The organism is Bacillus sp. OV166, from assembly GCF_900177675.1.
In the GTDB taxonomy this organism is placed as follows: domain Bacteria; phylum Bacillota; class Bacilli; order Bacillales; family Cytobacillaceae; genus Neobacillus.
The window spans coordinates 1-57,671 of sequence record NZ_FXWM01000001.1 but is presented as its reverse complement, the minus strand read 5'-3'; the positions used below and the strand labels follow the sequence as shown (position 1 = coordinate 57,671).

Here is a 57,671-nt window from a genome sequence, read left to right as displayed (position 1 = left end):
CATGCAAAAGCACTAAATCATATTTCATTGATTCCACCTCAAGTAGAATAGTTTGGATGAGCAACTTCTCTCTCTATGTATGATTAAATGTAACTTATTTCAATATAATATTAGTGAGGAATTTCATATAAGCAATTTCTGAATAGTGATAATGAAGATATTATCTATTTTGAAATGTATGTAATTTAATCTTGTTAATTTTAGTGTACTATAATAATGGTTTAATAGAGTGACAAACGGGTGACAGAATTTGGGTGATTTTGTGTAATTTTTGCTGTTCCAGTATGCTGATACTGGATAGTAGTCTTTAAAGTCAGGGAGGAGTTTGTAAAGTGGCACAGGGTAAGACCAATGCAATGCGTATTCTTGACGCAAAAAAGGTTAGCTATGAGATGCTGACCTACGATAATAAAGATGGGAAAATCGACGGTTTTTCTGTTGCGGAGAAAATTGGCCGGGAGCCAAAGGAAGTCTATAAAACGCTTGTTGCAATGGGCGCGAGCAGGAATATATTTGTTTTCGTCATTCCCGTGGCAGAGGAATTGGATTTGAAAAAGGCAGCCAAAGCAGCCGGTGAAAAGAATATTGAAATGCTTCCGGTGAAGGATATTCAGAAATGGACTGGATATATCCGCGGCGGCTGCTCGCCGATTGGCATGAAAAAAGAATATAAGACGTTTATTGATGTAAGCTGCAGGTCGATCGATTCAATCATTGTTAGTGGTGGGAAAATTGGGGTTCAAATCGTATTAGAACCTGTTCTATTGCAAGAGGTCACAAAAGCTGACATTGTCCCCATTATTAAGTAAGATTTTTTCCCTAGGCACTCACCTATAAATAACAATCGCATAAGATAGGGTGAAATTGAATTTATCTTACGATTGTCACTATAAAAGGGAGTGTTGATGAGTGGCAGGGAAAATTAAAAATTACTTTGCAGGCGGGAATACAGCAAGAGGCTTTCATAATTTATATGACTCCAATCTTCAAGGTCTCGACCGGTTATTTATTTTAAAAGGCGGTCCAGGAACAGGTAAATCCTCATTAATGAAAAAAATCGGTAATGAGTGGCTTGAAAAGGGCTATGATATTGAATTTTTACATTGTTCTTCTGATAACAATTCCATTGATGGAGTGTTGATCCCAGCGTTAAAGGTGGGAATTGTCGATGGTACCGCTCCGCATGTGATTGAACCGAAAACACCTGGAGCGGTTGACGAATACATTAACCTTGGTGAAGCCTGGGATGCCCGTGCGCTGGCCATCCATAAAAATACGATCATGAAGTTAACCAATCAGATTAGTCAATCCTTTCATAAGGCGTATGATACCTATAAAGAAGCGCTGGATATCCACGATGATTGGGAAAAGATTTATATCAACAGCATGGATTTTAAGAAAGCCGATCAATTAACTAACAAATTAATTGACACCTTCTTTGGAAAAATGAAGCTCAGTAAAAAATCTGATATCCGCCATCGCTTTTTAGGTGCTGCTACGCCAAAAGGGCCGGTAGATTATGTCCCGAATCTAACCGAAGGAATTCCAAAACGTTATTTCATTAAAGGGCGTCCGGGTTCTGGGAAATCAACAATGCTGAAAAAGCTTGCGGCAGCAGCTGAGGTTAAAGGGGTCGATGTAGAAGTTTATCATTGTGGCTTTGACCCGCACAGCCTTGATATGGTGATTTTCAGGGAGCTGGGCATTGCCATCTTTGATAGTACCGCACCACATGAATATTTCCCAAGCAGAGATGGGGATGAAATCATTGATATGTATGAATTACTGATTGCGTCCGGGACAGATGAAATTTTTGCCGATATCATCACTAAAATCTCAACCAATTACAAAAATAAAATGCTTGAGGCTACTTCCTATTTAGCCAAGGCTAAGGAACTTCATGATGAGTTAGAGGAAATTTATATTGCCGCCATGGATTTTTCAGTCGTCGAACGGATCCAGAGTAAAATTGCGGAGGAAATTAGGGAGTTAGCAGCAAGCAAGGTAGAATAGCCAAACGTTCGAATATCACTAATATATATTAATAGCTTTTCACCAAATTAGGCGGGGCGCATACATTAGAGGGAATATAAATAGAAGGGGACTAAAGCCTTGGATCATTTCAATTACCCTCAGGGTCATGGTAGTATGCCAATTTTTTCTTATGAAAACAACCTGCGGCAATCACCGCCGCATGGTGGAGGCCAACAGCAGCAGCCGCCGTCGCATGGTGGAGGGTATCAACCACCGTCGCATGGTGGAGGGTATCAACCGCCGTCGCATGGTGGAGGGTATCAACCACCGTCGCATGGTGGAGGGCATCAACCGCCGTCGCATGGTGGAGGATATCAACCGCCGTCGCATGGTGGAGGATATCAACCGCCGCCACATGGTGGAGGGCACCAACCACCGTCGCATGGTGGAGGGCATCAACCACCGTCGCATGGTGGAGGGCATCAACCACCGCCGCACGGTGGAGGGCATCAACCACCATTTGGAGGTGGCCCGCATTATGGAGGTGCCCCGACTGCACCGCCGCCAACCTACATCCCTCAGGAAACAGCTGGATTATATGCGGTTGACCCAGGTGGAATTAGGCACTGTCTGTACCGTTATACCTATGTTTGGTTGAATAATGGAAGAAGCTTCTGGTATTATCCAACCTACGTAGGCAGAACCTCGATCGCCGGGTATCGCTGGCGCGGATACCACTGGGAATATTACGGAATGGATTTAAACAGAATCCGTTCATTTAGTTGTCACTAAGTAAGAAAGAACTGACCTGAAATGGGTCAGTTCTTTCTTTTGGTGCCATTCATCTTAATAATCAATGGTTGAGTGTAGCCATAAACATTCCAACTTATATGAAAAGTTTAGATAACAAAGGTGTGAATTGGGCAACATACTTAAATACTTTGAAATCAAAGGGGCTTACATAATGGCAAAAGACGAGAATGCAGCAAATGAAACGATTGAAGCAAACATTAAGATTAACGAACAACTTGAAGATGGGAAGGTACACGCATCTACGGAAAGACGTTCTGCAGCAGAAAGTGCAAACCTCGAAATGCAGGATCAATTCAGAGGTGAGCAAAAACAGCCCTCTGAAGGTGTTTCGGGTGCATTTATTTTTAACCCATCAATAAAATTAAATGAGGATAATGAAGACTAAAAAATCGACTTTCAAATGTGAAAGTCGATTTTTACCTTTTAAGGGTTTGGATTCGTCTTGCTTTTCTGTCCTTTATTCCGCTTATTGCCTTTGCTGTTATCACCGCTCACAAACTCGCTGGCAAATTCAGCCTCTGCATGCCCTGCTTGCGGGGAGTTTTGATTGTTGCTGCCCTTGTTGTATTTCTTGGTCATGGTAATATCCCTCCTTTTCTACTATGATTTAGTTTGGTTTTAGGAAAGTGGTTTATTCGAAAAAAATAAAGGAAATATTGGAAGATAAGAGAATTACTATTGATTTAGTGGGTATTATTTTTGAAAAGGTGGAATTGGATGTCGCCAAATATTGCGCTGTTAACACAACTATTTGAAGAAAATCGCAATGAAGCAAATGCCGAACCGATGAAGAAATATATGAAAGATCATTTCCCCTTCTTGGGCATCAAGAAACCACAGCGCAGTGTGCTGGAAAAGCAATTTTTTCAAGAGACAGGGATCTTAAAAGAGCCGTTTAACCAAGATTTGATTCGAGAACTTTGGGCGAAGGAAGAACGAGAATACCAATATACAGCATTGGTTTATATGGAAAAATCGTTGAATAAGCTCGAGAAAACGGATTTGCCATTTATGGAGCAACTGATTACAATCAAATCTTGGTGGGATACGGTTGATGCGATTGCTCCCAAGCCGGTTGGAAAAATTGCCGAGAAATTCCCTGAAGTGGTGGCCGAAACAATTAATGGCTGGGCCAATGACGACAATCTATGGCTGCGAAGAGCGGCACTGCTTTTTCAATTAAAATATAAGGGAAAAACGAATGAAGAATTGCTTTATCATTACATACAGCAAAATGCGGACAGCAAGGAATTTTTTATCCAAAAGGCAATTGGCTGGGTGTTACGGGAATATTCGAAGACAAATCCCGCCTCTGTAAAGGGATTTATTGAAGGAACAAAGTTAGCACCGTTAAGTGTTCGCGAGGGTAGTAAGTATTTAGCATGAGCATATGGGAGATAATGTTTTGGTAATCATGTTAAAATGGCAATAATGAAAATGGATAGAGGGGGGACAACATGATTAAATGTATTGCATCAGACATGGATGGAACATTATTGAATTCGAAGCAATTAATCAGTGAGGAAAATAAGGACGCGATCGTAAAAGCACAAGCGCAAGGAATTGAATTTGTGGTCGCAACGGGAAGGTCGTATCAAGAAGCAACTTACGTCCTAGCTCAAGCAGGCATAAATTGCCCGGTTATCTGTGCGAATGGCGCAGAGGTACGCTCCAAGGAAGGAGTCGTTCTTTCAGCCACACCAATCAGCAAACAAATGGCAAGAGAGGTAGCGGCAAGGCTAAGGGAAAAGGATATTTATTTCGAAGTATACACAAACAAAGGTGCCTTCACGATGGATGCCGACAAGGCGGTTTCCATTCTCGTTGACATCATCATGAGTGCCAATCCCGAAGTAAATCGAGAAGAGATTACTGAGGCTGCTGGGGCTAGACTACGTGATGGCCTAGTACATACGATCGAGGATTATGAACTTTTATTTGCTGATGAAAACTATCAAATCTATAAATTACTTGCCTTCTCTTTTGATGCAGACCGATTGGAGTCAGCAAACGAGTCCCTTTCAGAGCTAGAAGGAATCGTCGTTTCAACGTCTGGCCATGATAATTTGGAAATTACCAATACACAGGCTCAAAAGGGGATTGCACTGGAGTCGTTTGTGAAATTAAAAGGGATTGATTTAGCTGAAACCATGGCGATTGGCGATAATTATAATGATGTTTCCATGCTTGAAAAAGCAGGAAGATCGGTTGCGATGGGGAATGCTGATTATTACATAAAGTCTCTTTGTGATGTGATTACGGATACGAATGAAGAGAGTGGCGTAGGGAAGGCAATTCTTGAGGTAATTTAAGAAAGGTAGGAGTCAATGAATAAAGCTTGTTCTATTTTACTACTGATGGTTGTCTTGTTGTCGGGCTGTTCTCTTTTTGAAAAGGACGACAGAATCCAAGAGGAAGAGGTCGTTGTCAATCAGCCAAATATTGAAGTTTTGGCTGGAAAATTGCAAGTGCCATGGTCAATTGACCGGATAAATCAAGCTTTCTACATCAGCGAACGAACCGGAAACATTGTTAAGATGGAAAACGGTAAAATAGAACGCCAGCCAGTTCGTTTAGAAAAGCCGCTTGCCAAGGCGGCTGAAGCGGGGCTGCTAGGTTTTGTTCTTGATCCTCAGTTTCAAGATAATCATAAGGCGTACGCCTATTATACCTATAGTGATGATGGCAAGGGGCAATTTAATCGGGTGATTGTCCTAAGGACGAACGGTTCTGTGTGGTCCGAGGAGAAAATCCTGCTTGATCGGATTCCGAGTGCTGCCTATCATCACGGCGGCAGGCTGAAAATCGGTCCGGATGGGATGCTGTACATCACCACAGGTGATGCGACCACTCCGGAAACGGCTCAGAATTTGAAAACGTTAAATGGGAAAATTTTACGAATAAACTTAGATGGAACGATTCCCGAGGACAACCCTTTTCCAAACTCATATGTCTACAGTTATGGCCATCGCAATCCACAGGGATTAGTGTGGGTTGGCGGGACTTTATATGCAAGTGAGCACGGTCCATCGGCTCATGATGAAATCAATCGGATTACCCCAGGGTCGAATTATGGGTGGCCGGTAATTCAAGGTCCGGAACAGCAAGCGGGGATGGTAACCCCTTTGTATCAGTCCGGTGATGAAACGTGGGCACCGTCCGGGCTGGCTGCGGCGAATGGGAAGCTTTATGCAGCAACATTAAGAGGCAATGCCGTCCGCGAATTTGGATTGCGTCAGATGATTACCAGACCCGTTATTACAAGTCTGGGGCGAATCCGAGACCTGTATGTCGACGGCGACTACCTCTACTTTGTCAGCAACAACACCGACGGCAGAGGAACCCCTGACGAAAAAGACGATAAACTATATCGTGTGTTATTACGAGATTTATAAACCGAAAAGGGTGTCAGGCACCATGTGAAGAATTCACATGGTGCCTGACACCCTTCTATTTCTAGAGTATCTCAATCTTTAAGGAATTCACCTGGGAGACGAGAAGTTCTTCGTATTCTTTTTGGGCTTGGTAGTAGATTTCTTGTTCGCCGGCTTTTGGGTTTTCCTTTTTGACTTTTTCAATTAAGTCCTTTTGGACCTTCTGGGACATGACAATCATTCGATATTGCTGTTTTTCCGTTGCCCAAAATTTATCTGCGCCGTACTCATTGATTAGCTTTTTAGCGGATTCGAACTGATTATATTGTTCGCGCGCTTTGAGTAGGGCAGCATCCACTTCAGTCTCGGCAGCTTTATGGCCCTTTTCATCCGCCAGTAAGGCCATCGCACGAAGGCGGATAATTTGCGTTAATAATTGATTTTTATCCTCAAGTGTTTTTTCCTGGGAATCTAAATAAGCCAATTCTTCCTCTAACTTTTTACCCGTGTATTTTTTCTGCGAGCTCTCACGGTTGATTTCCAGCTGTAACTGGTTAATAAACTTATAGAAGCTGACATCTTCATTGGTAATCCATTCGCCGTTGATGATGGCGACACCTTTTGGCTTGGTCACATTTAGATCGATGACTTTCTCTGCCTTTTTGCCGTCTTTTTCTAATGTAAACGCGGCCTCGTATTTACCGCCCATCGGCAGGTTCACTTTGCCGGAGTAGGTCCCATTTTTGCCTTCCACAAGCTTAACATTATAGCTGCCATGGTCCATATTGGTCATTGATAATTGGGCAGACACATCGAGCCCTTTTACGGCCTTGTTGTTTTCGGTTACTTTTATTTCAAATGGCATCGCTGTGTCCTTGACGAAATAAAGGTCCTTCGTCACTGTTACCTTATAGTCAGGGCCTGAACTGCATCCTGTGATTAAGGCAATCAGCAGAAGCAAGCTAAAGATAATTCGTGTCTTCATGAACTGATTCCTCCTAAATTATGAGTTTGTAAGAATTCATCTACTGTAAACTTTTTCATTTTTCCATTGTCCAAATAGGCAACATGGGTGCAAATCTGCTTGATTTCATCGAGATGGTGGGAAGACAGCAGAATCGTTTTATCATGGAGGGAACCAAGGACCTCCAAAATTTCTTTTCTTCCGAGCGGGTCGATGCCGCTCGTCGGTTCATCCAGAATGAGCAGGCTTGAATCCTGATAAAGGGTGATTGCTAAACCAAGGCGCTGCAGCATCCCTTTGGAATATTTCTTCACTTGAACATCACGGTCATCCCACAAGCTGACCGAGCGTAGCACCTGCTCGATCCGTTCCTGGTTGGCCGTCTTGGTCACAGCTTCAGCAAAGAAGGTGATATTTTCAAGACCGGTCAGCATCGGATATAGCATGAATTTTTCCGGCAAATAAGCAATCGTCTTTTTCCATTCAACATTTTTCTTGTTAACAGCAGTCCCGTTAATCAAAATTTCCCCTTGCTTCACTGGCAGTAACCCAAGCAGACTATTGATGAACGTTGATTTTCCGGCCCCATTGCGGCCAACAAGGGCACATATTTCGTTTGGGTTAATGTCTAGATTGATGGAATCTAAGACATTTTTTTTTCCAAACGATTGGTTTAAATTCGTTACTTTGATCATTCGTACCCCTCCTTACGGTTGAAAACAATCGCTGTTAAAAACGAAGTGACAAGCCAGAACAACAGATTTCCGAGCAGGAAGAATACGGGTTTCGTCCACATAAATGCTTGTAAGAGCCTTGACATATGGCCAAAGGAATATACCCCCGTGCCTGTTTCTAGAAACATTCGAATCGCTTGAAGCGGATTTAAAAAGTAGACGGAAGAAAATAGTTTCACATTTTCATAGGTGACATCAGGTAAGAACGACAGCAAGATAAAATCATGTAAGAAGAAAAAGTAAAACCAGACGAAGATCGTAAACCCTAAAATCTGCATCCTCGAGCGGCTAAAACTACCGATGGCCGCACCAATTTGCAGGAAGACGAGACTCATACAAACGATTGCTGCCACAAAGATAAAATAGCCCTTTATATCGAGTTGGAAATTAAATTTTAATAGAAACAAATAGATGAAAAACCACGTAATCAGCGGGACAAGGACGACTGCATAAAGCCCAAGGCTTTTTTTAATTAGGAAGCTTCCGAAAGAGTCTGTCTTTGTTAGCAGCATGATCAATGTTTTTTGTTCCTTTTCTTGAAAAATCGAGAAGGCCCCGATAAATAGGCATAGAATCGGAATAAAATAGATAATCGTATCAAACAAGTTGATTAAGAGCACATAAAAGCCTTTATCAAATGAAAGGGCTGAGGAACGAAATAAAATCGCGATTGAAATGAGAACAATAATGCTTAGACTTAGCCAAAGCCCTTTTCCTCTTATATTTTCCTTCCATTCCTTCCAAATGTAATGCATAGTAGGTGTCTCCCCTTTATTAAAATCCCCACAATTAGTAAGCTGACAATAAGGAAAATAACTTTCGTATGTGTTCCATTTGACGCTGTTAATGGGTGTGGGTCATTAAACATAATGGCTTCGTTTGTAAGTGCGGCATTCATTTTTTCATATATTTTCAGGGCCGGACTTTTTAAAAATAAATAGGATAATTCTTGGTCCTCCATTAATTGATATAAAGATGAACGATAGGTTATTGGAAAATCCCCAATGCGGTCTTGGTTTAAATCAGTGATCGGGAACGCGCTGCCCCAGTCATTCCCTTTGCCATCCTTGCTCCAGGAATTATTCTCACTATTGCCGCCAAGAGTTACCGCAGGAATCGTATTTTCGGAAATTTGGTTTAATGTAAATACTTGATCATTGGAACTCGCCCATAGTTCAATTCCGATTTGGTTTTGAACGATTTTGTTGTGACGAAATTCGTTTCTTGTCGCTTGATCGATATACAAACCACGCTGGTTCATGTAAAAGGTATTATTGGCGATAAAATTATCATTGGCTTGAAGGAGTAATAGGCCAAATGATTGGTTGCCGTAGTTAACAATAAATTGATTATCCTCGAGCTTCAAATGATTGGAGTTCATAATGGCTGCGCCGCCGGTATTCATCGTGAAGGTATTTTTCATAAAAATGTTTTCGTCGGAATACATGTAATGCAGTCCATATCTTGTCTGGCTGATATTATTTTCATAGCTGTGATTGTTGTTGGCATATTCAAAGAACATCCCGTCCCGGGTGCCTTCAATCGTATTCTTTTCAAGCAGATTATCATTTGCATAATAAATGTGAATTCCATTTCCCTGTTCGGCGATTTTGCCCTTGCCCATTCCCTTAATATGGTTAGCACGAATCGTATTATCGTGAGCCTGGCTTAAATATATGCCGTGAAAGGAGTCGCGGATGTTGATATGTTCGACAACGTTGCTGTTTGTATAAATCTTGATGGCCGCGTATTCCTCAGCAGAGTTCCGGTTCATACTTCCGTGCGTTACCGTTAGATGGCTCAGCTTCACATGAGGGGCCTTGATGGAAATGACGTTTCCCGTTCCGTCGCCCTTAATAACGGTTTTAGGTGAGCCGATAATCGTCATTGCTTTGTTGATGACAATATTGCCCTGATATGTTTTGTTTTCAAGCTGTAATACCGCCCCATCTTTCAGGCTGTCGATGGTTGCTTGTAAATTTTCGGCGGCCAGCTTTTTCTCAGGGCTCATCAGTAGAAATAGAGAAAAAATGAAAGATAAGAGCGCAGTTTTTTTCATTTACTTTCGATCCTTCCATAACGGAATGAGTAACAGGATAAATGCTCCAATAAGTAAATAGGAACCGGGGCCAAGCACACTGTTGGTAATAAAGTTTGCTACTGTATTATGTCCCAAAATCGGCGGTACAAAAGGATCTATTTTAATGGGTGCTTCAGGGCTTAAATTTGTTCCGAAATCATGAAGTGCCTGCCGCAGGTCAATCACCCCAAGTAAGCCGCCAATTACAAACACGCCAATCAATCCATAAAGAATAGATTTTTTTCGAAAGACGGCGGTTAGTAAGGTAAGAATAGCTAAACCACCAACAAGATAGGAAAGATAGCTCAATTCAGGGAAGTTTTCTTCACTAAAGTTATCCATCCCGATATAGTGGTTGAGACCATTAACAATGTCAATTTGTCCCTCGAGTTTATTTGGGTAAACAATGATATTTAGTCCCTCTGGATATTGCGGAGCAAAGAAAATCATTTGCCACCACGGGAAAAATAATGAGATGACCATCAAAATGGCTGAAACAACTATTAATATCGAAGAAACCACTGATAATTTTTTCGTTTTACCCTTCATGTTAACATCGCCTTTATTATAAAGTGGAAGCGCCTTGCTCAGCCCCGACAAGCATAAGGCAAGCCCTTCAAGAAGGCGTTTTTTGCCTTCTTAAGGGATTGACTTAGACCAAAGAGGGGCTAGGTGCTGCAACTAGATTTTATCGATAATAAGATTTGTAAACAGGGATGGGTATCAATCTATTTAATTGATACCCATCTCCAACATATTATTTCTTAGGTTTTACAAGGAAGTAACCGTTCATTTCTTGGTGGAGCGCAGAACAGAAGTTTGTACAATAAAGTGGGTAGGTTCCCGCTTTATTCGCGACAAATTCCATTGTGTTGGTTTGTCCAGGCTGAACTTCCATGTTTAAGTTATAGCTGTTGATGGCAAATCCGTGTGTAATATCCTCATCGAAATCAATATTCGTCAGATGGATGGTGACGTGATCTCCTTCATTCACTTCAATGACGTCTGGTCGTTTTGCTTTTGCATCAAAGATGAATTTCGAACGCATCGCAATACCGTATACGTCAACTTTGTTGCCATTGCGGACGATTTTCGTATCACTCTGCTTGTAAACGGCTTCCTTATTCTTGACATCCTTAGGATATACATTAATCGTTTTAATCTTATCCGCTTTAATCATTTGTGCATAGTGCGGTTCAGGGTCTACTGGTGAAGATTGGATGACCTTCATCTTACCGCTGATATCAATCAATTGCATTGACTCAGGATGGGAAGGTCCGACAGACAAGTAACTGTCTTTAGCAATCTTGTTTAAAGCAATAATCCATTTTCCATCTGGTGCAACGGTATCACCTTCTGCGGCAACAGAGTGTCCTGGGGAATATTGAACAGGCACACGGTCTAATGTTTCACCTGTATTTGGATCCCATTTCACGATTTCCGAAGAAATGAACATCGTTGTATAGGCCATGCCTTTGTCATCAAATTGAGTGTGAAGCGGTCCTAAAGCGTTTTCAGGGTTTACTTCTCTTTCCATCACTGATTTGAAATTAAGAATAGGAATCCCATTCCGTTCACCAGTGAAGTCTTTGTTTGCGACCGCTTTAAACGCTTTTTCAAACGAGAAGACAGTCATTGTCGGTGCTAATTTTCCTGAAGCGATGAATTGCTTTCCATCTGGTGTGACGTCAACACCATGTGGTGATTTAGCGACAGGAATTAAATAAATTCCGCCTTTTTGTTTTTCAGGGAAAATCATTTTTTGACCGCCAATATTTTCGTACTTGCCTTCCTTGACCATTTTCGCAAGCTCTTTCCAGTTAAAAAGGACAATATAGTCACGATCAGCTTGTGATGCGTTAATTTCAAGATTAGTAGTCGCTTCTTCGGTATTATAAGTTGTCATTACCGCCCAATCAGCTGATTCTTTTTTACCAGCATCAGATAGGTCATAGGACCATGGCGGAAGTGCCACTTGATAAGCAATACCTAGTTTTTGATTCTTTTCATTAAAGGTTACAGCAGACATAACACCGCGGTATTGTGTGCTGAAGTCATCAAGAGATTCATACTTCTGGCCAAGCGGAACGGCGAAACGTGTTGGCAGGAACATGTACTCTGTATTTTCTGTCACGAATGCTGCACAGTGTGGGCCGGCAGTGTTTGGAACTTGAATGATATCTTTCGTCGTAAATGTTTTAAGGTCTACAACGGCGGCACGGCTGTTTCCTACATCAGTAGCAAACATATATTTTCCATCATAGTCGCCCTTTGTTTCTGAAAAGGCTGGATGGTGAAGGTCGCCCCATGTATAGTCGCCCATCATTTTTTTGGAATGCTCATCGAAACCGTATCCTGTTGCGGAATCTTGAGAGAATACAGGAATCGTTCTAATTTTTCGCATCGACGGAACCCCATAAATAAACATTTGGCCTGAGTGGCCGCCAGAGGCAAATAGGTAATAATCATCCTTTTGACCGAATGGCACATACACCTTTTCTGCATCGCTCTTAGTGCTTGAAGAAGCTTCCGTATTCGTCTTTGCTGAGAAATCGGCAAAAGAGATCGTTGCTGCAACAAACCCGGCAAGCAGACCCGATGCAATCGGAATCCATTTTTTCATCTAATTACACCACCTTTTTATTTTTCAGAAGCTTGTTTAAGTAGTTCTAACACTTGCTTGCGTTCTTCATCTGATAATGGATTTTTGCCAATAACGCCTGACATAACGGCAGAAGTAGGCGCCTTCAGGAATTCTTCAATCGGCTTGCCATGTTTCCCTTCCACGTTAGTAAACGCTTGGGAAAGGTCCGGTCCTACGGCACCGCCCTTAATATTTAATGCTTCAACACTGTGACAGCCAAGACAGCCCTTCTTGTTAAGGATGTTATCCTCATTAGCTGAAACGGTTGTTGTTTCCTTTGCATCCGTACTTTCTTCTTTGGCAGCGGCAGTTTCTGTTTGTGCCACCTGAGGCTGTTTTTCGGAATCCCCCATGATCACGCCAAACACTAAGTAGCCAAGTCCAAAACCAAGTAATGCACAGACTACAAAACTAATAATGGCTTTATTCACATTTTTCCCTCCCTTTTTATATAAAATGAACATCTTCATCCTAAACGCTCATGAGGGAGAAAAATGTGAGCTAACTCACACCTTTTTGGTAGACTTTGAACGTTATGTGAAACCGATTGTTTCAATTGGCTTTATAACAATGAACATTTTGTGAATTTCGTCACTACATCAGCGGATGGAGTTGTTTACAATAGATGGTAAGTATTTATCAAAAGTAGAGTTCTATAAAGGGGTGGTGAGAAGGATGAATCGAGTCGATTGTTTAAAAGATCCGCATCTAGGAGTCTATCAAGAAGTAATACAAACGGATTTGCTTCGAAAAATTGTTATTTTTAAGGATCTATCACAAAAGTCGCTTTCGATTATTGAAAAGAGGATTCAAACGCTGGAGTTGAAAAAGGGGGAACAGATCATTTCTGAGGCGGAAGTGGCCAAGGGGGTGTATTTTGTTCATTCAGGTGCTGTTAAGCTGACAAAGCAGGATGAGAATGGCAATGAAATTATTGTCTGTGTGAAGCAAAAAGGGGATGTGTTTGCAGAGGCCTGTTTGTTTACAAAGCGGACAGAATGCTATCCAGCGACAGCGACTATGCTCCAGGATGGAAAGATCTTCTTTTTGGATAAGTTGGAATTAGAACGGGATTTATTCAACCACCCAGAGCTGTCGATGCAAATGATCAGTTATATGAGCGATGCCTTACGGGAAATGACCTCACAATTACGAGATATTGCCTTGCTCGATGTATATGCGAAGACAGTGAAGACATTAGAGCGCCTGGGAAATAAATTTAAAAATGGTCTAAACAGATGGGATATTGAGATTCCCTTGACGATTCAAGAGTTTGCAACCGTCGTTGGCACGACGAGAGAAAGCGTAAGCCGTGTTTTTTCCAAGCTAAAAAAAGATGGGATTATTGATATGAAGTCGAGGAAGATTATTATCCGGGATTGGTGCACACTTTGTACACTGCTGCACCGGGAATATTAGCATTGAAAAAAGCCCTTCGCTGCGAAGGGCTTTTCGTTTACTTATCAAATTTGTACGTCCAGAATCGTTCGTTGTTGATCCACTTCATCATTTGTGGGTCTTGATTTTTCAACTTCTCTTCCATACCAATAAACATCTGCTCGGTTTGCGACCGGTGAGCTTGGATGGCAGCCAGTTTTGTTTCTGCGACGGGGCTAATATCATTGACGATGTCTGGTTCCCCAATTTCGTCTACACAATTATTCGAAAAGGCTACACAGTGTAAGGTTGGCCGCACGGCAGCAGGCATCTTCCCAACTGCCCGTACAACCGCCGCACCGGTGGCATCATGGTCAGGATGAACGGAATAGCCTGGATAAAAGGTAATAATAAGAGAAGGGTTGACTTCCTCAATCAAAGCTAACATTTTGTTGGCGAGTTTCTCTTCGTCTTCGAATTCAATCGTTTTATCACGGAATCCAAGCATGCGCAGGTCTTGAATGCCCAACACCCGAGCCGCTTCCTTCAATTCCTCTTTCCTAATTTTCGGCAGGTTTTCGCGATTGGTAAACGGGGGATTCCCCATGTTGCGTCCCATTTCTCCTAAGGTTAAACACGCATAGGTGACAGGAGTGCCGTTCTGTACATGGGTCGCAATCGTCCCGGACACACCAAATGCCTCATCATCAGGGTGCGGAAAAACGACCAAGAGGTGACGTTCTTTTTCCATAAATCATTCTCCTTTCGGGCCTTGCCTATTATCAATGACTGTGTTAATGGTTATTGTTGATATATTAGCCATGTTGATTGGAGCGGAAGGCTCCCCGGACCGCCCGCGAACCGCACGCGCCTGGAGCGCAAATCAACATGCAAGTATTACACAGCCTATTCAAAAGGGGTGCTGGAAATCTCCAAGGCAACCGCTAGTTTTCCTGCATTATCGTGACCGGCTAACAGCAGGTGATTGTCTTCGTCTATTTCGTAATGTGTAATCCCTTCTGCATAAATCCAGCCAAGGTTGATCTTCAAACCAACCCGAAACGGGCCATTCCCTGTTATTTTTCCTAATTCATAACGGACTAGCGCATTGCGGATGAATGCACCAGCGGAAAAAAATGATTGGTCGTTATGTGATGCATAGGCACCGTTTGTCGTTTCAAGGTGAATGTAGACCTCTTTATTGGCAAAGCTCGTAATCGCAGCCTGTGCGCCTTTCATATCAATAGGTTCCAAAGTGCAACCTCCTTTCCCTTCATAAATAGAATGATTAAGTCTAATGTCTATTTTAGTTAATAATGTAACTATCATACTAGAATCAGGAAAAAAATGCGAAATCAATGCTCGATGAAGAGAGGATCACGGTGCCTGACACCAAAAGATGACACAAAAAGAAAGAGCCGACCAATCGATCGGCTCTTTTCTCTATTGTTATTCAACACAATCTTCACAGTACTCTGTTTTTGAAAGTGCACTGCGGTAGGCACCATGCCAGGTCGGACCGACATATTGGTTTAGCTTGAAGCCTTGCTGGATGGCGGCTGTAATAAACTCTTTCGCGACATCGACAGCATCATAAACGGATTTCCCTTTGGCTAATTCAGCGGTAATCGCTGATGAGTAGGTACAGCCTGCACCGTGCGTGTAGGTAGTTGCAAACTTTTCAGACTCATACATCATAAAGTCCTTTCCATCATAAAGCAGGTCAACCGCATTTTCTTCTGATTGGAGCTTGCCGCCGCCCTTAATCAACACGAATTTTGCCCCTTGCTCGTGGATTTTTACCGCCGCTTCCTTCATTTCCGCAACAGTACGCGGAGTCTTCATTCCTGCAAGCTGTCCGGCTTCAAACAAATTGGGGGTAACAACTAGCGCGCGTGGTAAGAGGAACTCGCGCATCGCATCGGTCGTTTCTGGATGTAAAACCTCATCTTCCCCTTTACAAACCATAACCGGATCAATAACGACACGCTCCAGTTTATTTTCATCCATTTTTCGCGCCGCTAATTCGATAATTTCAACCGTACCAAGCATGCCTGTTTTCATTGCATCAATGCCCACCGAAAGAATCGTTTCTAGTTGAGTCTCAAGAGTATCAACCGCGATTGGAAACACGTTATGGTGCCAATTGTTTTTCGGATCCATCGTTACAATCGATGTCAGCGCCGTCATTCCATAGACGCCAAGCTCCTGAAATGTTTTTAAGTCTGCTTGAATTCCTGCGCCGCCGCTTGTATCAGACCCCGCAATCGTCATTACCTTTTTGATCGTCATATGTATTCCTCCTTCGTATCTAAAACCTCCTACTTATTATAGAACAATTTTATAAATTTAACAGAATTCACTGGAGTGTAAGACTTGGTAAATCGATTTAGAAGAAATAGTATCTCAATGCAATTCTACGAAATCGCCGTTTTTCAGCTAACAAATTACAACTTAGACGATTGGACATATGGATATTTGTTTTCTGAAGGCGATGCGGTATCGCAAATTCAGGTTTGCGAAGAATGTAATGGCTATATTAAAATTATTGATATACGACAATATATTGAAAAACCATCAGCAGCCTTACTAGATTTACACTCGATCCACTTGGATTATGTGGCACAGGAAAATGGCTATCATGCGGTGGGCGAGAAAAAAGATTTGAATTAAGAGGGTGCTCGAATGATGAAGGCAGCGGCTATTATTTTATCAGGTGGAAAATCAAGCAGGATGGGCACCAATAAAGCGCTTTTAAAAATAAACGAAAAAACCAACATTGAGAGAATTGCCGATACGCTAAAGTTGTCCTTTAATGATATAATTCTTGTAACCAATCATCCTGAAGACTATCAATTTTTAGGATTGAAGATGGCCCCGGATTATTATCCAGATAAAGGACCGCTTGCAGGGGTTCATGCCGGCTTGCTGTCTTCCAAATATGATACGAATTTTATTGTAGCTTGCGATATGCCATTTGTTTCAGGAGAACTTGCAAAGTTGCTCGTTCAAAAATGCGGTGATTATGATGCGGTTATCCCCGTCATTAATGGAGTCCAGCACCCTTTATTTGCCGTTTTCCAAAAGAGGGTGGCAGATGAGGTTGCCCATAGGATTGAAGCGGACCGTCTCCGGATGAAGCATTTGCTCGATCACTTAAACGTTTTATATGTAACAGAAAAAGATCTTCACTCAGACAGTATGGACTTAGAACGAGTCTTTTTTAATATGAATCACCCAAACGAGTATGAAGACGCCAAAAAGTGGGCTGAAGCGGATTTTTCCCGCTTTAACGGGCAGAACAAGGAAGTATAAGGGGGAAAAAGAGAACCATGCAATTTTTCAAAGTAAAAACAGTAGAAGAAACATTTGCCTTAATCGAGGAAAATATACCGGCAACCAAGCAAACTGAAGTACGGGTGCTCGAAGAGGCGCTTCACTATATCCTTGCTGAACCAGTGATTGCGCAGGAAAATGTGCCGAGTTTTGATCGTTCAACGGTGGATGGATATGCTGTTCGTGCCAAGGATACGTATGGTTCTTCCGAATCCATGCCAGGTTTCCTTACGGTTACAGGGGAAGTGAAAATGGGTGAGGTTCCAACTGCACAAGCCGGCCCAGGTACAGCGGTCTATGTGCCAACGGGCGGGATGCTTCCGATCGGAAGTGACAGCGTTATCATGATTGAACATTGTGAAGATGTCGATACGCTATTAAATACATACAAGCAGATTGCACCCGGAGAAAACGTGATTCGGGCCGGGGAAGATATTAAAAAAGGAGAAACGCTTCTTACGGCAGGCACGAAACTTCGTCCACAGGAACTAGGGGCACTCGCTTCTTTAGGGGTTACAACTGTAACGGTCTACCGCAAAGTAAAAGTAGGTTACCTTTCGTCGGGGGATGAAATTGTTCCTTATCAAACCGAAACCTTAGTAGAAGGGCAAATTCGCGACATCAACTATTTGACGATTTCAGGATTAGCGAGCGAATGGAATGTGGATGTCTTATATGGCGGCATTGTCCGTGATGATTTTGAGGAGTTTAAACAAAAGGCCCGTGAACTCTATCAGCAGGTAGATTGTTTAATCCTTTCCGGCGGAAGCTCGGTCGGCGCAAAGGATTATACCACGGATGTCATCCAGTCTTTAGGCGCCCCGGGAGTATTTGTCCACGGTATTTCGATTAAGCCGGGGAAACCGACGATTTTGGCAATGGCTAATGGGAAACCAGTGATAGGACTGCCAGGTCATCCAGCCTCCGCGATGATTATCTTTAAGCTGTTTGGCGAGCAAATTTTACGAAAATTAAAGGGCGAGGACTCGCGGCGGAAACCGGAGCGTATTTTTGCTAGAATCACAAAAAATATTCCTTCCTCACCAGGACGGTCTGATTATATTCGGGTCCGTTTATTTGAAAAAGAAGGGGAATGGTGGGCTGAGCCGATTATTGGCAAGTCCGGTTTAATTACAACCTTGGTCAAAAGCGATGGAATTGTTGAGATTAGTTCAGAAAAAGAGGGAATTTCACAGGGAGAATACGTACCTGTGATGGCATCACGATAAGGGGGGCTAAGCAGTGAATTATAAGAACTTTAAACGAAAAATATATTTAGAAGATAAACCCCGAGCACAAGCTAGAGAAGAAATTCTTGCGGCTTTTAGGCTGACCCCTGAAAAGGAAGAAATCTCAACGATTACCTCCTTGGGCCGTGTGACAGCTGAACCCATTTTTGCACGGGTCTCAATGCCGCATTACCATGCCAGCGCAATGGATGGAATTGCGGTCATTGCTGAAAATACCTATACAGCCCATGAGCAAAATCCACTTCGTCTGAAACGGGGCGAAGAATTTTGTTATGTTGATACGGGGAACGCGATCCCTTCACCGTTTAACGCCGTCATTATGATTGAGCATGTCGATTGTCCTGATGAGGAAACGATTGAAATTATCGAGCCAGCAACCCCTTGGCAGCATATTCGTCCGATTGGCGAAGACGTGGTTCAAGAGGAAATGCTTTTTCCACAAGGGCATATCATCCGGCCAGCTGATTTAGGTGTCCTATTAGCAGGACAGCAAACCGTCATTCCTGTTTCAAAAAAGCCTGTCGTGACGATTATTCCGACCGGGAATGAACTAGTTGAAGCCAATGCTGAGTTAGCACTTGGACAGATCATTGAATTTAATGGCTCTGTATTTGCTGGCTTCATTAAGGATTGGGGCGGAGAACCGAACCTCCTTCCGATTGTGAAGGACGAGCCTGAAAAAATAAAAGAAGTACTTTTAGAAGCAGCTGAGACCTCTGATATCATCGTCATTAATGCGGGTTCATCAGCAGGCTCGAAGGACTACACGGTCCACATTATTGGCGAAATCGGCGAAGTCTTTACCCATGGGGTCGCCGCACGGCCAGGCAAACCTGTCATTTTAGGAAAAATAAATGGGAAGATTGTTGTCGGAGTTCCGGGCTATCCAGTCTCGGCTTATTTGGCGCTCGAGTGGTTTGTCAGACCGCTTATCTGCAAGTATCTGCAAATCCCTGAACCCAAAAGGCAGACCGTGACCGTCAAGCTAGGGCGCCGCATCGTTTCGTCCATGGGTGCGGAGGACTTCGTACGAATGAATATCGGTTATGTGAATGGACAGTTCGTTGCCAATCCGCTGACAAGAGCGGCAGGAGTGACGATGTCATATGTCAGGGCAGATGGCCTGTTAATCGTCCCAGCTAACATTATTGGTTACGAACAAGGGGAGCTAGCCGAAGTAGAACTGCTCCGCCCGCTTGAGGAAATCAAACAGGCGATTGTGTTTTGCGGCAGCCACGATTTGACGATTGACCTGTTGTCATCTCGATTAAAACAGGTGCGGACCGACATGAAAATTGTCTCCTCACATGTCGGCAGTATGGCAGGCATCATGGCGATTCGAAAAGGAGAGGCTCATGTAGCGGGTATTCATTTGCTTGACCCAAGTACAAAAGAATATAATATCTCGTATATAAACAAACTATTAGCCGGTCAAGACGTCGTTCTGTATCCATTTTTAAAAAGAAAGCAAGGCTGGATCCTTCCAAAGGGCAATCCGCTTGGCATTGAATCAGCGGCTGACTTAGCCAGTGTGAACGCGAATTACGTTAACCGTCAAAAAGGAGCGGGAACCCGAATCCTCTTTGATCTTTTACTCGAAGAAGGGTGCCTGACACCAGAAGATATTACCGGTTATGACCGGGAAATGTTTTCTCATTTAGCGGTAGCAGCGGAAGTGAACGGTGATGCGCACGGGGCAGGTCTCGGGATTTATCCTGCCGCAAAGGCGATGGACCTAGATTTTGTGCCTGTTGCTGATGAAGAATATGATTTGCTAATGACGAGAGGCTTTTATGAGAGCGAAAGCGGCAAGCTGCTAATGGCAATAATCCAATCGGCTCAGTTTAAAGAACAAGTCGAAAAAATTGGCGGTTACCAAGTGGTCGAAAATGCAGAGCCTAAGTGCTTGGGTGTAGAGGTGTAATCAGGATGATGTATCAAATATCAAAGGAACCAATCGATATTCAAGCAGTAATTGATAAGGTGGTCCAGCGCGAAGCCGGTGCGATTACGACGTTTATCGGTACCGTACGGGAATTAACGAAGGGTAAAAAAACGTTGTTCTTAATCTATGAAGCGTACGAAGCGATGGCTGTGAAGAAGCTTGAGCAAATTGGCCAGGAAATTGAACAGCGCTGGGAAGGTTCATGCGTTGCGATCACCCACCGAGTCGGCCGTTTAGATATAACGGATGTAGCGGTGGTCATTGCTGTCTCGACGCCGCACCGTGCCGATGCCTATGAAGCCAACCGCTATGCGATTGAACGGATCAAAGAAATCGTCCCGATCTGGAAGAAAGAGCATTGGGAGGAAGGCGAAGCATGGATGGGCAATCAGCTGGAAACCGTCGCCTACCCAAGCGGCAAGCCCGAGGAGAGTGACTTAAATGAATAAGGTGCTATTTTTTGCCCATTTACGTGACGCGGTCGGCGAAGAGTTTCTTTCCGTCGATGCCAGTGGAAAAACGGTGGCAGAATTAAAAGCGGAGTTATCGGCAAAATATAACCTGCCGAAAATGGACACCGTGATGACTGCAGTCAATGAAGAATTTGCCTCGAACGACGAAATCATTCGAGATGGTGATGAAATTGCTTTTATTCCGCCAGTAAGCGGGGGCTGATCATCATGAATGAACGGTATTCACGGCAAGTCCTCTTTCCTGGGATTGGCAAGGAGGGACAAGCTAAGATTAGCACTAAGCATGTACTGATTATCGGCGCGGGGGCGTTAGGGTCAGGCAGTGCGGAGGTGTTGACCCGGGCCGGCGTTGGCAAGATTACGATAATTGACCGAGATTATGTTGAGGCCAGCAATCTGCAGCGCCAGCAGCTCTATACCGAAGAAGATGTCGCCGAGAAACTTCCAAAGGCTGCGGCGGCAGAAAAACGCTTGCGTGCGATTAACTCCGATGTGGAAGTGATTTCAATTATCGGTGATGCCACCCCTGAATTGCTCGAGGAACTTATCCTTGGTGTCGATGTGATGATAGATGCGACGGATAATTTCGAAACACGGATGGCGATGAATGATGTCTCACAAAAATACCAGGTCCCGTGGATCTATGGGGCCTGCGTTGGCAGCTTTGGAATGACGTTTTCGATGATTCCAGGGAAAACTCCCTGTTTAAATTGCCTGTTGCGCTCGATTCCGCTTCAGGGGATGACCTGTGATACGGGCGGAATTATCTCTCCTGCCGTGCAAATGGTAATCGCCCATCAGACAGCGGAAGCGATGAAGATGTTAGTCGAGGATTGGGACGCGGTGCGGACTTCGTTTGTCAGCTTTGATTTATGGAGAAATCAATATACAAGCTTAAAGATGTCGAAGGCGAAGTTTGCCGGCTGCTTGTCGTGCGGCGAGGAACGGACGTATCCATATCTTGATCATGAAAATATGACGAAAACAACGGTCCTGTGCGGCCGCGACACGGTCCAAATCCGCCCTTCGACCCAAGGGGAGATATCGTTGGAACGTCTTGCTGGACAACTTAGTACACTTGGATATGTGGTGAAGGGCAACCCGTATTTGGTGTCGGTTGAAATGGGCGAAGAACGGATCGTTATTTTTCAAGATGGCCGTGCCCTTATTCACGGGACAAAGGATTTGACCCATGCCAAATCGATTTACCAGAGGATCTTAGGGTAAGCTATGACCTGTACCTTTAGTGGTACGGGTTTTTCTTTGTCAACATTCGAGGTGTTTCACGTGAAACAATGGAGATTATGTCGAAGTGTCTGCGAATCTCTCGGGCTAATTTTTCGAAAAAAAGGTCATACTCATGTAGAATAGAAACGAGACTGAAATTTGAGGTGCTTGATAAGTGAATATATCCGTCCAAAAACTATTAACGAAAATAGAAGCAGAATTGAAGCTTGCGAAAACCAGCACGAAGGAAGAAAGCTTGCGGGAAAAAGTTTACTCTATTAAAATATTATGCGAGTTGCTGCTAGACGAAAAACCGTCACTGACAAGCGAGGTTCCGGCAGCCCCAATGCCTGCAGTTCAACCTGCCATCTCGTTCCAGGCTTACCAACAGCCTGTAATGAACCAACCAATCGTTCAACAAGCACCAACATTACAGCAGCCTAAGAAACTCGACATGGAAGACGAAGCAAATGGGGATTCATTATTTGATTTTTAACAGAGGAGGAGATTTATAGATGAAAGCATTTATTATTGTAGGGGCCATCAATGCCTTTATAGCGGTTGCGCTGGGTGCCTTTGGTGCCCATGGGTTAAAAGACAAACTGGATGCACATTATTTAGATATTTGGAAAACAGGGGTCACCTATCAAATGTTCCACGCGATAGGTATATTAATGATCGGGCTGCTGATTGGTAAAGTAGCCGCCGCCAGCCCGCAATTCACTTGGTCAGGATGGTTAATGCTGGCCGGTATTATCTTTTTTAGCGGCAGTTTGTATGTATTGAGCTTGACGAAGATTGGCATCTTAGGGGCGATTACACCAATCGGCGGGGTATGCTTCTTAGCAGCCTGGATCCTTATGGTGGTTGGAGCGGTTAAACATCTGTAATTGAAAGTAAGGCATTGGGTGGCGGCGCTCCCAATGCCTTTTTTTACCTCGAAAAAATAAAACACCAATTGATGGTCAATTGGTGTTCGCAAGAAAATCGTTTATCTTGGCGGGTAAGTAGCTGGCGGGGAACTGCCATATGGATATTCATACTCGATTTCTTCTGGGAATTGAATATAATCGACAGCAACCATTGGGATAAGCCAACGGGTCCCGGATTGTGGGTCGCTTAAGATCACATGGTCTCTTCCTGCCGCTTCAATAATCCCTGTAAATTCTTTCGCATTCCATTTATTATTGCCCTCAAAGGTGGCAAACACAGTGCACAATTTTCCTTTATTTAAGCGTAAAATATTTTCGATGTATGACTGCTCAATTGGCAGCTGGCCTGGTGTTTGCCCTGAAGGTGCCCCTGGTCCTGCCCCGGCTGGTGGAAATTGCGGGAATCCTTGTGCACCAGGTGCGGGATAAAAGCTTTGCCCGCCCCCCGGCATCCCTTGAACTCTCTGTTGTTGCTCTGCCGCTCCAGTATAAGGCTGAAATCCCTGTGGATTGTAGTATTGATTCATCTTTTTCCCTCCTAAAAAGTGAATTAAACGAGTGGCCCAACATCCTATTAATACTCCCTCAATCCCAAATATGTTCCAACGGAGAAAAATAAACTTTTCCCACTTGAGATTAGTGGCGTTCTTTCTTAGACTCGCTGTTTAAATAGTATGAGCACATGGAGCGGAATATGACTAGCTAATGGGGGAGAAACAGCAAAAAAGTCCCCAGCCGAAGCTGAGAACTTTTTATAAATTAAACATGTAAGAAATTAGCCGCGCGTTCTTCTTCTAGAAGGTTTCCAACAAAGAATGAGCCGAATTCTCCGTATCGAGCACTTACTTCATCAAAACGCATTTCATAGACAAGCTTTTTAAATTGAAGGACATCCTCCGCAAACAAAGTAACGCCCCATTCATAATCATCAAAACCAACGGAGCCCGTGATAATTTGCTTTACTTTACCAGCGTATGTACGACCAATCATTCCGTGACTGCGCATCAAGCTTTTGCGCTCGTCCATCGGCAGCATGTACCAGTTATCGTTGCCCTCGCGTTTCTTATCCATTGGATAGAAGCAGACATATTTGGTTTTAGGCAGCGTCGGGTACAGACGGGCTAAAATTTGCGGATTTTGGTATGGATCCTCACCTGCAGGTAAATAGTTACTTAACTCGACCACTGAAACATACGAATGGGCAGGCATCGTAAATTCAGCCAATCTTGTTTTATTGAATTCGGTTTCAATTTGGTTTAGTTCTTCCATTGTTGGACGCAGAATCATCATCATAAAATCTGCCTTTTGACCAACGATTGTATATAAAGCATGGCTGCCTTCTTTACGTTCCTGTGTAGCATTCCACTTCTCAACTAGACTTAAAAACTCGTGGATCGCTGCTTGTCGCTCGTCACTAGGGAGCATTTTCCAAGTTGTCCAATCAACGGTACGGAAATCATGGAGGCAATACCAGCCATCAAGCGTTACTGCTGCTTCACTCATTATAATCACTCCTAAATAATCATTCTTCTTATTTACATTCATTACTATATCATAGTTTGACCCAGTGGCGCGCGAATAAACCTTTCTAAATAGGCAAATGGATATTTTTATGGGAAAAAGTAAATTCTAAAACCTAGAGTGTAATTTTTTGAAAAGATAAACTTTTAGCTGGTGTGAGTGATATCCTTGAAATTTAAAAAAGGTAAAGTATGCTAATTAGGTAGGTTTATTAAGGGAGGATTTTAGTCGTGAGTGATTTATTTGAGGGATTAAAGCAAAAAGTTTCTGGACGTGAATTGAGAATCGTTTTTCCAGAAGGATTAGACGAACGGATTGTCAGAGCTGCAGGTCGTTTGGCTTCAGAAAAATTAATGACACCGATCTTGATTGGCAACATCGAACAGGTTCAGGCCAAAGCGGCAGAGGTTGGCGTATCGCTCGACGATGCGGAAATTTATGACCCTGCGAGCTTTGCAGGCATGGACGAACTTGTGGCTGCGTTTGTGGACCGCCGCAAAGGGAAAGTAACCGAAGAGAATGCCCGGAAAATATTGCATGATGGAAACTATTTCGGCACGATGCTTGTTTATTTAAATAAAGCACACGGCCTTGTCAGCGGTGCGGCCCACTCCACAGCGGATACGGTGCGCCCTGCGTTACAGATTATCAAGACAAAAGAAGGCGTAAAGAAAACGTCGGGTGTGTTCATCATGGTTCGTGAGGATGAAAAGTATGTGTTCGCCGATTGTGCGATTAATATTTCACCAGACAGCAATGATTTAGCTGAAATTGCGATTGAAAGCGCGAAGACAGCCAATATGTTTGATATCGAACCGCGCATTGCGATGCTCAGTTTTTCGACGAAGGGTTCAGCAAAATCACCGGAAACGGAACGAGTGGCTGCGGCAGTCGAAGAAGCCAAGCGTCGTGACCCATCACTTGTCTTGGACGGAGAGTTTCAGTTTGATGCAGCGTTTGTTCCGTCTGTTGCAAAAAGTAAGGCACCGAATTCACCGCTGCAAGGGGATGCAAATGTGTTCATCTTTCCTAGCCTTGAAGCAGGAAATATCGGCTATAAAATTGCACAGCGCTTAGGCGGCTTTGAAGCGGTCGGACCGATTTTACAGGGCTTAAATGCACCAGTAAACGATCTATCACGCGGTTGTAATGAAGAAGACGTCTACAAACTGGCGTTAATTACAGCGGCGCAAGGATTATAAGAGGTTTGAGAATGGCTGGTCCACGGGTGGTGGGCTGGCTTTTTTAGTGATTGTAAATATTTTATTGATAAAAGAAGAGTACTGTATTTACTGAAAAGAGTGAAAATAAGCCGCGGCGGTAAATGAAAAAGGGTTACATTTACCGAATGCAGTCAAAAAAAGTGGCTCCAACGGTAAATGAAAAGCCGCTTTAGTGACCGAACGAGGTCCAATCTGTTTTATTTTCCTTCTTTTTGTTAAAATAAGCCTATCAAATCAGTAAGGAGTTACTCAAATGGAAGGGTTACTACATCAACCGCAATGGCGAATCATCGATCAATCCGCTGTTGGCATTCATTTTCAAGCATTACAATCGTTTGGAACGGATGATACCCTGTGTGCATCGGTCGGATCGGGGCAGGCACCGGCAACCGCACGGACATGGGTCCACCACAATACCATCGTCCTCGGCATCCAGGATACCAAATTGCCATTTTTACAAGCAGGCATTCAATTTCTTCAGGAGCAAGGCTATCAGTCGATTGTTAGAAATTCCGGCGGCCTCGCTGTCGTCCTGGATGAAGGCGTCCTAAACGTTTCGTTAATTTTTCCAGAAGCGGAAAAAGGAATTGATATTAATCGCGGCTATGAAACGATGTGGCAGCTCATTCAAAACATGTTTGCGGACTTCCCGCACCAGATTGAGGCCAGGGAAATTATCGGCTCTTATTGCCCAGGAAGTTACGACCTAAGTATCGATGGGAAAAAGTTTGCCGGTATCTCTCAGCGCCGTCTTAAAAAAGGGGTTGCTGTCCAGATTTATCTTTGTGTGAATGGCAGCGGTCAAAAACGGGCCGAGCTGGTCAGGCAATTTTACAAACTAGCAAAACAAGAGGAAAAAACAAAATTTGCCTATCCGGAAATTGTCCCTGCTGTCATGGCATCACTTGCGGAATTGCTTGGGACCGATTTGACTATCGGCGATGTAATGCTCCGTCTATTAAACCAGTTAAAGGAAAATAGTGAATTTTTATATGCTGGGCCATTGAATGACTATGAGCTGGCGTTATTTCCCGGTTATTATCAAAGGGTCATTGATCGTAATGAAAAAATCGCCGCCATGTAAAAAGCCGCAAATCCCACCCAAGTGGAATTGCGGCTTTTATTCAAAGAGATGTTGTGCGTTTGCTCTTCTCCCTATTCTATTAACTCTGTTTTCTGTCTAGCTATAGAGCCCAACGGCTAGTGTACTTCGTCCTCCGCCCTACGATATGTCAAGCACGAATGCGCTAACGCTTTCCGTGTTGTCTAGCTTCAGCGCCTAGGGGCTCGGGGTCATAAGCCAATCCGTCCTGAAGGTTAAAAAGCAACCTTCAAGCCAGCTCGTCTTATGCCTGTCGCCCCTGGACAAGGCGCTTGCGCTTTTCTATTTTCCTTTTATCTCAGTTGGAGTGCTCCAGTCCTGTCGTGCGCTAAACGGGCTCTTCCGCTTTTCTTTATTCTGCTACTTTTTCAAGATTCCCGTTACGGTCCATTTTGAATTTAGTCGCTGGTCTTTCTTCTTCTTCAAATAAAACAAGCTTGCGGGCGCGGTTCATAATCTTCATTAAGGTCTCGTAATCTTCCTGAATGGTTTCGGTATTCTGCTCAAGCCCCGCGATTTTTGCTGACATTTCTTCATTGTGACGCCTTACCTCAGCCAGCTCTCTTTTCAATCTTTCATTCTCACTTTTTAATGCTTCATTTTGCAGATTGGCATGATGAAAGTTTTGCAAATAAGTAATGACCGAATCAAGCGAAAGCCCTGCGGTATTTGCCTGGCGGTACGTTTGGACGGATGGTTGAACGGGTGCCTGTACTTGAACTGGCGCTTGTGTTTGGACGGAAGCAGCAGGCTTTACATAATTTTCTTCTGCCATTTCTGCCGTCATATCTGGCAGTTCAAACGAAGTTTCGAGCGGCATTTCAACTTCCATTGGCATCGCTTCAAACTCCGGTGATCCCGTGAGCGGTGGACTATACAGCAGCTTCTTCTTGCCGCCCTGCTCTTTTCCTAAAACTCTTTGTCTTTGTTTCCGTTGCTTTTTAGCTAGCTGTAGTGCCTTTTCATAGCGGTGGCGAACGACGGCATTCCATCTGAACCCACACGCGGCAGAAGTACGATTAAGCTTGTCGCCTACTTCTTCAAAAGCGTTCAGCTGGGTACTTCCTTCTCTTACATGCCTAAGGACAGTCTCGGCTAAAAGCAAATCATTCTCATCTGTCCATGCATCTTGACGAACTTTCATATTTTCAACTCCCTATAATAATTTTTTTGATGAACCCGCCAATGTATCTTGACGAGTTTTTAAAAGTTCTAGTCTTAGGATGGACAAGTTTATGAGCCTTTATACCAAAATGGTTGCAAGGATAGTAGATTTTTTTCACGAGTTTAGTAAAGATTGCAACTTGCAATCGAAAACAAGAAAATGTAAAATACCATAGGAGTTAATCGGTTGTTTTAAGTAATCCAAACTGGATAAAATATAGATAGAGAGTGACAAAAGAAAGGGTTGTAACAAATGTCCAATGAATTTCGCGTTTGTGATGATTGTCAGGCCGTGAATTTGAAGACATTAATCCCTCGGTTGAAAGAACTGGATCCGGATGCAGAAGTGAAAATTGGCTGCCAATCCTATTGCGGACCAGGCCGAAAAAAGACCTTTGCCTTCGTTAATAACCGCCCGGTTGCCGCATTAACGGAAGAGGAATTAATGGAAAAAGTGAATAAAAAGATAAAATAGTCGCCTCGGTCCAATAAACTTAGGTGATTTTTTTTCCCATCAATGTCGAAAAATCCTGTAGAATTTTGCTGAAAACTGGGTGGTTTTTGGGATATAATAGGAAATATATAAGCGTAGGGCTCTGGAAGCCCTACGCGCCAGGAACTAGTATACGAGGAAGAGGGAAGTCTATGGCATATTCGGCGGAAAAGCTTAGTGAAGAAAAAGTATTTAAAGACCCCGTCCACCGCTACGTCCACGTACGTGACCTGGCCATCTGGGATTTAATTGGCACAAAAGAGTTTCAGCGCTTGCGGCGCATCAAACAGCTCGGAACTACTTTTTTAACCTTTCACGGCGCAGAACACAGCCGTTTCAACCATTCACTAGGTGTCTATGAAATTGTCCGCCGCATCATTGATGATGTGTTTGCGGGAAGGCCGGAATGGAACGATGACGAACGCCTGTTGACCCTATGCGCGGCCCTGCTCCATGACCTCGGCCACGGACCGTTTTCTCATTCCTTTGAAAAAGTATTCGATTTTGACCATGAGGAGTTTACACGGAAGATTATTTTAGGGAACACCGAAGTGAATAAGGTCCTGTTGAAGGTTGGTAAAAATTTTCCTGAAAAGGTAGCCGAAGTGATCGCGAAAACTTCAGAAAAAAAGCTAGTTGTCAGTCTTATTTCCAGTCAAATTGATGCCGACCGGATGGATTATTTGCAGCGAGATGCCTATTTTACGGGTGTTAGCTATGGCCAGTTTGATATGGAACGGATCCTGCGGGTGATGAGGCCGCGCGAGGATCAAGTGGTGATCAAAAAAAGCGGGATGCATGCGGTGGAAGATTATATAATGAGCCGCTACCAGATGTATTGGCAGGTCTATTTTCATCCGGTGTCGCGCAGTGCGGAGGTCATTTTGACAAAAATTCTCCACCGCGCCAAGCAATTATTTGAGGAAAACTATTCTTTTAAATATGAACCGATCCACTTTACTTCGATCTTCAATGAAAAAGTAACCTTACAAGACTATTTAAAATTAGATGAATCAGTGATTTTATATTATTTTCAAATTTGGCAGGAGGAAACTGACCCGATTATAAGCGACCTCTGCCGGCGGTTTGTGAATCGCAATCTATTTAAGTATGCCGAATTTGATCCTGCGAAAGAATACAAAAAGCTCGCCGAATTAGGTTCCTTATTCAAAAAGGCAGGGATTGATCCTGAATACTATTTAGTTGTCGATTCCTCGTCGGATTTGCCGTATGATTTCTACCGTCCTGGAGAGGAAGAGGAACGGCTGCCGATTCATTTGTTGATGCATAATGGGGAATTGAAGGAGCTTTCTAGAGAGTCAGAGATCGTTGATGCGATCTCGGGGAAAAGAAGAACGGATCACAAGCTCTATTACCCGGCTGATTTCCTAGAGGATGACTCCTCCAAAAAGAATGTCAAAAAGCAAATCCGTGCCCTTTTAGAGCTATAGAACGATTGGTGCCTGACACCCAATATTGATCTGTTGAGATGGAGTAGGAGATGACGAACGTTGTTAAATGATCACGCGAAGCTGATGCAGGCGGTTATGGTTTCCGGTGAAATTATCGGACGAAAAAAGCTGCAAAAGATGATATATATTGCCAAAAAGGTGGCTTTCCCTTTTCATGAGCGGTTCCAGTTTCACTTTTATGGCCCTTACTCAGAGGAATTGACGTTACGAGTCGAAGAGCTTTGTAATATGGGATTTCTCAATGAGGTGAAGGAGAAAAAGGGCAGTTATTTTCAGTATCGCTACACATTGACGGAGCCGGGAAAAGAATTTTTAAGTGTGAATGAGGTTGAGATGCCATTTTTGCAGGATTGCCTGGTGGATATGAATGAGCAGAATGCTAGATTTTTGGAGTTGGTTTCCACGGTTTTATATTTTGATAATCTTCCAAAAGAAGAGGTCATGAACAAGGTGTTTTCATTAAAAGCCAGCCAGCGCTATTCGGAAGCGGAAATCGATGAGGCCTATCAATATATCGAATCCTTAAAAGGTAAAATTCAATAAGTTTATGAACACCATTTGGACTGCTGCGGAGTCTGGGTGGTGTTTTTTGAGACCATCGGAGCCCGTCCGAAAGACATTTCACTTGTTCCTAGTGAGTTTTTGTCCATCGGAACTGGTACTGAAGACATTTCTCCTGTTCCCTTGTGGAATTCTGTCTATCGGAATCCGTACAATCGCACGCAATTTTCAGTTAAATCAATACTTTTTTAGTTGTGGATTTGTTATGATTTGTATAAAGAGGGAAAAAATGATATTTTGGGGGGACTTTGCGCTATGACAGGGACAATTGCGGTCATTATGGTATTTGGGATTCCGATCACTGCCATCATTACCAGTCATTTTCAGAAGCAGTCGAAGATAAAGGCCGATATGCTGAAGGATGAGCTCGAACTCGAAAAACTAAAACATATAAATTATCTCGCTGAAACCGAAAAAATGAAGCTTGAGCTGGAAAAAATGAAAATTGGAAGTCCAAAAGACGAGATGAAGTTTTTGTAACATCAAAAAGTGCACAAAAAAGGTGTCAGGCACCATGTGAAAATTTCACAATGGTGCCTGACACCTCTACTTAGATTACTGTCTAGCGCAAGCGGCCCAACGGCTAGTGTACTTCGCCCTTTTCCCTACGATAAGTCAAGCACGAATGCGCTAACGCTCTCCGTGTTTCCTTTATCTTAGTCAAAGAGCTCCAGTCCATACGCCGCTAAGCAGGCGCTTCCGCTTTTCTAATTATTGGTCGCTTTTTCTGACGCCGGCAATTCCAAGATTGCTTTTGCTCATTTCATCGATCATTACGTGGATCGCTTCTTTGGGAGCTCCTGTTGTTTCGCTGACTGCTTCGGTTACTCTTGAAACAAGTTCACGTTTCTGTTCATCGGTACGTCCTTCAAGCATTTTTACGGTAACATATGGCATGTTTTTTTTCCTCCTTTATAACTCTTCCACTTTTCATTTTAAGTTTTCCACAATTCGACGAAAAGTGCAATAACAGAAGACACCTTTGATTTTCTTTTTATAAACGGTTTCATGTATACTTAAAGGAATATAGTATAGATAGAAAAACGGAGCTTGTGCACCATACAAAGCGTGCCATCCGTTAGAGATGGAAGGAGATATGCGTTGGAAAATTTTCTTGCCTATCCACTTAGCATGATCCCCTATTTGGCAATAACCCTGATGATTGCCTTTACGTTTCACGAATTTGCTCACGCGTTTGTTGCCTATAAATTCGGGGACATGACGGCAAAGAACCAAGGACGCTTGACGCTGAATCCACTCAAGCATCTGGATCCGATTGGAACGATTTTAATTTTCATTGCCGGCTTTGGCTGGGCCCGACCGGTTCCGGTTAATCGCTTTTTCTTTAAAAAGCCTCGCCTGGCAGGAATTCTCGTTTCCGTTGCAGGGCCGCTTAGCAATCTTATTTTAGCTTCGTTAGGCTTCATTGTCGCGTTTGGATTAAACCGTTCCGGCGTCATCGCACCAGATAGTTTCTATGATTTTCTCGAAATATTTATCAGGCTTAATATTGTTCTATTTATTTTTAACCTGTTACCCTTTCCACCGCTCGATGGTTACCGGATTGTTGAGGATTTAGCCCCCGCCCATGTGCGGGCAAAAATGACCCAGTATGAACAGTATGGTGCGTTGATCTTCTTAATCTTAGTTTTTACACCACTTGATAAATTTACGATTGAGCCTATATTTGGGGTGGTCATTCCTTGGGTGTGGGATGGGTTAAGTAATTTCTTTAGTATGTTGTTTTTTTAGGAGGTTTGCATTTTAATGGATGAAAATAAGAAGAAGCTTGGTTTTAATATTATAAAAAGTGACCCGACGGATGGTCACAAAGGCTACGGAAAAGGGGCATTGAGCCTTGATAATGTGTCGCCGGTCATCATTGATGTCGATGCAGGCGAAGCTGAGATTGATGTCGGTGCAATGCATGCCCGCAGCGTCGTGGAAAAGGGAATTAAATTTTTGAAAACACAAGAAGAGGTTCCGAACGGGAAACCGTATTGGCTTGTGTGGGTAACGATTGACCGCAAGCAAGAAGGTCCTTATTACGCCGGTGTTACGGCTTGCTTTATGACGGTTGACCGCGAAATTCGACGCGGCTACAAATCCTTGCCTGAACACGTGAACCGCATGGATAAGTCTTTGAAGCGCCATATCATTGTGGACGATATGGATGCGAATTCGAAAAAGGTGTTAGCCGATTTCTTGCGCAATCATAATGAGGTCTTGTGGAACAACTCGACGGATGAGCTAAAACGTGGTTTATTGGCTGAATAAAAAATAAATGCTTGTAGTTTTTTCAAAAGGTATAGTATTATAAGCATGTAAAAACGCTTTAAAACTAGGACAAGAAAAGCTCCGGAAATTTTTCCGGAGCTTTTCTATTTCAATAAAACAATTTAACATAGAAAACTGTCTAGCTGCAGCGCCCAACGGCTAGTGGACTTCGCTCTTTTCCCTACGATAAGTCAAGCACGAATGCGCTTATGCTCTCCGTGTTTCCTTTATCTCAGTCAAAGCGCTCCAGTACATACGCCGCTAAACGGGCGCCTCCGCTTTTCTTACCATGGCATAATCTTTTTGTACCACGGCACTTTCTTGTTGATATCTTTATGATTTGCAGGCGCGGATTGATGACGGTTGAGATGCTCTGTGCAGTATTCGGTTGGCTCCGTTCCAGCGACAAAATAGGTAAAGCGGCGCACTGGACAATCCTTTGTCGCCAGTTTGCCATTCTCAGGATTGACATACACCCCTTTGACACCTTCTTTCGGTGCTTTAAACGCCTTCACGGGCTTTCCTTTTAAGGCTTCTTCCATAAAATTAGCCCAGATATTCTTGGCGTATGTTTTTTCCGCGACCAGCTCAATCGGTTTTCCCATATCGTAGCCAGCCCAAACGGCGGTAACCAGCTGCGGCGAGTAGCCAATCATCCAGCTATCCGTTTCCGTAGAGCCTGATTTACCTGCATAAGGGCGCGAAATATCCTTAATGACCGTGCTGCCAGTTACCTTGGCATAGCCATTTAACTTCGGATCAAAAATCCCCGTCAACATTTGCGTCATTACAAAGGCCTTTGCTGGGTCCAAAACTTTTTTCGTCTCATTTTCCTTTTCAAAAATAACATTGCCATTGTAGTCTTCCACTCTGGTAATTAAGGTTGGATTCACCTTTTTCCCACCGTTAGCAAACAGACTATAGGCATTTGCCATTTCAATGACTCGTACGCCTGAAGTCCCCAACGCGAGTGACGGAACACGAGCCATTTTAGAAGAAAGGCCAAATTTCCTAGCCGTTTCAATTAATGTCTCTTCTCCTAAAAATAAATGCGTTTTGACGGCAAAAATATTATCAGAAACAGCGAGCGCTTGGGCAAGTGTGATTTCTCCGTCGGCATACTTATTGTTAAAGTTATGCGGGGTATAATCAGCCTGGCCATCGTCAAAATGGAAGGTCGTAAACTCACTGCGCATCGTCGAGGATGGCGTGAACCCCTGCTCAAGGGCTGCGTAATACAGCAGCGGCTTGATCGTGGAGCCTGGCTGCCTGATCGCCTGAACGGCGCGGTTAAACGGGCTCTTTTCATAATCCCTGCCGCCGACCATCGCTTTCACATAGCCATTTTTTGGATCCATTGCCACTAAACCCACTTGAATTTCCGATAGATTCGCGACATATTTATGAACCTGGCTTTCAGCTGCCTCCTGCTGTTTACGATTAAGCGTGGTATAGACTTTTAATCCGCCGAGGGCAATCGTGCGGTCATCTAAATGTAATTGATTTTTTAAGGCATTTCTGACAGCATCCTGAAAATAAGGAGCTACCTTCACTTTTTGTGTGTTATGAGCGCCGACGATAGTCAGCGGCTGCATGGCAGCATCTATTGCTTCTTTTTTCTTAATGTAATGATTCGTCACCATGCTTTTTAAAATAATCGTCTGACGCTTTTTCGCATGTTCCATCGAGGCAAGCGGAGAGTAGATTCCCGGCCCCTTTGGAATTCCGGCGAGCATGCTCGCTTCCGCAAGGTTTAAGTCAGCTGCATCTTTTCCAAAATAATATTGGCTGGCCGCCTGTACACCATAGGCCCCGTTGCCATAGTAAATCGTATTTAAATAGCCTTCGAGAATTTCCTTTTTTGAATAATTCATCTCGATGCGGATCGTATAAAAAGCCTCGTGCAGCTTCCGTGTCCACGTTTTATCGTGTTCGAGAAATAGATTTCGAGCATATTGCTGGGTTATTGTGCTTGCCCCCTGTACCTTTGCGAAAGCTTGAATATCAGCTAGGACGGCACCCCCAATTCGCTTAAAATCGAAGCCATGGTGCTCGTAAAAATTTTTATCCTCAATCGAGATCGTTGCCGCGACAATATCCGGTGAAATATCCTCTAACCGGGCCCAATACCGTTTTTGGCCACTATTACTTTCGCCAATCAACGTCCCGTCATCGGCAAAGAAAAGGGTCGATTGCGGCACGGCGAGCGGCGGCGCGCCGAGGATTTTTGCATAGGCTAGAATCCCAAGGAAGAGAATAAGCATACAAATCATGCCTATCAAACTGATGATAATAGCTGCCCGCAAATATTTAATCGTCTTCCGAAACCCTTGATCAGTCATGATTTCCACTATATCTCACCACCGTATTTCCAGATTTTAAAAAATTAGATAGTAATAGTATTGAAAAAATAGAGTCATTTTAAACATTTAATGTAGGATTTATTTAAATTTTGCTAGACTTTTTGGTGTGATTGTAATTCAATAGTTTGGGTACTATAAAATTGAAGTGATTACTTTGTAATTAACTAGAGGTATAAATAGAATGAAGTGAAGGGAAGATGAACATGTCAATTTGGTTTACAGAAAAACAAACCGAAAACTTTGGAATCACCATGAAAGTAAATAAAACCTTACATACAGAACAAACGGAATTTCAAAAGCTCGATATGATTGAAACAGAAGAGTGGGGCAACATGCTGTTATTAGACGACATGGTGATGACTTCTGTCCGCGATGAGTTTGTTTACCATGAAATGGTGGCACACGTTCCTTTATTTACACACCCAAACCCTGAGAATGTTCTTGTTGTCGGCGGCGGCGATGGCGGTGTGATTCGTGAAGTGTTAAAGCACCCAAGTGTGAAGAAAGCAACGCTTGTTGATATTGATGGCAAAGTAATTGAGTACTCGAAGAAATTCCTTCCGGAGATTGCAGGGATGCTTGATGACCCACGGGTGGATGTCCAAGTCGACGACGGATTCATGCACATTGCCAACAGCGAAAATGAGTATGACGTCATTATGGTTGATTCAACTGAGCCAGTCGGACCAGCGGTTAACCTATTTACAAAAGGTTTCTATGCAGGAATCTCGAAGGCATTGAATGAAGACGGAATCTTTGTGGCTCAATCTGACAATCCGTGGTTTAAAGCGGATTTAATCCGTAACGTACAACGCGATGTTCGTGAAATCTTCCCAATTACCCGTTTGTATGTAGCGAATATCCCTACGTACCCAAGCGGCTTATGGGCATTCACAATCGGTTCAAAGAAATACGATCCATTAGAAGTAAGCGAAGACCGCTTCCACGAAATCGAAACAAAATACTACACAAAAGAGCTTCACAAAGCAGCATTCGTATTGCCTAAGTTTGTTGGGGATTTATTGAAGTAATTCAAATAGATATAATGAAGTGGTGTCAGGCACCACAAAGAAAGTGGTACAAAATCATAAGTATCCACTCCGTACGGACAAAGTGAGTATTTTGTCCACCGATGGTGCCTGACACCCTTATAGAATAGAGAGCGAGGGATACATAGATGCGTTTTGATGAGGCGTATTCAGGGAATGTGTTTATTAAGAGTCATCCGAATTTTGAGGAGAGTCAGGTTGTTCTTTACGGGATGCCGATGGATTGGACGGTTAGTTATCGTCCGGGGTCACGGTTTGGTCCGGCCCGCATCCGCGAGGTGTCGATCGGTTTAGAAGAGTACAGCGCCTATCTTGACCGTGAACTTGAGGATGTAAAATATTACGATGCTGGCGATATTCCGCTTCCATTCGGAAATCCACAAAAGAGCATTGATATCATTGAAGATTTTGTCGACCAAGTCCTTGCTGCCGGCAAGTTTCCGCTTGGTATGGGCGGCGAGCATCTGGTCTCTTGGCCGGTCATGAAAGCTATGTATAAAAAGTATCCAGATTTAGCAATTATCCATTTTGATGCCCACACCGATTTACGTGAGCAATATGAAGGCGAACCGTTATCGCACTCGACCCCGATCCGCAAGATTGCGGAACATATCGGGCCGAACAACGTTTATTCCTTCGGGATCCGTTCAGGGATGAAGGAAGAATTTGAGTGGGCGAAGCAAAACGGGATGCATATTTCGAAGTTTGAAGTGCTTGAGCCATTAAAAGAAATCCTGCCGACACTTGCCGGACGTCCGGTTTATGTCACGATTGATATCGATGTCCTTGATCCGGCGCATGCACCTGGCACAGGTACGGTTGATTGCGGCGGGATCACTTCGAAAGAGCTGCTTGCCTCGATTCATGCGATTGCCCGTTCTGAAGTGAATGTTGTCGGCGGGGACCTGGTTGAGGTTGCGCCAATCTATGATCCTTCCGAGCAAACGGCAAATACAGCGAGCAAGTTAATTCGTGAAATGCTGCTTGGCTGGGTGAAATAATTTTTCTGGTGCCTGACCCTTTATGGGGGCGGGCATTTTTTGATTTGTTCCCCATCAATGTTTATAATAGAAAAAGTATGCAATAGCGCAGTTAAGTCAATTACTAGGACTAGAACCATTCCAAAGAGTGTTACTGAGTTCCTTTTTAAAAAAGAAAAAAGGAAGTGCGATTTCGTTTGTCTAGTACGGAAATTCCTATGAAAATTAATGTAAAAACGACGATTCATCAGCATGGGGGCAAGGAAGTCTATGAGCTGGCGGTGTTTGGCCGGTATCTGCAAAAAGATGGGGCCTCGTTTCTTAAGTATGAAGAGGTGCAGGATGAGGGCAATGTGCGGACGATTGTGAAGGTGGCTGGGGATGAGGCTCTGATTTTGCGCGGTGGTGCGGTGAAGATGCGTTTGCCGTTTCGCTTGCACAAGAAGCTGCGCGGCAGTTATGAAATGCCGTTTGGTACCTTTGAGACGATGACGCTGGCAAAGCGGATTGAGCATTCGGATGGCTTGATTGATATCCTTTATGATTTTACGATGCAGGGCTCGCATGCCGGTACATACCATTTGGAAATTACCTTTCAGGAGGATAAACATGAACATAGTTGAACAAGTACAAAGCAAGTTAAAAGAAGAGATTCGCGCGGCGGTGCTGAAGGCGGGTCTGGCAACGGAGGAGCAGATTCCTGCTGTGGTTCTTGAAACGCCGAAGGAGAAGGCGCACGGTGATTATTCGACCAATATGGCGATGCAGCTGACTCGTGTTGCGAAGAAGGCGCCAAGAGTGATTGCGGAGGCATTGATTGAGAATATGGACCGCTCGAAGGCTTCGATTGAAAAAATTGAACTGGCGGGGCCGGGGTTTATCAATTTTTATATGAATAATAGTTATTTAACGGAGCTGATTCCGACGGTGCTAAATGCAGGCGAGCGGTACGGTGAGACCACGGTTGGCGGCAACGAGAAAATTATGGTGGAGTTTGTGTCGGCCAATCCAACGGGTGACTTGCACCTTGGTCATGCCCGCGGAGCAGCGGTCGGCGATTCGTTGTGTAATATTTTGGACAAAGCGGGATATGATGTTTCGCGTGAGTACTATATTAATGACGCTGGGAACCAGATTAATAATTTGGCATTGTCGGTGGAAGCACGGTATTTCCAGGCACTTGGTTTGGAAAAAGATATGCCGGAGGGCGGTTACCATGGTGCCGATATTATTGGCATTGGGAAAACTTTGGCTGAAGAATTTGGCGACAAGTATGTGCATGTTTCCGTTGAAGAGCGCCAGGAATTTTTCCGTGATTACGGTCTGAAATATGAAATGGCGAAGTTGAAGCAGGACCTTGAGGATTTCCGCGTTGGATTTGATGTCTGGTACTCGGAGACGTCTCTTTATAAAAATGGAAAAATTGATGAGGCGTTGGCCGCTTTGCGGGCGAGCGGTTATGTGTATGAGGAAGACGGTGCGACTTGGCTGCGCTCGACGGATTTTGGCGATGACAAGGACCGTGTGTTAATTAAGCAGGATGGATCGTATACGTATTTGACGCCGGATATTGCTTATCATAAGGACAAACTGGGCCGCGGTTTTGAGAAGTTGATTAATATTTGGGGCGCGGATCACCATGGCTACATTCCACGGATGAAGGCGGCGATTCAGGCGCTCGGGTTTAGCCGCGAGGCGCTTGAGGTGGAGATCATTCAACTGGTTCACCTTTATAAAAATGGCGAGAAGATGAAGATGAGTAAGCGGACCGGGAAAGCGGTCACGATGCGTGATTTGGTCGATGAGGTCGGCCTTGATGCGACGCGTTATTTCTTTGCGATGCGCAGCTCGGATACGCATATGGACTTTGATTTGGATTTAGCGGTGTCGGAGTCGAATGAAAATCCAGTTTATTATGCGCATTATGCCCATGCACGGATTTCTAGTATTCTCCGTTCGGGTGAGGAGCAGGGTGTTCGCGTTGATGCAGATGCGGATTTTTCATTAGTGGCATCGGAAAAGGAAATGGATTTATTGAAGAAGCTTGGTGAGTTTCCGTTGGCTGTTGGCGAGGCTGCACAGAAGCGCGTCCCGCACCGGATTACGAACTATATCTTTGATTTAGCGTCGACGTTCCACAGTTTTTATAATGCGGAAAAAGTGCTCGACCTTGATAATGTAGAGCGCACTAAGGCGCGCCTCGCGTTGGTGCGAGCGGTGCAGATTACACTCCGCAATGCGCTGGCGTTAATTGGGGTTTCAGCTCCTGAAAAAATGTAATTTCTCAGCTCCCTTACTTGGTTAAGGGGGCTTTTTTATAGTGGGTGATGTTTGTTGGTGGAATATTGTGAATTAAATTAGGTGGACAGTAACCTGGAAAAAGTGGACAGTAACCTGGAAAAAGTGGACAGTAAGTTGATTAAAGTCGACAGTAAATCGGAGACCTGGACAGTAAACTAAGTAAGGCGGACAGTAAAGGATCAAAACCCGACAGTAACCTGAAAAGCATACAGACTTTATCTAGGTAAACTTGTCCCTATTTATGAATATTACCTAATAAAAGGCAAATACTAGTAGGGAACTTTGAGCGAGGAGTGGATGAAGCGGATGAATGTGGGAAGAGCGAAGGAAATCGTCGAATCTGCCGACATGTTTAATGTGACCTATGAGGGGACGCCTGTGATTATTCAACATGTCGATGAAGCCACACAAGTGGCACGAATATACTCAAGAACGGACCCGGACAATGAGCGGGAGGTTCCTGTTTTAAACTTAATTGAGGAATAGAAAAAAGTCTTCGAAGTCGTTCGAAGACTTTTTTCTATTGTGCCTAGCCTCGAGAGCCCAGCGGCTAATCTATTTTACCTCAATTGCACCGCCGCTGATCCGTTTAAAGCCGCGGATCTGGCTGAGATCTTCGATTAATTTCAGTGCGGCTTGATCCTTTGCTTTGGCCTCGATCATGAAATCAATATCCGCACCGATTTCGCGCAGCATTTTCAAAAAAGGCATGATAAATTCCGGGTCGACAAAATCAGCGTGGGAGCGGAATTCCTTCTCGTTTTTGGGGGAGGAAATATGCACCTTCGGGATGTGGCGTGCATGCTTCCACGTCTGAAAAATCCGCGGGAGCAAATCCTCAAGTGCAGTTTCACACAGATTGGCGATATGGTGATGATAATCGAATACAAACGGGATCGTTTCTTTTTCACAGGCGGCTAAGGTTTCTTCGGCATTATAGGTTTTATCATCATTTTCCAGCGTCATTACTTGTTTAATCGGTACTGGGAGCTTGGTTAGGTTTTGATGGAATCGAGGTAAGGTTTGCTGTTTATCACCATAGGCACCACCAATATGGATATTAATAAGTCCCTCCTGCTCAAGTCCCATCGCTTCAAACATTCGATAATGGTAGCTCATATCGACCACGGCATTTTCGGTGATTTTCGTTTGCAGTGAGGTAAACAAGGTAAATTGATTCGGATGAAAACTCACTCGCAGCCCTTTCCTTTTAACAAGGTCACCAATTTCCTGCCACACCAAGCGAAAGGGGGTTACAAAGTCCCAGTTCACTTCGGGATGGGTCGCTAGCGGGACAATCGAACTAGATAAGCGATACAATTCAAGTTGATGAGCAATATTGTAGTACAGCATCCTGAGGGTGTGGTCCAGATTTTGCTTCGTCACATGAAGCAATTTTTCCTCCCGTTCCGCGGGGCTTAACTCCTGATAACGAGTAAATGTCAGCGTCTTCGCGGGTGAAGCATCCCATAAGCTAATCGCATGTGACACATACCCAAACCGAATCTTCATAGACAAACTCCTTTCTTATAAAAAATAGGAAATGGCCGCAGCGATGCCCTCTTTAATGGTGCGGACAGGGTTCGGTTTGTTAAGTTCAGCTAATGTCAGGGGTTTTGAGTCATCGATGTCCTTTTTGAGGATATCCATCAAGCGCTGGATAAAGGATGGGTCATAAATATAGCAATTGATTTCCTTGTTTAAATACATGCTTCGTTTATCAAAATTGGCGGTGCCGATATCGCAGAGTTTGTCATCAATGACGAGTGTCTTGGCATGATAAAAGCCTTTTTTATATTGATAAACGGCCGCCCCCGCCCGAATTAGCTTCCGTAAATAACGGAACGAGGCCTCTTGGACAAGCAGATGGTCAGCGGTATACGGGACGATGACGGAAAGCTGAACCCCGCGTTTGATGGCTGCAAGTAACTCGGCCAGAATCTTATGACATGGTATAAAGTAGGGAGTGCCGATGATCATCGAATGGGTTGCTTTTTGAATCAGACGAAGATAATTTTGCTCTAATTGGTCGGCTTCCGTTGGAACATACTGATGGCGGACAGGACCATCAGCTAGGGTCGGAAAATAGGCCGGATTCCCCATAATATCTTCTCCCGCATACTCGTGCCAATCAATCAAAAACTCACTTTGCAAAAAATTTACACTCCGGCCGGTAATTTTTAAATGGTAATCGCGCCAGATCCCCAAGGAAGGCTCTTCGTCAATATATTCCTTCCCTACGTTAAAACCGCCAAGATACCCAATTTCCCCGTCAATAATTGTAATCTTGCGGTGATTCCGAATCTGAGAAGAATAAAAAAGGAAGGGGAGCTTGATTGTATTGCTAAAAGCAAATCGAACACCCGCCTCCTGCAAAGACTTAACGGCCGCCTTCCTCACCTTCCAGCTGCCAAGCCGGTCAATAAGAAGCCGAACTTCGACCCCGGCCCGTGCCTTTTCTTTTAAAATAGAGAAAAACTCCCGACTAATCGCATCGTCTTTAACAATATAAAATAGCACATGAATATGCTTTTTCGCGTTTTGCAGTTCATGGAAATAGTCGGCGAATAACTTCTTTCCGTGGGTGAAAATATCAAAATTCCCATGAATGATGGCTGTTTCTCTTCGACTGACAATGGAAAGATGCTTCTTTTTACCTAAATTAAAATCTAATACAAGCCATAGAATGATGAGAAATAGGAGTAAGCTCGAAAAAAGTGCAAAAATCATTAGAATTCTTTCCTCCAATCAGTTTAGTTAGTTTTTCCGAAAGCTACCTTTTATATAAGTTAATCAAACTTTTCAAAAATCATTTGACTGAATGCTCATTCATAATATAATAAAGATAAACGTAGATTCTGAAAATTATTTATATTCTAGAAGTTATCTGAAAGGGGCATTTATATGAATGGTTTACTATGGGTCAACCTGATTGCATTTCTTGTTGTAACCGCTTACGCAGTCAGTCTGTTTGTGTATGTAGTGAAAACCCGTATTGAATTTATTAAACTCGGGAAAAAGGTTGAGTTTGATAACAATGTGAAAGAGCGGCTTCAAAAAATTTGGGTCAATGTGTTTGGCCAAAAGAAATTGCTGAAGGATAAAAAAAGCGGGATTATGCACGTCATGTTCTTCTACGGTTTTATTCTGGTCCAATTTGGCGCGATTGATTTTATTATCAAAGGGATTAAACCTGGGGCACATTTGCCGCTTGGACCTCTTTATGCAGGGTTCACTTTTTTCCAAGAGCTTGTCACACTGATGATCTTAGTGGCTGTCATTTGGGCTTTTTATCGCCGCTATGTGGAAAAATTAGTCCGCCTAAAGCGGAACTTTAAATCTGGTCTTGTCCTTATATTTATTGGTGGTTTAATGCTTTCTGTTTTACTTGGCAACGGAATGAGTCTGATCTGGCACGGGGAAGAGGCTTCATGGACAGAACCGGTAGCCTCGCTGATTTCGCTCATCTTTTCAGGGATTGGTGAAACCGCCTCCATTGTGATTTTTTACATCGCTTGGTGGGCGCACTTATTATTCTTGTTAACTTTCTTAGTGTATGTACCGCAGTCCAAACATGCCCACTTAATTGCGGGTCCAGCGAATGTATATTTTAACCGGTTAGATAAACCAGGAAAATTGAAAAAAGTTGATTTTGAAGATGAATCCCAAGAAACGTTTGGGGTTGGAAGAATTGAAGACTTTACGCAGCACCAAATGATCGATTTTTATGCTTGTGTTGAATGTGGCCGCTGTACGAATATGTGTCCAGCAACGGGAACAGGTAAAATGCTGTCACCGATGGACTTAATCGTCAAACTTCGTGACCACTTAACGAATCATGGGGCTGTGGTTACCTCGAAACAGCCGTGGGTGCCAACGATTGCATTTGCGAATACGAAGGGAAATCAACTGGCGCTTGCGTCTGCAAGTCAAGGCGCACAGGAATCCGCTGCCGCATTAGCTTATAGCCCGAGCTTAATTGGCGATGTCATTACCGAAGAAGAAATTTGGGCATGTACAACGTGCCGGAATTGTGAAGACCAATGTCCAGTCATGAATGAGCATGTCGATAAAATAATTGACCTGCGCCGTTATTTAGTTTTAACCGAAGGGAAATTGGATGCGGATGCTCAGCGTGCGATGACGAATATTGAACGCCAAGGCAATCCATGGGGCTTGAACAGAAAAGAACGTGAAACTTGGCGCGAGGCCCGCGAAGATGTTCATGTGCCAACTGTGAAAGAGATGAATAAAGCCGGCGAAGAATTTGAATACCTTTTCTGGGTAGGCGCCATGGGCTCTTACGATAATCGCAGCCAAAAGATTGCTTTGTCGTTTGCGAAGCTGCTGAACGAAGCAGGCGTGAAGTTTGCGATTCTTGGCAACAAAGAGAAAAATTCTGGTGACACACCGCGCCGTCTCGGCAATGAATTCTTGTTCCAAGACCTGGCAACGAAAAATATTGAGGAATTTGAAAAAGCAGAAGTCAAGAAAATCGTCACGATCGACCCGCATGCTTATAATATTTTCAAAAATGAATACCCTGATTTTGGCTTAAAGGATGTCGAAGTGTTCCATCATACTGAGGTTCTTTATGAGTTAGTTCGCGATGGCAAGCTCGTGCCGAAACATTCGGTTGATGAAACGATCACTTTCCATGATTCTTGTTACTTAGGCCGTTACAATGATGTCTATGATGCACCACGTGAGATTCTTAAATCTATTCCGGGCGTGAAGTTGATTGAAATGGAGCGGAACAGAGAGAAGGCGATGTGCTGTGGTGCTGGCGGCGGTTTGATGTGGATGGAGGAAGAAACCGGACACCGCATTAACGTGGCTAGAACCGAGCAGGCCCTGGCAGTTAATCCGTCGGTGATCAGTTCAGGCTGTCCGTATTGCTTAACGATGCTGTCAGATGGTACGAAGGCAAAAGAAGTGGAAGAAAAGGTTTCGACTTACGATGTGGCCGAGCTGCTTGAAAAAGCGGTTTGCGGGGATATCGCATAGTTTTTAAGGGGGAGCAGAGGTTCGATTTGTTAACATATTCATAAAATTTTAAAAATTTTGTGTAAAACATTTCAACTTCTGCTCGTTTTTATGTAGAATATAGTATGTAGATTAAAACGCTTACATTAACATTATTAAAAAAAGCAGGAGCCTGCGCTTCTTTTTTGGTTCCTACCTGAGCGAGCGTTCAGTCGCCGCAATTTTTTTAAAAAAAGTTTGACTGAATATTAGGAAAAGGGAGAGTGTTTTGAATGGGAAGAACAGTCATTTTAAGCGGGGTTAGAACGCCTTTTGGAAAATTAGGGGGAACACTAAGCAGCTTTACTGCCTCCCAACTCGGGGGAATTGCCGTAAAAGAGGCATTAGTTCGTGCCGAAGTGAAGCCTGAAGACGTACAGGAAGTCATTCTTGGAACTGTTTTACAAGGGGGACAAGGGCAGATTCCATCGCGTCAAGCGGTGCATCACGCCGGATTGCCGTGGGAAGTGAAAACCGAAACAATCAATAAGGTTTGTGCGTCAGGGATGCGCAGTGTCACCTTGGCAGACCAAATCATTCGTGCTGGCGATGAAGAAGTGATTGTTGCAGGCGGAATGGAATCGATGAGCAATGCACCATATGTTTTACCAAAAGCACGCTGGGGCTTCCGAATGGGTGACGCGCAGGTCAAAGATTTAATGATTCATGACGGGTTAACCTGTAGCTTTACCGGCGCTCACATGGGCACATACGGCAACGTAGCGGCTGCCGATATGGAAATTAGCCGGGAAGCACAGGACGAGTGGGCATTGCGAAGCCACAAGCGCGCGATTGCCGCAATCGAGAGCGGGAAATTTGCGGAAGAAATCGTATCGGTTGAGGTTCCACAACGGAAGGGTGCACCACTTGTTGTCGAGAATGATGAATCACCTCGTAAAGACACATCGATTGAACGGCTGGGTAAATTAGCGCCGGTATTTAATTCAACCGGTACGATTACAGCAGGAAATGCCCCTGGGGTCAATGACGGTGCCGCGGCCCTCGTGTTAATGAGTGAAGAGCGAGCACTTCGTGAAGGCAGGCAGGCGGAAGCGGTGATTATCGGCCATACGGCGGTCGCTGTGGAAGCAAAGGATTTCCCGAAAACACCGGGACTTGTTATTAATGAGCTGTTACGAAAAACAGGGAAAACGTTGGAGGAAGTAGATTTATTTGAAATCAATGAAGCCTTCGCTGCAGTTGCCTTAGTGAGCGGGAAAATTGCCGGTCTTGACCCAGAAAAGGTCAATGTCAATGGCGGTGCGGTTGCCTTAGGTCATCCGATTGGTGCCAGCGGGGCGCGCATTATCCTTACGTTAATGCACGAATTAAAGCGCCGCGGCGGCGGAATTGGGATTGCTGCAATTTGCAGCGGCGGCGGCCAAGGCGATGCCGTGATGATCGAGGTTCCGAAGGGCTAATCTCTAGGGTGAGATATTAATTTGATTAATCGGAGTCGTGTTCAACGGAGGGTTCCTAAAAGCTAACTTTTAGAGTTGGTTTTTTCCAAATAATGTCTAATTGAACAAAACAGTTGAATTTTGGCACAAAACCATTCAAAAATGGCACAAAACACTTGGAAAATGGCACAAAACCTTGCCGGAATGACACAAAACACCCAGAAACTCGTACAAAACACCTGAGATGGTACAAAAGCTTGTTTGAAAATAACACAAAACACCTGAGATGACTCAAAAGTTTAATTAAAAAAACTTCAAACCAACGAAATAATAGCCAAAAACATAAAAAATCTAGGTCGGACTCGTTCCGGCCTTGCTTCGGAGGGGAAAAAATGAAAATTTCAAAGCTAATGGTGATCGGTGCAGGACAAATGGGCTCAGGGATTGCCCAAGTTTGTGCCCAGGCGGGATACACGGTCATCTTAAATGATCTAAAACCGGAATTTGTGGAACGTGGCTTAGCAGGGATCAATAAAATACTTACACGGAACGTTGATAAAGGGCGCCTGACCGAAGAGCAAAAACAGGAAGTTCTCAGCAACATCACCACTTCAACCGACCTAAATGATGCCAGTGACGTCGACCTTGTCATTGAGGCTGCCGTTGAAAATATGGACATCAAAACAAAAATCTTTGCCCAACTCGATGAAATTACCCCAGCACATACAATACTAGCGAGCAATACCTCATCACTGCCAATCACCGAAATTGCGGCAGCAACGAAGCGTCCGGAAAAAGTCATCGGCATGCACTTCATGAACCCGGTTCCGGTCATGAAGCTCGTCGAAATCATTCGCGGCCTCGCGACTGCTGATGAAGTGTACCAAGTCATTGAAGATATGACAAAAACCTTAAGCAAGGTACCGGTTGAAGTCAATGATTTCCCTGGTTTTGTCTCAAACCGCATTCTGATGCCAATGATCAACGAAGCGATTTATACGCTTTACGAGGGCGTGGCTACGAAGGAAGCGATCGACGAAGTCATGAAGCTCGGCATGAACCACCCAATGGGGCCGTTAACCTTGGCCGATTTTATCGGCCTAGATACATGCCTGTATATTATGGAAACGCTTCACCAAGGTTTTGGCGACGACAAATACCGTCCCTGCCCGCTCCTCCGTAAATATGTGAAAGCAGGCTGGCTCGGTAAGAAAACAGGACGCGGTTTTTATACGTACGAATAAACACAGCATTTCTTCGAAAAAGGGGTCGTGATGATGATGAGTACCACGATTTTACATTCTTCCAAAGGGGAGACCACCATGAATCTTTCATTCACCGAAGAACAAGAAATGATGCGTAAAATGGTTCGCGATTTTGCCAACAGCGAAATTGCACCGTTTATTGAAAATATGGAAAGAGGCGAATTCCCGCGCGAAATCCTCCGCAAAATGGGCGAACTTGGCCTGATGGGGATTCCTGTACCTGAAAAATACGGCGGGGCCGCGATGGACTTCACCTCCTATATCCTAGCGATTCATGAGCTGTCCAAAGTCAGTGCGACGGTGGGAGTGATTCTTTCAGTCCATACCTCGGTCTGCACCAACCCGATCGTCTATTTTGGCTCAGAAGAACAGAAAAATAAGTATGTGCCGAAGCTTGCTTCAGGGGAGTACCTTGGCGCGTTTTGCTTAACCGAGCCAAGTTCAGGTTCCGATGCCGCCAGCTTAAAATCCCGTGCGGTCAAGAAGGGTGATCATTACGTCATTAACGGCTCAAAGGTGTTCATTACGAACGGCGGCGAGGCCGATGTCTATATTGTTTTTGCCAAAACGAATCCGGAACAGGGCAGCAAGGGAATTTCTGCGTTTATCGTTGAAAAAAATACCCCGGGCTTTATCGTCGGTAAGGATGAGAAGAAGATGGGTTTGCATGGTTCGAGAACTGTCCAGCTTACGTTCGAGGACATGCAAGTTCCAGCAGAGAACCTACTCGGCGCAGAAGGCGAGGGCTTTAAAATCGCGATGGCGAACCTTGATGTCGGCCGCATTGGGATTGCTACCCAAGCACTAGGGATTGCGGAGGCCGCACTGTCAGCCGCAACCACCTATGCCCAAGACCGCCAGCAATTTGGCAAGCTGATCGCCCGCCAACAAGGGATTGGTTTCAAACTAGCCGACATGGCGACCAGTGTCGAAGCGGCAAAACTATTAGTCTATCGGGCAGCCTACCTGAGAAATCAAGGGTTGAAATGTACCTTGGAGGCGTCGATAGCGAAACTGTTCGCGACCAAAACAGCAGTCGAGGTAACAACCGAAGCGATCCAAGTATTTGGCGGCTACGGCTATACCGAAGATTATCCAGTTGAACGCTATTTCCGTGACGCGAAAATAACCGAAATTTATGAAGGCACGAGCGAAATTCAACGGATTGTGATTAGTAAGCATCTCTAAAGAAAAGCGGAAGCGCCTTGTCCAGGGGCGACAGGCATAAGACGAGCTGGCTTGGAGGTTGCTTTTTAACCTTCAGGACAGATTGAATTAAATGTGGAGGCGACTGTCCTGGGACGAAGGCATAAGACGCACCCTGCAAGAAGGCGCTTTTTGCCTTCTTCAGGGGGTGGTTTATGACTCGAGTCCCAAGGAGCCGAAACTAGATAAGCTTATGACCCCGAGCCCCTAGGCGCTGAAGCTAGACAGTAATCTGAGTTCAAATCTTAATCTTTTAATATATATTCATCCAAATAGGAGGACTTGAAATGAACTTTAAACTTTCTGAAGAACATGAAATGATCCGGAAAATGGTACGGGATTTTGCGCGCAATGAAGTAGCACCGACAGCCGCAGAGCGGGATGAGGAAGAGCGCTTTGACCGCGAGATTTTTGACAAAATGGCGGAGCTTGGCTTAACCGGAATTCCGTGGCCGGAAGAATACGGCGGGATTGGCAGCGATTATCTTGCTTACTGTATTGCCGTCGAAGAACTGTCTCGTGTTGATGCATCGACAGGCGTGATGCTCTCCGCCCATACGTCTCTAGCCGGCTGGCCGATTTACAAATTTGGCAGTGAGGAGCAAAAGCAAACCTATCTGCGCCCAATGGCAGAAGGAACCAAAATTGGCGCGTACGGCTTAACAGAGCCTGGCAGCGGTTCGGATGCAGGCGGGATGAGAACAACTGCACGCCTAGAAGGAGATCACTATGTCCTTAATGGTTCGAAAATCTTTATTACAAATGGTGGTGTGGCCGACATTTATGTCGTATTTGCATTAACCGATCCAACAAGTAAACAAAGAGGAACAACCGCGTTTATTATCGAGAGCGACTTCCCAGGCTTCTCGGTTGGGAAAAAAGAAAAGAAACTCGGCATTCGTTCCTCGCCCACAACGGAAATTATTTTTGAAGATTGCAAGGTTCCTGTTGCCAATCGACTCGGCGCAGAAGGCGAAGGCTTTAAAATTGCCATGCAGACGCTTGATGGCGGCCGCAATGGCATCGCTGCGCAAGCCGTCGGAATTGCTCAAGGGGCGCTCGATGCTGCAGTGGATTATGCAAAGGAACGCCATCAATTTGGGAAACCAATCGCCGCCAATCAAGGAATCGGCTTTAAGCTGGCGGATATGGCAACCGGGATTGAGGCATCGAGATTATTAACCTATCAAGCGGCATGGCTGGAGTCACAAGGTCTGCCGTACGGCAAGGAGTCAGCGATGTCCAAGTTATTTGCTGGCGATACAGCGATGAAGGTAACAACCGAGGCCGTACAAGTTTTTGGCGGGTATGGCTATACAAAGGATTATCCAGTTGAGCGATTTATGCGCGATGCAAAAATCACGCAAATTTACGAGGGAACACAAGAAATTCAACGCCTCGTTATCTCACGGATGATCACGAAATAAGGCGGTTAGAGCATGATGGAAAAGCGGGAAGTACTGGCTTCTGTAAAGGATGAACGTCTGGTTCAGAAAAGGCGTGATCAAATGATCAAAGGGGCCGTCAGCCTTTTTAAGGAAAAGGGATTTCATCGGACAACGACAAGGGAAATCGCGAAAGCGGCCGGTTTTAGCATCGGGACACTTTATGAGTACATCCGCTCCAAGGAAGACGTCCTTTATCTCGTTTGCGACAGTATCTATGATCATGTTCGCGAGCGCCTCGAGCAGGATCTCGAGCAGAAAAAAGGCACGCTTTTGAGCCTGAAGATGGGTGTCCGTCATTATTTCCGAGTGATTGATGAGATGCAGGATGAGGTTCTTGTCATGTATCAAGAAGCCAAATCGCTGACGAAGGATGCCCTTCCCTATGTGCTGAAAAAAGAAATGGAAATGGCGGCGATGTTTGAGAGCTTGATCACAAGGTGCGTCGACAATGGCGAGCTGCAGCTATCAGAAAAGCAGATCGAATTGATTTCCCATAACATTATTGTCGAGGGCCAAATGTGGGCGTTCCGCCGCTGGGCGCTGCAAAAATTATATACACTCGATGAATACATTGACCTGCAAACCGATCAATTGTTTCACGGCATTCATTCGTCCACACAAGCAAAGTCGTAATGCTGATTAAGTTGCGAACAGTGAATGGAGTTCATTTTTATAAAATGGTCTGAATGGGCTAAAAGTAGATGCGTTTATTTTTAATAAAGATGGTCTAAAAGGAGGACTACGATGGGAATTTATCAGCCGAAGCATCATATTCGCTTTGTCACGGCTTCTAGTTTGTTTGACGGGCATGATGCTTCCATCAATATTATGAGGCGTATTCTTCAGGCAAGTGGTGCCGAGGTCATTCATCTTGGCCATAATCGCTCGGTTGAGGAGGTTGTCAACGCGGCGATTCAGGAGGATGTGCAGGGGATTGCGATTTCTTCGTATCAAGGCGGGCATGTTGAATACTTTAAATATATGTACGATTTACTGAAGGAAAAAGGGGCGCCGAACATCCGCATTTATGGCGGCGGCGGCGGTGTGATTATCCCGCGGGAAATAAATGAGCTTCATGAGTACGGGATTGCGTGGATTTTTTCACCGGAAGATGGCCGGAAGTTAGGGCTTCAAGGTATGATTGACCGGATGCTGGAGGAGTGCGATTTTGCGACGGTTCCGCTGGATGTGGCTGAACAAATGGAGAAGCTTCCGACGGGTGATGTGAATGCGGTGGCGAAGTTGATTACCTTGGCAGAACTTCATGTTGATAAACGGAACGAGGCGGCAGCAACGGTTGAGCAGGTGCTTGACCAAGTAAAGTCACTGGAGAAGCGGATTCCGGTCGTCGGAATCACGGGTACGGGCGGAGCCGGAAAAAGTTCGTTGACCGATGAATTGATCCGCCGCTTTATTAATGAATTGCCGGATAAAAAGGTGGCGATTCTATCGGTGGATCCAACCAAGCAAAAGACAGGCGGTGCGCTGTTAGGGGACCGGATCCGCATGAATGCAATTTTTTCGCCGAATGTGTATATGCGCAGTCTGGCGACAAGGCATTCGAAAAGTGAATTATCACTGGCGATCAGCGATGCGGTTGCCGTCACGAAGGCTGCTGGCTTTGACCTTGTGATTGTCGAAACGAGCGGGATTGGCCAGGGGGATGCGGAAATCACGGAGATTTGCGATGTTTCCTTGTACGTGATGACGAGTGAATTTGGAGCGCCGTCCCAGCTTGAAAAGATTGATATGATTGATTTTGCTGACCTGATTGTCATTAATAAGTTTGAGCGCAAGGGCTCGGAGGATGCAAGGCGCCAGGTTCAAAAGCAGTATCAGCGGAGCCATATGCTGTTTGAAAAAGACATCGATGATATGCCGGTTTATGGAACGATTGCGAGTCAGTTCAATGACCTGGGCACGAATGCATTGTTCGCGGCCTTGATTGAAAAAATTAATGACAAAATGGGCACCGGCTGGGTGACTTCTTTTAGTAAAAATGCCCTTGTGGAGAAGCAAAATGTGATTATACCAACCGACCGTCGTTATTATTTACGTGAAATATCCGAAACGGTGCGCGGTTATCATAAGAAAGCTGAAGAACAGGCGAATATTGCCCGGAAGTTATTTCAGTTAGAAGGGGCGATCGAAGCGGTAAGCGATGCGGCGGTGATTGCTGCTTTAGAAGTGGTGAAGCAAGAAACCGAGGCGCGTCTGACACCAGAATCACGTAAAATTCTTGATTCGTGGGCACAGACAAAGGCGGCCTATTCTGGCGATAAGTTTGTGACGAGGATTCGTGATAAAGAGATTATCACGGTGTTAAAAACGAAAAGCCTTTCAGGGCTTGACATTCCGAAAGTGGTGCTGCCGAGGTATAAGGATTATGGTGAAATTCTCCGCTGGGTCTACCAGGAAAATGTGCCGGGTTCGTTCCCGTATACGGCGGGTGTATTCCCGTTCAAGCGTGAGGGGGAAGATCCGAAACGGCAGTTTGCGGGCGAAGGGACACCGGAGCGGACGAATCGCCGCTTCCATTATTTATCGAAGGATGATGAGGCGAAACGGTTAAGTACCGCGTTTGACTCCGTGACGCTTTACGGTGAAGACCCGGATTACCGCCCGGATATTTTCGGGAAAATCGGGGAAAGCGGCGTCAATGTTTGTACGCTAGATGATATGAAAAAGCTATATGAAGGCTTTGACCTGTGCCATCCGTCGACATCGGTTTCGATGACGATTAATGGACCAGCACCGATCATTTTAGCGATGTTTATGAATACAGCGATCGATCAGCAGGTGCAGCGGAAGGAAGCGGAACTTGGCCGTGTGTTAACGGTTGAAGAGTTTGCGGAGGTACGGGCCTATACGTTACGGACGGTGCGCGGTACGGTGCAGGCCGATATTTTAAAAGAAGACCAAGGTCAAAATACATGTATTTTCTCAACCGAGTTTGCTCTAAGGATGATGGGTGATATTCAGCAATATTTCATCGAACATCTAGTCCGCAATTATTATTCAGTGTCGATTTCGGGCTATCATATTGCGGAAGCCGGTGCAAATCCGATTTCGCAGCTGGCGTTTACATTGTCAAATGGGTTTACGTATGTGGAATACTATTTAAGCCGCGGCATGAATATTGATGATTTTGCCCCGAACTTGTCGTTCTTTTTCTCGAATGGCTTGGATCCAGAATATACGGTGATTGGCCGTGTCGCACGACGAATTTGGGCAACGGTGATGCGCAATAAATACGGCGCCAACGAGCGCAGTCAAAAATTAAAGTATCATGTCCAGACGTCTGGCCGTTCGCTTCATGCCCAAGAAATTGATTTTAATGATATCCGGACGACACTGCAGGCGTTAATGGCCCTGCAGGATAACTGTAATTCGCTCCATACAAATGCATATGATGAGGCCATTACGACGCCAACGGAAGAATCAGTACGCCGGGCGATGGCGATTCAGATGATTATTACCAAAGAACATGGTTTAGCGAAAAATGAAAATCCGTTGCAAGGTTCGTTTATTGTTGAGGAGCTTACCGATCTGGTCGAGGAAGCGGTATTACAAGAGTTTGAGCGTTTGAATGACCGCGGAGGTGTGCTTGGTTCAATGGAAACACAGTATCAGCGCGGTAAAATTCAAGATGAATCAATGTATTATGAAATGAAAAAGCACACCGGCGAATTACCGATTATCGGCGTTAATACGTATTTGAATCCGAATCCTCCGTCAGCGGAAGATGTCAACAATATGGAATTAGCGCGTGCATCTTACGAAGAGAAGGAATTGCAGATCGTCAATTTACGGGCCTTCCAGGAAAGTCATGCAGATGCTTCAGTGGGAGCATTGAAGCGCTTAAAAGAGGCCGCCGTCAACAATGGCAATATTTTTGCCGAATTAATGGAAACCGTTAAAGTAGCCAGCCTCGGGCAAATCACGAGAGCCCTGTACGAAGTGGGCGGACAATATCGACGAAATATGTAGAGTACGGTGTCAGGCACCATGTGAATATTTCACATGGTGCCTGACACCAATTTTTGTAATAAAACTTATTTTATGAGATATTAATATCTGCGTTAATCTTATATAATCGATTTAGCGTACATACTCCGAGGGTTTTGGGCAGGTGAGCAAATGAAGGTAAGTCATATATTGGTGGTTTTAATTGTTTGTGCCTGGCCATTAAATTATCTCTATCAACGTCAGTTGGGCGCGGTTTCGTTCTTGCTGCTAGCAATCTTCTTTCTAGTGATATCTATTAAGGAGATGAAAAAGCAGAAGCAAGCCAAGAAAACTAAGAAAACTGATAGTGAAAAGACCCATCCGCAAAAATTCAAATGAAACAACGACTAGCACTAGCATAAACCGGAAGAATTTGTTTATAATGAAGAATATGTATTTTTAAGAGAAAAGCGGAAGCGCCCATTTAGCGAAGTACACTAGTCGCTGGGAGCTGGAGCTGGAAAATTCTCAAGTTTATATTAATCAACCTTATTGTTATGTCCGTTAATCACTCATTTAAGAGTGTTAAATAGAGAAAGGAAGTGCCCATATTGAGTTTAGCACAATACTCAAAAGAGGAATTAAAAGAGTTTTCCCTTATGGAAATGGCTTTTGAATTTTTGAAAAATAGTAAGGAACCGATTGCCTTTAATGATCTATTAAAAGAAATTAAGAAGGCATCTGGGATTACTGAGCAAGAAATTCAAACAAGACTAGCACAATTTTACACCGACATAAATGTAGATGGCCGTTTCCTTTCATTAGGAAGTAACCGCTGGGGACTTCGCGTTTGGTATCCAGTCGATACTGCTGAGGAAGAAGTTGTCACTGTTGTGAAACCTAAGAAGAAAAAGGCGAAGAAGGTTGTCGACGAAGAAGATTTCGATGAAATCGATGAAGTGGATGAAATTGAAGATGATTTTGATGACTTTGATGATGAGGATGATCTACTTGATGATGAAGATGATCTTGATATCGACGAAGTAGATGAGTTTGACGAAGACGATGATGATGATGTGATCGAGGACGAGCTTGAGATTGACCTCGATGAAGAAGATGACCTCGATGATGATCTTGAGGAAGAAGAAGTGTTTGAAGAAGAGGAAGTAGAAGAAGACTAATCGACTTGACATTTTATTCGTGCCCTTGTAGAATCACTTTTGGGCTCCTTAAAAAAGGACGATACGTTATTTACTTATAATACGCTCCCTACTAAGAGTAGGAGAGCGTTTTTTATTGTTCCAAATTTTTTCGGGCGTAAGGAAAATATTTTTTTACAAAAACCCTTAAACAAACTGAATAATGTACAAACTGTATAAGAGGGGGAAATATTTATGACAAAATATATTTTTGTAACTGGTGGTGTGGTTTCATCACTAGGAAAAGGAATTACAGCAGCATCTTTAGGGCGCTTATTGAAAAATCGGGGCGTGAATGTGACCATTCAAAAATTCGACCCATACATTAACGTTGACCCTGGAACAATGAGTCCGTACCAGCACGGTGAAGTATTCGTTACCGGTGATGGCGCTGAAACAGATTTGGACTTAGGTCACTATGAGCGTTTTATCGACATCAACTTAAACAAGTACAGCAACGTAACAACCGGAAAAATTTATTCGACGGTTTTACGGAAAGAGCGCCGCGGTGATTATTTGGGTGCAACTGTACAGGTTATTCCGCATATCACCAATGAAATTAAGGAACGCTGCTTCCGCGCCGGTAAAGAAACGAATGCGGATGTAGTAATTACTGAGATTGGCGGAACGGTAGGCGATATTGAATCACTCCCATTCCTTGAGGCGATTCGCCAAATCAAGAGCGATATTGGCTCGGAAAATGTGATGTACATTCACTGTACGCTGATTCCGTATATTAAAGCAGCGGGTGAAATGAAAACCAAGCCGACCCAGCACAGCGTGAAAGAGCTGCGCAGCCTCGGAATTCAGCCAAACATTATTGTCGTGCGGACGGAAATGCCGGTTTCACAGGATATGAAGGATAAAATTGCGTTGTTCTGTGATATTGATGCGAAAGCTGTAATCGAATGTCGCGATGCCGATACGCTTTATTCGATTCCACTAGCGCTTCAAGATCAAAATATGGACCAAATCGTCTGCGATCATTTGAAATTAGTTACGAACGAAGCGGATATGACGGAGTGGAAAGCACTCGTTAACCGCGTCATCAACCTTTCGAATAAGACGCGCATTGGTCTTGTCGGAAAATATGTGGAGCTTCAGGATGCCTATATTTCTGTCGTGGAAGCGATGAAACATGCCGGTTATGCGTTTGATACTGAAGTTGAAATTAAATGGATTAATGCCGAAGAGGTTACACGTGAAAATGTGGCTGAGTTATTGAATGATGTCGACGGTGTCCTTGTTCCGGGCGGCTTTGGTGACCGCGGGATTGAAGGGAAAATTGAAGCGACGCGCTATGCTCGTGAAGTGAAGAAGCCATTCCTTGGTATTTGTTTAGGGATGCAGCTGGCAACGATTGAATTTGCCCGCAATGTGCTTGGACTTCAAGGTGCGCATTCTGCAGAATTTGATGCGGATACAGCTCATCCGATTATTGATTTGCTTCCAGAGCAGAAGGATGTTGAGGATTTAGGCGGCACGCTGCGTTTAGGTCTTTATCCTGCGCGTATTGTTGAGGGATCGAAGGCGTTTGAAGCGTATGAAGAAGAGGTTATTTATGAGCGCCACCGCCATCGTTATGAGTTTAACAATCATTATCGTCAAGACATGGAAGCTCGCGGCTTTGTGTTCTCTGGGACTAGCCCGGACGGCCGTTTAGTAGAGATTGTTGAACTGAAGGACCATCCTTGGTTTGTAGCGTCGCAATTCCATCCGGAATTCGTCTCTAGACCAACACGTCCGCAGCCCTTGTTCCGTGACTTTATTAAAGCAACGATTCAAAAATAAATTTTGTGGTCAGGACCAGTTTAGTTGCTGGTCCTGTTTTTTTATCTTTGGGTTTTTATAAAAAGGGTATTTGTGTCAGATTATACAAAGGCGATTTTTATAAAATGGAAACTTGCAGTGAAATATATATAGGGGATTTTTGTAAAAATGGTATTAGCATTATGAGGATAATTTCCATTTATTGTCTAATTGTACAAAACTACTTCAAAATGGCACAAAACCCTTTGAAAATAGCACAAAAGCATGCCGAAAATGCACAAAACCACCTGGAATTGACACAAAACCACCCCAAAATGGCACAAAAGCCAAAAGTCTATATTTTTGACCTCTTAACCCCCCGGGAAATAATCAAGGGCAATAAAAAAAACAGGGTTATTCACCCCGTTTTACTCCTCATATTCTGCTAAAATCTCCTCAATCGTAAATTTCAAGCCGAAATAAACGAATAATGCTGCCATCGATGACGGATACCCATAGCGATTTCCAAAATCATCGGGGAGGAGGCCTTTCGTCAGCCGCAAATCGATATGGAGATCGGCCAACTCTTGCAATTTTCCACCCTCCGGAACAGCCGTGGAAACAGCCACAAAAGGAATCGCCTTTTCCTGAAGTTGAGCGGCCACCTCCATGGCGTCCTCATCACTTGCATACCGCGAGAAAAGCAGCACCCGATCAGAGTCAGTTAGCTCCCCAAAACTCTCGAGTGACAACACCTTTGCGCCCTTTAATGGTTCGGCACCCTCTAAAGCTTCAAACTCAA

At 44.2% G+C, this 57,671-nt stretch carries 60 protein-coding genes (1 of these 60 running past the window's edge); 40 read left to right on the top strand and 20 right to left on the bottom strand.

From position 1 onward, the window contains the following. Nucleotides 1–28, bottom strand: the 5' portion of a protein-coding gene (locus CCK98_RS00300; protein WP_088084810.1) for a TIGR04190 family B12-binding domain/radical SAM domain protein. 1,781 nt of this gene lie to the left of the window's left edge; 28 of the gene's 1,809 nt are visible here — the first part of the coding sequence; its start codon is at nt 26–28; the stop codon falls past the left edge of the window. Nucleotides 29–332: 304 nt separating this feature from the next. On the opposite strand from CCK98_RS00300, the gene ybaK reads away from it, so the two are divergent. From ybaK to CCK98_RS00280, 4 genes are all read left to right on the top strand, one after another. Then, nucleotides 333–809 carry a Cys-tRNA(Pro) deacylase gene (ybaK, locus tag CCK98_RS00295; RefSeq protein ID WP_088084809.1) on the top strand — a complete coding sequence of 159 codons (477 nt, stop codon included), beginning with the start codon at nt 333–335 and terminating at the stop codon, nt 807–809. Nucleotides 810–909: 100 nt separating this feature from the next. Next, on the top strand, nt 910–2,013 hold the full coding sequence (locus CCK98_RS00290; RefSeq protein ID WP_088084808.1) for a PRK06851 family protein: 1,104 nt from the start codon (nt 910–912) through the stop codon (nt 2,011–2,013). A gap of 127 nt (nt 2,014–2,140) precedes the next feature. Next, on the top strand, nt 2,141–2,632 hold the full coding sequence (locus CCK98_RS35085) for a hypothetical protein (RefSeq protein ID WP_179195680.1): 492 nt from the start codon (nt 2,141–2,143) through the stop codon (nt 2,630–2,632). A gap of 306 nt (nt 2,633–2,938) precedes the next feature. Next, complete coding sequence (locus CCK98_RS00280; protein ID WP_088084807.1) at nt 2,939–3,172, top strand: hypothetical protein; 234 nt, start codon at nt 2,939–2,941, stop codon at nt 3,170–3,172. A 38-nt stretch (nt 3,173–3,210) separates the two neighbouring features. Here CCK98_RS00280 and CCK98_RS35080 read toward each other — a convergent pair whose 3' ends face one another. After that, nucleotides 3,211–3,366 carry a hypothetical protein gene (locus CCK98_RS35080; RefSeq protein ID WP_168241344.1) on the bottom strand — a complete coding sequence of 52 codons (156 nt, stop codon included), beginning with the start codon at nt 3,364–3,366 and terminating at the stop codon, nt 3,211–3,213. Between the two features lie 138 nt (nt 3,367–3,504). Here CCK98_RS35080 and CCK98_RS00275 point away from each other — a divergent pair, with 138 nt between their 5' ends. The 3 genes from CCK98_RS00275 (at nt 3,505) to CCK98_RS00265 (ending at nt 6,182) form a co-directional block, all read left to right on the top strand. Next, a complete protein-coding gene (locus CCK98_RS00275) occupies nt 3,505–4,173 on the top strand; it encodes a DNA alkylation repair protein (RefSeq protein ID WP_088084806.1) in 669 nt (222 codons plus the stop codon). A 71-nt stretch (nt 4,174–4,244) separates the two neighbouring features. Then, on the top strand, nt 4,245–5,099 hold the full coding sequence (locus tag CCK98_RS00270) for a Cof-type HAD-IIB family hydrolase (protein WP_088084805.1): 855 nt from the start codon (nt 4,245–4,247) through the stop codon (nt 5,097–5,099). A 15-nt stretch (nt 5,100–5,114) separates the two neighbouring features. Beyond that, nucleotides 5,115–6,182, top strand: coding sequence for a sorbosone dehydrogenase family protein (locus CCK98_RS00265; RefSeq protein WP_088084804.1), 1,068 nt, complete (start codon nt 5,115–5,117; stop codon nt 6,180–6,182). A 61-nt stretch (nt 6,183–6,243) separates the two neighbouring features. Here CCK98_RS00265 and CCK98_RS00260 read toward each other — a convergent pair whose 3' ends face one another. The 7 genes from CCK98_RS00260 to CCK98_RS00230 form a co-directional block, all read right to left on the bottom strand. Then, nucleotides 6,244–7,146 carry a FixH family protein gene (locus CCK98_RS00260; RefSeq protein ID WP_088084803.1) on the bottom strand — a complete coding sequence of 301 codons (903 nt, stop codon included), beginning with the start codon at nt 7,144–7,146 and terminating at the stop codon, nt 6,244–6,246. Further along, on the bottom strand, nt 7,143–7,820 hold the full coding sequence (locus CCK98_RS00255) for an ABC transporter ATP-binding protein (protein ID WP_088084802.1): 678 nt from the start codon (nt 7,818–7,820) through the stop codon (nt 7,143–7,145). The genes CCK98_RS00260 and CCK98_RS00255 overlap by 4 nt, the downstream gene beginning before the upstream one ends. Continuing rightward, nucleotides 7,817–8,614 carry an ABC transporter permease gene (locus tag CCK98_RS00250; protein ID WP_088084801.1) on the bottom strand — a complete coding sequence of 266 codons (798 nt, stop codon included), beginning with the start codon at nt 8,612–8,614 and terminating at the stop codon, nt 7,817–7,819. Before CCK98_RS00250 ends, CCK98_RS00255 begins: the two co-directional genes overlap by 4 nt. Continuing rightward, entirely contained in the window at nt 8,578–9,918 is a 1,341-nt protein-coding gene (gene nosD / locus CCK98_RS00245; RefSeq protein ID WP_088084800.1) for a nitrous oxide reductase family maturation protein NosD, read from the bottom strand. Before nosD ends, CCK98_RS00250 begins: the two co-directional genes overlap by 37 nt. Then, on the bottom strand, nt 9,919–10,488 hold the full coding sequence (locus CCK98_RS00240) for a hypothetical protein (protein ID WP_088084799.1): 570 nt from the start codon (nt 10,486–10,488) through the stop codon (nt 9,919–9,921). A 208-nt stretch (nt 10,489–10,696) separates the two neighbouring features. Beyond that, nucleotides 10,697–12,562 (bottom strand): Sec-dependent nitrous-oxide reductase, encoded by a 1,866-nt coding sequence (nosZ, locus tag CCK98_RS00235; RefSeq protein WP_088084798.1) that lies wholly within the window; start codon nt 12,560–12,562, stop codon nt 10,697–10,699. A 17-nt stretch (nt 12,563–12,579) separates the two neighbouring features. Then, complete coding sequence (locus tag CCK98_RS00230; protein ID WP_088090236.1) at nt 12,580–13,014, bottom strand: cytochrome C; 435 nt, start codon at nt 13,012–13,014, stop codon at nt 12,580–12,582. Between the two features lie 244 nt (nt 13,015–13,258). Between CCK98_RS00230 and CCK98_RS00225 the strand changes: the two genes are divergently transcribed. After that, nucleotides 13,259–14,002, top strand: coding sequence for a Crp/Fnr family transcriptional regulator (locus CCK98_RS00225; RefSeq protein ID WP_088084797.1), 744 nt, complete (start codon nt 13,259–13,261; stop codon nt 14,000–14,002). Between the two features lie 37 nt (nt 14,003–14,039). Here the strand turns inward: CCK98_RS00225 and bshB2 are convergent, their stop codons facing one another. The 3 genes from bshB2 to pdxK all read right to left on the bottom strand — a co-directional run bounded on the left by bshB2 (nt 14,040) and on the right by pdxK (nt 16,252). Next, on the bottom strand, nt 14,040–14,711 hold the full coding sequence (gene bshB2 / locus CCK98_RS00220) for a bacillithiol biosynthesis deacetylase BshB2 (protein ID WP_088084796.1): 672 nt from the start codon (nt 14,709–14,711) through the stop codon (nt 14,040–14,042). Nucleotides 14,712–14,866: 155 nt separating this feature from the next. Next, nucleotides 14,867–15,199, bottom strand: a complete 333-nt coding sequence (locus CCK98_RS00215) for a YojF family protein (protein ID WP_088090235.1) — start codon at nt 15,197–15,199, stop codon at nt 14,867–14,869. 210 nt (nt 15,200–15,409) lie between these two features. Further along, nucleotides 15,410–16,252, bottom strand: coding sequence for a pyridoxine/pyridoxal/pyridoxamine kinase (gene pdxK / locus CCK98_RS00210; RefSeq protein WP_088084795.1), 843 nt, complete (start codon nt 16,250–16,252; stop codon nt 15,410–15,412). Between the two features lie 84 nt (nt 16,253–16,336). Between pdxK and CCK98_RS35075 the strand changes: the two genes are divergently transcribed. The 9 genes from CCK98_RS35075 (at nt 16,337) to CCK98_RS00165 (ending at nt 23,081) form a co-directional block, all read left to right on the top strand. After that, the gene (locus CCK98_RS35075) at nt 16,337–16,633 is read left to right on the top strand and encodes a hypothetical protein (protein WP_179195679.1); all 297 of its coding nucleotides are present in this window, start codon (nt 16,337–16,339) and stop codon (nt 16,631–16,633) included. Nucleotides 16,634–16,645: 12 nt separating this feature from the next. After that, entirely contained in the window at nt 16,646–17,275 is a 630-nt protein-coding gene (locus CCK98_RS00200; RefSeq protein WP_256942218.1) for a molybdenum cofactor guanylyltransferase, read from the top strand. Nucleotides 17,276–17,292: 17 nt separating this feature from the next. Beyond that, nucleotides 17,293–18,525, top strand: coding sequence for a gephyrin-like molybdotransferase Glp (glp, locus tag CCK98_RS00195; RefSeq protein WP_088084794.1), 1,233 nt, complete (start codon nt 17,293–17,295; stop codon nt 18,523–18,525). Nucleotides 18,526–18,538: 13 nt separating this feature from the next. Next, nucleotides 18,539–20,470: a molybdopterin biosynthesis protein gene (locus CCK98_RS00190; RefSeq protein ID WP_088084793.1), complete on the top strand. Its 1,932-nt coding sequence runs from the start codon at nt 18,539–18,541 to the stop codon at nt 20,468–20,470. A 5-nt stretch (nt 20,471–20,475) separates the two neighbouring features. After that, nucleotides 20,476–20,940, top strand: coding sequence for a molybdenum cofactor biosynthesis protein MoaE (locus CCK98_RS00185; protein WP_088084792.1), 465 nt, complete (start codon nt 20,476–20,478; stop codon nt 20,938–20,940). Then, nucleotides 20,933–21,166, top strand: a complete 234-nt coding sequence (gene moaD / locus CCK98_RS00180; RefSeq protein ID WP_088084791.1) for a molybdopterin converting factor subunit 1 — start codon at nt 20,933–20,935, stop codon at nt 21,164–21,166. The genes CCK98_RS00185 and moaD overlap by 8 nt, the downstream gene beginning before the upstream one ends. A gap of 5 nt (nt 21,167–21,171) precedes the next feature. Further along, the gene (locus CCK98_RS00175; protein WP_088084790.1) at nt 21,172–22,191 is read left to right on the top strand and encodes a thiazole biosynthesis adenylyltransferase ThiF; all 1,020 of its coding nucleotides are present in this window, start codon (nt 21,172–21,174) and stop codon (nt 22,189–22,191) included. Nucleotides 22,192–22,366: 175 nt separating this feature from the next. Further along, nucleotides 22,367–22,687 (top strand): YwdI family protein, encoded by a 321-nt coding sequence (locus tag CCK98_RS00170; RefSeq protein WP_088084789.1) that lies wholly within the window; start codon nt 22,367–22,369, stop codon nt 22,685–22,687. A gap of 19 nt (nt 22,688–22,706) precedes the next feature. Further along, a complete protein-coding gene (locus CCK98_RS00165) occupies nt 22,707–23,081 on the top strand; it encodes a DUF423 domain-containing protein (protein ID WP_088084788.1) in 375 nt (124 codons plus the stop codon). Nucleotides 23,082–23,182: 101 nt separating this feature from the next. Here the strand turns inward: CCK98_RS00165 and gerQ are convergent, their stop codons facing one another. Next, nucleotides 23,183–23,650 carry a spore coat protein GerQ gene (gene gerQ, locus CCK98_RS00160; RefSeq protein WP_179195678.1) on the bottom strand — a complete coding sequence of 156 codons (468 nt, stop codon included), beginning with the start codon at nt 23,648–23,650 and terminating at the stop codon, nt 23,183–23,185. A 232-nt stretch (nt 23,651–23,882) separates the two neighbouring features. Next, nucleotides 23,883–24,626, bottom strand: coding sequence for a hydrogen peroxide-dependent heme synthase (hemQ, locus tag CCK98_RS00155; RefSeq protein ID WP_088084787.1), 744 nt, complete (start codon nt 24,624–24,626; stop codon nt 23,883–23,885). Nucleotides 24,627–24,874: 248 nt separating this feature from the next. On the opposite strand from hemQ, the gene pta reads away from it, so the two are divergent. Both pta and CCK98_RS00145 read left to right on the top strand, forming a co-directional pair. Further along, nucleotides 24,875–25,846: a phosphate acetyltransferase gene (gene pta, locus CCK98_RS00150; RefSeq protein ID WP_088084786.1), complete on the top strand. Its 972-nt coding sequence runs from the start codon at nt 24,875–24,877 to the stop codon at nt 25,844–25,846. Nucleotides 25,847–26,120: 274 nt separating this feature from the next. Continuing rightward, the gene (locus CCK98_RS00145) at nt 26,121–26,951 is read left to right on the top strand and encodes a lipoate--protein ligase family protein (protein ID WP_088084785.1); all 831 of its coding nucleotides are present in this window, start codon (nt 26,121–26,123) and stop codon (nt 26,949–26,951) included. A gap of 370 nt (nt 26,952–27,321) precedes the next feature. Here the strand turns inward: CCK98_RS00145 and CCK98_RS00140 are convergent, their stop codons facing one another. Then, nucleotides 27,322–28,113 carry an RsfA family transcriptional regulator gene (locus tag CCK98_RS00140; RefSeq protein ID WP_088084784.1) on the bottom strand — a complete coding sequence of 264 codons (792 nt, stop codon included), beginning with the start codon at nt 28,111–28,113 and terminating at the stop codon, nt 27,322–27,324. Nucleotides 28,114–28,386: 273 nt separating this feature from the next. Here CCK98_RS00140 and CCK98_RS00135 point away from each other — a divergent pair, with 273 nt between their 5' ends. The 4 genes from CCK98_RS00135 (at nt 28,387) to CCK98_RS00120 (ending at nt 31,139) form a co-directional block, all read left to right on the top strand. After that, nucleotides 28,387–28,608: a DUF1450 domain-containing protein gene (locus tag CCK98_RS00135; protein ID WP_066248771.1), complete on the top strand. Its 222-nt coding sequence runs from the start codon at nt 28,387–28,389 to the stop codon at nt 28,606–28,608. A gap of 170 nt (nt 28,609–28,778) precedes the next feature. Further along, nucleotides 28,779–30,077 carry an HD domain-containing protein gene (locus CCK98_RS00130; RefSeq protein WP_088084783.1) on the top strand — a complete coding sequence of 433 codons (1,299 nt, stop codon included), beginning with the start codon at nt 28,779–28,781 and terminating at the stop codon, nt 30,075–30,077. 60 nt (nt 30,078–30,137) lie between these two features. Next, nucleotides 30,138–30,641 carry a YwgA family protein gene (locus tag CCK98_RS00125; protein WP_088084782.1) on the top strand — a complete coding sequence of 168 codons (504 nt, stop codon included), beginning with the start codon at nt 30,138–30,140 and terminating at the stop codon, nt 30,639–30,641. 273 nt (nt 30,642–30,914) lie between these two features. After that, nucleotides 30,915–31,139, top strand: coding sequence for a hypothetical protein (locus tag CCK98_RS00120; protein WP_088084781.1), 225 nt, complete (start codon nt 30,915–30,917; stop codon nt 31,137–31,139). A gap of 231 nt (nt 31,140–31,370) precedes the next feature. On the opposite strand, the gene CCK98_RS00115 is transcribed toward CCK98_RS00120, so the two are convergent. Further along, complete coding sequence (locus tag CCK98_RS00115) at nt 31,371–31,556, bottom strand: 2-hydroxymuconate tautomerase (RefSeq protein WP_088084780.1); 186 nt, start codon at nt 31,554–31,556, stop codon at nt 31,371–31,373. 204 nt (nt 31,557–31,760) lie between these two features. Here CCK98_RS00115 and CCK98_RS00110 point away from each other — a divergent pair, with 204 nt between their 5' ends. Together CCK98_RS00110 and CCK98_RS00105 are read left to right on the top strand one after the other, a co-directional pair. Then, the gene (locus CCK98_RS00110) at nt 31,761–32,411 is read left to right on the top strand and encodes a site-2 protease family protein (protein WP_088084779.1); all 651 of its coding nucleotides are present in this window, start codon (nt 31,761–31,763) and stop codon (nt 32,409–32,411) included. Between the two features lie 15 nt (nt 32,412–32,426). Beyond that, entirely contained in the window at nt 32,427–32,936 is a 510-nt protein-coding gene (locus CCK98_RS00105) for a YwhD family protein (RefSeq protein ID WP_088084778.1), read from the top strand. A 284-nt stretch (nt 32,937–33,220) separates the two neighbouring features. Here the strand turns inward: CCK98_RS00105 and CCK98_RS00100 are convergent, their stop codons facing one another. Further along, nucleotides 33,221–35,287, bottom strand: a complete 2,067-nt coding sequence (locus CCK98_RS00100; protein WP_088084777.1) for a transglycosylase domain-containing protein — start codon at nt 35,285–35,287, stop codon at nt 33,221–33,223. A gap of 215 nt (nt 35,288–35,502) precedes the next feature. Here CCK98_RS00100 and speE point away from each other — a divergent pair, with 215 nt between their 5' ends. The 5 genes from speE (at nt 35,503) to CCK98_RS00075 (ending at nt 40,115) form a co-directional block, all read left to right on the top strand. After that, nucleotides 35,503–36,330: a spermidine synthase gene (gene speE, locus CCK98_RS00095; protein ID WP_088084776.1), complete on the top strand. Its 828-nt coding sequence runs from the start codon at nt 35,503–35,505 to the stop codon at nt 36,328–36,330. 146 nt (nt 36,331–36,476) lie between these two features. Then, nucleotides 36,477–37,349, top strand: a complete 873-nt coding sequence (gene speB / locus CCK98_RS00090; RefSeq protein WP_088084775.1) for an agmatinase — start codon at nt 36,477–36,479, stop codon at nt 37,347–37,349. Between the two features lie 176 nt (nt 37,350–37,525). After that, nucleotides 37,526–37,951 (top strand): DUF1934 domain-containing protein, encoded by a 426-nt coding sequence (locus CCK98_RS00085; protein WP_256942217.1) that lies wholly within the window; start codon nt 37,526–37,528, stop codon nt 37,949–37,951. Then, nucleotides 37,938–39,608, top strand: a complete 1,671-nt coding sequence (argS, locus tag CCK98_RS00080) for an arginine--tRNA ligase (protein ID WP_088084774.1) — start codon at nt 37,938–37,940, stop codon at nt 39,606–39,608. The genes CCK98_RS00085 and argS overlap by 14 nt, the downstream gene beginning before the upstream one ends. 327 nt (nt 39,609–39,935) lie before the next feature. Continuing rightward, nucleotides 39,936–40,115 (top strand): H-type small acid-soluble spore protein, encoded by a 180-nt coding sequence (locus tag CCK98_RS00075; protein ID WP_088084773.1) that lies wholly within the window; start codon nt 39,936–39,938, stop codon nt 40,113–40,115. 69 nt (nt 40,116–40,184) lie between these two features. Here CCK98_RS00075 and uvsE read toward each other — a convergent pair whose 3' ends face one another. Next, a complete protein-coding gene (gene uvsE, locus CCK98_RS00070; protein ID WP_088084772.1) occupies nt 40,185–41,141 on the bottom strand; it encodes a UV DNA damage repair endonuclease UvsE in 957 nt (318 codons plus the stop codon). A gap of 15 nt (nt 41,142–41,156) precedes the next feature. Next, complete coding sequence (gene cls / locus CCK98_RS00065) at nt 41,157–42,359, bottom strand: cardiolipin synthase (protein WP_088084771.1); 1,203 nt, start codon at nt 42,357–42,359, stop codon at nt 41,157–41,159. A gap of 174 nt (nt 42,360–42,533) precedes the next feature. Between cls and CCK98_RS00060 the strand changes: the two genes are divergently transcribed. The 10 genes from CCK98_RS00060 (at nt 42,534) to CCK98_RS00015 (ending at nt 56,911) form a co-directional block, all read left to right on the top strand. Continuing rightward, nucleotides 42,534–44,636, top strand: coding sequence for a 4Fe-4S dicluster domain-containing protein (locus CCK98_RS00060; protein WP_088084770.1), 2,103 nt, complete (start codon nt 42,534–42,536; stop codon nt 44,634–44,636). Between the two features lie 251 nt (nt 44,637–44,887). Beyond that, nucleotides 44,888–46,075, top strand: coding sequence for an acetyl-CoA C-acetyltransferase (locus tag CCK98_RS00055; protein WP_088084769.1), 1,188 nt, complete (start codon nt 44,888–44,890; stop codon nt 46,073–46,075). Between the two features lie 371 nt (nt 46,076–46,446). After that, complete coding sequence (locus CCK98_RS00050; RefSeq protein ID WP_088084768.1) at nt 46,447–47,298, top strand: 3-hydroxybutyryl-CoA dehydrogenase; 852 nt, start codon at nt 46,447–46,449, stop codon at nt 47,296–47,298. Nucleotides 47,299–47,376: 78 nt separating this feature from the next. Beyond that, nucleotides 47,377–48,507, top strand: a complete 1,131-nt coding sequence (locus tag CCK98_RS00045; RefSeq protein ID WP_088090231.1) for an acyl-CoA dehydrogenase — start codon at nt 47,377–47,379, stop codon at nt 48,505–48,507. Between the two features lie 305 nt (nt 48,508–48,812). Beyond that, on the top strand, nt 48,813–49,952 hold the full coding sequence (locus tag CCK98_RS00040) for an acyl-CoA dehydrogenase (protein WP_088084767.1): 1,140 nt from the start codon (nt 48,813–48,815) through the stop codon (nt 49,950–49,952). Between the two features lie 15 nt (nt 49,953–49,967). Continuing rightward, a complete protein-coding gene (locus CCK98_RS00035) occupies nt 49,968–50,606 on the top strand; it encodes a TetR/AcrR family transcriptional regulator (protein ID WP_088090230.1) in 639 nt (212 codons plus the stop codon). A gap of 111 nt (nt 50,607–50,717) precedes the next feature. Beyond that, on the top strand, nt 50,718–53,963 hold the full coding sequence (icmF, locus tag CCK98_RS00030; protein WP_088084766.1) for a fused isobutyryl-CoA mutase/GTPase IcmF: 3,246 nt from the start codon (nt 50,718–50,720) through the stop codon (nt 53,961–53,963). Nucleotides 53,964–54,113: 150 nt separating this feature from the next. After that, entirely contained in the window at nt 54,114–54,320 is a 207-nt protein-coding gene (locus tag CCK98_RS00025; RefSeq protein ID WP_088084765.1) for a hypothetical protein, read from the top strand. A gap of 212 nt (nt 54,321–54,532) precedes the next feature. Then, nucleotides 54,533–55,102, top strand: coding sequence for a DNA-directed RNA polymerase subunit delta (rpoE, locus tag CCK98_RS00020; protein WP_088084764.1), 570 nt, complete (start codon nt 54,533–54,535; stop codon nt 55,100–55,102). 213 nt (nt 55,103–55,315) lie between these two features. Then, the gene (locus tag CCK98_RS00015) at nt 55,316–56,911 is read left to right on the top strand and encodes a CTP synthase (protein WP_088084763.1); all 1,596 of its coding nucleotides are present in this window, start codon (nt 55,316–55,318) and stop codon (nt 56,909–56,911) included. Between the two features lie 386 nt (nt 56,912–57,297). On the opposite strand, the gene CCK98_RS00005 is transcribed toward CCK98_RS00015, so the two are convergent. Continuing rightward, on the bottom strand, nt 57,298–57,671 hold a 374-nt coding region (locus CCK98_RS00005; protein ID WP_142292107.1), incomplete at its 5' end, for a DUF2529 family protein.

Excerpts from the sequence above, each read along its gene's own strand:
- gerQ (WP_179195678.1), bottom strand. The coding sequence starts at position 23,650 with ATGAATCAATACTACAATCCACAGGGATTTCAGCCTTATACTGGAGCG.
- CCK98_RS00275 (WP_088084806.1), top strand. The coding sequence starts at position 3,505 with ATGTCGCCAAATATTGCGCTGTTAACACAACTATTTGAAGAAAATCGC.
- CCK98_RS00120 (WP_088084781.1), top strand. The coding sequence starts at position 30,915 with ATGACAGGGACAATTGCGGTCATTATGGTATTTGGGATTCCGATCACT.
- uvsE (WP_088084772.1), bottom strand. The coding sequence starts at position 41,141 with ATGAAGATTCGGTTTGGGTATGTGTCACATGCGATTAGCTTATGGGAT.
- CCK98_RS00215 (WP_088090235.1), bottom strand. The coding sequence starts at position 15,199 with ATGAAAGGCGCACAGGCTGCGATTACGAGCTTTGCCAATAAAGAGGTC.
- CCK98_RS00060 (WP_088084770.1), top strand. The coding sequence starts at position 42,534 with ATGAATGGTTTACTATGGGTCAACCTGATTGCATTTCTTGTTGTAACC.
- CCK98_RS00175 (WP_088084790.1), top strand. The coding sequence starts at position 21,172 with ATGAATGAACGGTATTCACGGCAAGTCCTCTTTCCTGGGATTGGCAAG.
- CCK98_RS00240 (WP_088084799.1), bottom strand. The coding sequence starts at position 10,488 with ATGAAGGGTAAAACGAAAAAATTATCAGTGGTTTCTTCGATATTAATA.
- CCK98_RS00255 (WP_088084802.1), bottom strand. The coding sequence starts at position 7,820 with ATGATCAAAGTAACGAATTTAAACCAATCGTTTGGAAAAAAAAATGTC.
- CCK98_RS00260 (WP_088084803.1), bottom strand. The coding sequence starts at position 7,146 with ATGAAGACACGAATTATCTTTAGCTTGCTTCTGCTGATTGCCTTAATC.
- CCK98_RS00145 (WP_088084785.1), top strand. The coding sequence starts at position 26,121 with ATGGAAGGGTTACTACATCAACCGCAATGGCGAATCATCGATCAATCC.
- CCK98_RS00185 (WP_088084792.1), top strand. The coding sequence starts at position 20,476 with ATGATGTATCAAATATCAAAGGAACCAATCGATATTCAAGCAGTAATT.
- CCK98_RS00225 (WP_088084797.1), top strand. The coding sequence starts at position 13,259 with ATGAATCGAGTCGATTGTTTAAAAGATCCGCATCTAGGAGTCTATCAA.
- CCK98_RS00050 (WP_088084768.1), top strand. The coding sequence starts at position 46,447 with ATGAAAATTTCAAAGCTAATGGTGATCGGTGCAGGACAAATGGGCTCA.
- CCK98_RS00280 (WP_088084807.1), top strand. The coding sequence starts at position 2,939 with ATGGCAAAAGACGAGAATGCAGCAAATGAAACGATTGAAGCAAACATT.
- nosZ (WP_088084798.1), bottom strand. The coding sequence starts at position 12,562 with ATGAAAAAATGGATTCCGATTGCATCGGGTCTGCTTGCCGGGTTTGTT.
- CCK98_RS35080 (WP_168241344.1), bottom strand. The coding sequence starts at position 3,366 with ATGACCAAGAAATACAACAAGGGCAGCAACAATCAAAACTCCCCGCAA.
- CCK98_RS00265 (WP_088084804.1), top strand. The coding sequence starts at position 5,115 with ATGAATAAAGCTTGTTCTATTTTACTACTGATGGTTGTCTTGTTGTCG.
- CCK98_RS00200 (WP_256942218.1), top strand. The coding sequence starts at position 16,646 with ATGATGAAGGCAGCGGCTATTATTTTATCAGGTGGAAAATCAAGCAGG.
- CCK98_RS00115 (WP_088084780.1), bottom strand. The coding sequence starts at position 31,556 with ATGCCATATGTTACCGTAAAAATGCTTGAAGGACGTACCGATGAACAG.
- CCK98_RS00250 (WP_088084801.1), bottom strand. The coding sequence starts at position 8,614 with ATGCATTACATTTGGAAGGAATGGAAGGAAAATATAAGAGGAAAAGGG.
- CCK98_RS00045 (WP_088090231.1), top strand. The coding sequence starts at position 47,377 with ATGAATCTTTCATTCACCGAAGAACAAGAAATGATGCGTAAAATGGTT.
- pdxK (WP_088084795.1), bottom strand. The coding sequence starts at position 16,252 with ATGACGATCAAAAAGGTAATGACGATTGCGGGGTCTGATACAAGCGGC.
- hemQ (WP_088084787.1), bottom strand. The coding sequence starts at position 24,626 with ATGAGTGAAGCAGCAGTAACGCTTGATGGCTGGTATTGCCTCCATGAT.
- cls (WP_088084771.1), bottom strand. The coding sequence starts at position 42,359 with ATGATTTTTGCACTTTTTTCGAGCTTACTCCTATTTCTCATCATTCTA.
- glp (WP_088084794.1), top strand. The coding sequence starts at position 17,293 with ATGCAATTTTTCAAAGTAAAAACAGTAGAAGAAACATTTGCCTTAATC.
- CCK98_RS00025 (WP_088084765.1), top strand. The coding sequence starts at position 54,114 with ATGAAGGTAAGTCATATATTGGTGGTTTTAATTGTTTGTGCCTGGCCA.
- CCK98_RS00015 (WP_088084763.1), top strand. The coding sequence starts at position 55,316 with ATGACAAAATATATTTTTGTAACTGGTGGTGTGGTTTCATCACTAGGA.
- speB (WP_088084775.1), top strand. The coding sequence starts at position 36,477 with ATGCGTTTTGATGAGGCGTATTCAGGGAATGTGTTTATTAAGAGTCAT.
- CCK98_RS00040 (WP_088084767.1), top strand. The coding sequence starts at position 48,813 with ATGAACTTTAAACTTTCTGAAGAACATGAAATGATCCGGAAAATGGTA.
- CCK98_RS00075 (WP_088084773.1), top strand. The coding sequence starts at position 39,936 with ATGAATGTGGGAAGAGCGAAGGAAATCGTCGAATCTGCCGACATGTTT.
- CCK98_RS00270 (WP_088084805.1), top strand. The coding sequence starts at position 4,245 with ATGATTAAATGTATTGCATCAGACATGGATGGAACATTATTGAATTCG.
- CCK98_RS00105 (WP_088084778.1), top strand. The coding sequence starts at position 32,427 with ATGGATGAAAATAAGAAGAAGCTTGGTTTTAATATTATAAAAAGTGAC.
- bshB2 (WP_088084796.1), bottom strand. The coding sequence starts at position 14,711 with ATGGAAAAAGAACGTCACCTCTTGGTCGTTTTTCCGCACCCTGATGAT.
- CCK98_RS00035 (WP_088090230.1), top strand. The coding sequence starts at position 49,968 with ATGGAAAAGCGGGAAGTACTGGCTTCTGTAAAGGATGAACGTCTGGTT.
- nosD (WP_088084800.1), bottom strand. The coding sequence starts at position 9,918 with ATGAAAAAAACTGCGCTCTTATCTTTCATTTTTTCTCTATTTCTACTG.
- CCK98_RS35085 (WP_179195680.1), top strand. The coding sequence starts at position 2,141 with ATGGTAGTATGCCAATTTTTTCTTATGAAAACAACCTGCGGCAATCAC.
- CCK98_RS00055 (WP_088084769.1), top strand. The coding sequence starts at position 44,888 with ATGGGAAGAACAGTCATTTTAAGCGGGGTTAGAACGCCTTTTGGAAAA.
- CCK98_RS00130 (WP_088084783.1), top strand. The coding sequence starts at position 28,779 with ATGGCATATTCGGCGGAAAAGCTTAGTGAAGAAAAAGTATTTAAAGAC.
- CCK98_RS00135 (WP_066248771.1), top strand. The coding sequence starts at position 28,387 with ATGTCCAATGAATTTCGCGTTTGTGATGATTGTCAGGCCGTGAATTTG.
- moaD (WP_088084791.1), top strand. The coding sequence starts at position 20,933 with ATGAATAAGGTGCTATTTTTTGCCCATTTACGTGACGCGGTCGGCGAA.
- CCK98_RS00165 (WP_088084788.1), top strand. The coding sequence starts at position 22,707 with ATGAAAGCATTTATTATTGTAGGGGCCATCAATGCCTTTATAGCGGTT.
- argS (WP_088084774.1), top strand. The coding sequence starts at position 37,938 with ATGAACATAGTTGAACAAGTACAAAGCAAGTTAAAAGAAGAGATTCGC.
- CCK98_RS00140 (WP_088084784.1), bottom strand. The coding sequence starts at position 28,113 with ATGAAAGTTCGTCAAGATGCATGGACAGATGAGAATGATTTGCTTTTA.
- speE (WP_088084776.1), top strand. The coding sequence starts at position 35,503 with ATGTCAATTTGGTTTACAGAAAAACAAACCGAAAACTTTGGAATCACC.
- icmF (WP_088084766.1), top strand. The coding sequence starts at position 50,718 with ATGGGAATTTATCAGCCGAAGCATCATATTCGCTTTGTCACGGCTTCT.